Below are 55,462 nucleotides of genomic sequence, written 5' to 3' on the forward strand. Positions count from 1 at the left end.
GCGCGTTGCCACGCGTTCACGTCCGCATCGACATGGAAGGCTTCGAGAAAGCGCTCGATGCCGGTACGCGCAAGCAGATCGCGCATGCGATGCTCTTCCGGCGTCGCCAGCGCGAGAAAACGGCGCAGCACGGTCAGGGCGAACGTCATCACGTCGCCGCGTGCGATGGCACCGATAGCGCGCTGCCGCATCGTTCCCGCGAAGCCGAAGGCGAAGCGCGCGCCGTCGTCGCATGACGACAGCCACAGATCGTGCGGATGATCGAGCATCGCGAGCCGCTCGCCGCCGTCGAGCTGCAGCGCGAACTTCGGCGACAGCGCGTGCAGCGACGTATCGGCCTGCAGCGCGTCGATGATATCCGCGGCGAGGGCGCGAGTCTCGTCGCTCGCGAGCGGGCTCAGCATCACGTTGCGGAGATCGTCGCCGCCCGGCGTCGCCGGACCGAGGCCCGCGCCGGACGCGATATTCACCAACTCTGCGTGCGCATCGTCGCGGATGCCGCGCAGTTGCAGATTCGCGCGATTGGTCACTTCGATCACGCCCGAGCCGCACATGAGCGCCGCCCGCGCGACGGCCCGCGCCGCGTGCGCGCTCAGTGCGCCGCCCGCGAGACGCAGGCGCGCGAGGCCGCCGTCGCGCGCGGGCACGATGCGCATGAGGCCCGGACACGCGGACGCGCGCGGGGCGTTCGTGATCGATGGACGGTCGAATGAAGTCAAAGCGTGACCCGTAGGGCTTCGCGCATGATGAGCGAACCGGTACACCCCGCCCGGTCGGCGTCGCGCGAATGCGGTGAGTCGGCAGGTCTCTTGGCTGGCAGGTCTTCGTTCGCGCCGGCCTTCCCGGTAAAAACCAGTGGCAGTGGAGCGCGGACTCGCTGCGTACAATTGCGGGGGCAGCCACAGTTTTGCTGTGTTCCCTATTAGCCCCCGAGTTCGACAACTCCGGGGCACCGACGGACCTGTATTATGCCCGCTTTTATCGACCATCCAAGCGCTTCGAGCCCGTCCGCGCGCGTTGCCCGGCGGTGTGTAGCGCTTGTCGAACCGCAAAATGGAGGCGGCGCATGTCGACCTGGCTGACCGTGGTGGGGATTGGCGAAGACGGCTGGCACGGCCTTTCCCGCGTGGCGCGCCGAGCGCTGCTCGAAGCGCAGTCGATTCACGGCGGCGAGCGCCACCTCGCGCTGCTGCCGGCGCGCATCGCCGCGCGCCGCGTGCCGTGGCCGAAGCCCTTTTCGCTCGATGCCGTGCTCGCCGATCGCGGCGACGCCAGCACCCGCGTGTGCGTGCTCGCGAGCGGCGATCCGATGTGCTTCGGCGTCGGCGCGACGCTCGCGCGCGAAGTCGCCAACGGCGAGATGCGCGTCATTCCCGCGCCGTCGTCGCTGTCGCTCGCGGCGGCGCGTCTGCGCTGGGCGCTGCAGGACGCGGTGTGCGTGTCGCTCGTCGGGCGGCCCGTCGCGTCGCTGCTCGCGAGCCTGCATCGCGGCGTGCGCCTGCTCGTGCTCTCCGCCGACGGCACGACGCCCGCCGCCGTCGCCACGCTGCTCACCGCGCACGGCTTCGGCGCGAGCCGCATGACCGTGTTCGAGCATCTCGGCGGCGCGAACGAACGCCGCATCGACGAACGCGCCGACGACTGGCGCGAGCCGCTCGTCGCCGCGCTCAATCTCGTCGCGATCGAGTGCCGCACGCACGCGGGCCACGCCGGTCCGCCGCTGACGCCGGGTCTGCCCGACGACGCCTATCGTCACGATGGCCAGCTCACCAAGCGCGATGTGCGCGCGGTGACGCTCGCGCATCTCGCGCCGCAGCCGGGCGAATTGCTGTGGGATGTCGGCGCGGGCTGCGGCTCGATCGGCATCGAATGGATGCGCGCGCATGGCGCCTGCCGCTCGATCGCGATCGAAGCGAACGAAAGCCGGCAGCGTCTCATCGAGCACAACCGCGATGCGCTCGGCGTGCCCGCGCTGCAGCTCGTGCGAGGCGAGGCGCCCGCCGCGCTCGACGGCCTGCCCGCGCCCGATGCCGTGTTCATCGGCGGCGGGCTGACGGCGCCGGGCGTGCTCGATGCGTGCTGGGCGCGTCTGCGTCAGGGCGGACGCCTCGTCGCCAATGCGGTGACGCTGCAAAGCGAAGCGGCGCTCGTCGACTGGCGCGCGCGGCATGGCGGCGAGCTGACGCGCATCGGCATCACACAGGCGGAGCCGCTCGGCAGTTTCGATACGTGGCGGCCCGCGCTGCCGATCACGCTTTTGCACGTGAGCAAGCCGTAACGCACGGGCGTGACGAAACCTATGCGTAACGAAACGCCGGAACAAGCTGCGCCGCTCAGAAGCGGCTATACGACGGGAAGCTGCGCGACCGCGACGAGCCTCGCGGCCGCGCGCCTGTTGCTGCTGGGCGAGACGGACGAACGCGCGGAGATCGTGCTGCCGAAGGGCCGCCGCGTGACGATGATGCTTTCGTTCTGCCGCCGCACGTCCGACGAAAGCGATGCGGCGGAGGCGGGCGTCATCAAGGATGCGGGCGACGATCCCGACGTGACGCACGGCGCGCTCGTGTTCGCGCGCGTGCGGCTGTCCGATGAACCGGGCGTGCGATTTCATGCGGGACCGGGCGTCGGCACCGTGACGCGCGCGGGGCTCGCGCTCGCCGTCGGCGAACCGGCGATCAATCCGGTGCCGCGCAGGATGATGACCGAGCATCTCGAAGCGCTCGCCGCGAGCGCGCATTACCACGGCGGTTTCGACGTGAGCATCGGCGTGGAGAACGGCGAAGCGCTCGCGCAGAAGACGATGAACCCGCGCCTCGGCATCGTCGGCGGCTTGTCGATACTCGGCACGACGGGCATCGTCCGGCCGTTTTCGTGCTCGGCGTATATCGCGTCGATTCATCAGGGCATCGATGTCGCGCGGGCGAACGGTTATCGGCATATCGCCGCGTGCACCGGCAATCAGAGCGAGGACGCGATGCGCGCGCGTTACGGCCTGCCCGACATCGCGCTGATCGAAATGGGCGATTTCGTGGGCGCCGTGCTGAAGCACCTGCGCCGCGCGAGCGTCGACAGGCTGAGCCTGTGCGGCGGCTTCGGCAAGCTGTCCAAGCTGGCGGCGGGGCATATGGATCTGCACAGCCGCAGCTCCAGCATCGACTTGCCGCTGCTCGCCGTCTGGGCCGCCGACGCGGGCGCGAGCGCGGCGCTGCAGGCGTCGATCCGCGCGGCCAACACGAGCCAGGAAGCGCTCAAGCTCGCCCGCGCCGAAGGCATCGCGCTCGGCGATATCGTGTGCCGGCGCGCGCGCGACGTCGCGCTCGACGTGCTGCCAGCGGGCATCGCCGTCGAGACCTTCGCGATCGACAGGCAGGGCAATATCGTCGGGAGCGCGGCATGAAGCGCGTGCTTCTGCTCGGCGGCACAGGCGACGCGCTTGCCATCGCACGGGCGCTTCCCGACGCCCACGTCTACAGTCTCGCGGGCCTCGGGCGCGTGCCGGCGGATCTCGCGTGCGCGGTGCGCGTCGGCGGCTTCGGCGGCATCGACGGGCTCGTGCGTTATCTGTGTGACGAGAAGATCGCGCTCGTCGTCGATGCGACGCATCCGTACGCCGCGCAGATGAGCCGCCACGCGCACGAGGCATGCGCGATCGCGCGCGTGGCGCTGTGGGCGGTGCGCCGTCCCGCATGGCAGCCGCAGCCGGGCGACGACTGGCGCGAGGCGTCGGACTGGCGCGCTATCGTCGAACGGATCGCGGCGTTTCATCGGCCGCTGTTCACGCTCGGGCGCGAGCCGCTCGCGCATCTGCACGAGATTCCCGCATCGCAATACTGGACGATTCGCTGTCTCGACGCGCATCCGGGAAATGCGCGCGCGAAGATCGTCGATGCGCGCGGCCCGTTCGATCTCGACGGCGAACGCGCGCTGTTCGACGCGGCGCGCATCGATGTCGTCATCAGCAAGAACAGCGGCGGGCGCGCGACCGAGGCGAAGCTGGCCGTCGCGCGGGAGCGGGGCCTACCCGTCGTGATGCTCGCGCGGCCCGCGCTGCCCGCAGCCGACCGAATCTTCGACGATGCCGCGAGCGCGCGCGATGCGCTTCTGCAATGGCTCGGCCAAACCCACACCTCGGAAACATGACCGTCTATTTCATCGGCGCCGGACCGGGCGATCCCGAACTCATCACCGTAAAGGGGCAGCGGCTTATTCGCGCGTGTCCCGTGATTCTCTACGCCGGCTCGCTCGTGCCGAAAGAAGTGCTGGAGGGGCATCGCGCGACGACATGCATCGACACGGCCGAGCTCGATCTCGACGCGATCGTCGCGGTCCTGCACGAAGCGCACGCGAACGGTCACGATGTGGCGCGCGTGCATTCGGGCGATCCGTCACTCTACGGTGCGATCGGCGAGCAGATCCGCAGGCTCGATGCGCTCGCGATTCCCTACGAAGTAGTGCCGGGCGTGACGGCGGCGGCAGCATCGGCGGCGGCGTTGAAGCGCGAGCTGACGCTGCCCGGTATCTCGCAGACGGTGATTCTCACGCGCTACGCGACGAAGACGTCGATGCCCGAAGGCGAAAGTCTCGCGGATCTCGCCCGCCATCGCGCGACGCTCGCGATTCATCTCGGCGTGCGGCATATCGAGCGCATCGTCGCCGATCTGATGCCGCACTACGGCGCGGATTGCCCGGTGGCCGTCGTGTTTCGCGCGAGCTGGCCGGACGAGACGCGCGTGGAGGGCACGCTCGCGGACATCGCATCGAAGGTGCGCGCGGCGGGCATGGAGCGCACCGCGATGATTCTCGTCGGCCGCGTGCTGAGCGCGGAAGGCTTCGCGGATTCGACGCTCTACGCGAAGGACTGAGCACGCCATGCGCGACCTCGACGCCGTGTTCGACGCGCTCGCGAAATCCGCATTCCGGCGGCGCTTCGCGCTCGGCGTGCGGGAAGGGAAGTATCTGCGGGAGAAAGGCATCGACACGGTCGTCGCGCAGGCGCATGAGCTGATCGGCAAACGGCTCGCCCCGCAGGCGCCTTTGAACGACGGGAAGCAGACGCCGTTTCGCGGGCATCCGGTGTTCATCGCGCAGCACGCGACGGCGACGTGCTGCCGCTCGTGCCTCGCCAAATGGCATGGCATCGCGGCCGGCAAGATGCTCGACGATGCCGAGCGCCGGCATGTCGTCGATGCGATCGAACGCTGGCTGCGCGCGCAACCGCTGCCGGCCGCGAGCGCCGCCGCGCCGGATAACCCGCAGCGCGAATTGCCGTTCTGACGTGCGCCTCAGCGCGTCCGATCCATCGCCGGATCGGCGGCGAGCTTGCGTATTGCGGTGGCTTCGAGACGTGCGCGCCGTATCGCCACGACCATCAGCGACGCGAAAACCAGCGGCCCCGGACCCACGCCGAATTGCTCGGCGAGCAGATTACCCATCTGCGGATACAGCCAGGCGATGCCCAGAATGGCCAGTTCGCCGCGCAGCCATCCGTCGTGCATCGCGCGGGCCGCGATGAGCGCGAGCGGCACGCCGAGCCAGACGGCATCGTAGTTATAAATGTAGGGGCCGATCATGAAGGTGCCCGCGACGAGCGCCGTCGCGCGGACCTCCAGCGCCTTCGCGTTGCGCCACACCCATGCGACCGCCCCGATCGCGACGAGCGCCTGGCACGCCTGCGCGACGTACGCAGGCCCCGATGCGACGTGCGCCATGCGCAAGGCCGCGAAGAGGCTCGCCGTCTGATCCCACGGAAGCACGCCGCTCGCGATGTAGCCATTGGCTTCGCCGAGCCCGTGCAGGAACACCGGCACGATACCGAGCCCGAACACCGCGACCGACACCGCCGTGAAGAGCGCGGCCGTCACTGCGGCGGCGATGAAGGTCGTCCACATGCCCGCGCAGGCCAGCGCGATCGGAAAGAGGATCGCGAGATGCGGCTTGATCGACAGCAGGCCGATGAACACGCCCGCGAGCACGGGACGCTTGCGCATCGAGAGGAAGGCGGCGAGCACGAGACTCGCGGTGATGCAGGCGTTCTGTCCTTGCGCCGCGTTGAGCCACAGGCCGGGGAACGCGAGGATCCAGATGAGCATGGGCCGCATCGGCAGCGCGCGTCGAATCAGGAAAACGAAGAGCGCCGACGAGAGCCCGACGAACAGCGCATAGGCGAGCGGCGCGGACAGCCACGCGAACGGGCGCACCAGCAACAGAAAATTCGGCGGATAGAACCACGGGCCGGGCAGCACGATGTTCGGCGAAAGATGCTCCGCGACGTCCTTGATCGCGCGCCACGAATAGGCGTCGAGCGGCGTTCCGTCGAGCGTGAGGCGCGACGCGGCCCAGAAGGTCAGAAAGTCCCAGCCGGCCGGATGGCCATATCTGCCCCAGCAATGCCGCGCGTTGAAGACGAATCCGAAGCACTGGAAAGCGAGCAGGGTCGTGGCGCAATAAGCGCCGATGCGCGATCCGTCGCTCCGGCGCCGGACGGATTCGCGTGCGATGGGAGCGGGTCGGGTGGTCATCCGTGGGATATCGGCGGACGGCGGGAGAACTTGAGCGAGCGGCGCGCCGCGCACCGAATGATGCGGCAGATTTACCACATATGTACTTAATAACCCCGGCAATCGATGTATTATGGCGGCCCCAATGGCGCGCCCTGCGCGGCCCGAATTATCAGAGCGGATATGCAAGTCGAGAAAGTCGAAGCCGGAGAAATCAGTTTGAGCAGTGCCATCTTTCTGATGGTGTTCGTAGTTTCAACCGCCTTCTTTTTCGCCGTCCTGCAAGGCTCCGGAATCGCGGGAAGATGGGTTTCTTCCGCGCCGATATTGGCAGTCGTCGCATCGCTCCTCGTAACGAAGTGCACTGCCCCGGCGCATTTCATGAGAAGCGCTTTTCTCGGTATTGCGCTCGTCATCCTTTCGCTTGCGTTATCGAATATCTATTTCGATTTCTCGAACGATGGTATCGGATATCACGCGGAAGCCATCATCGAACTCGCGAGCCGCTTCGATTTCTTCAAATCGACGCTGCACGGCTCGTATGGCATCTACACGAACAATTATCCGAAGCTCGCGTGGTTTTACGGCGCAGCCATCTTCAGGCTCTCGGGGAACATGGAGCTCGCGAAGAGCATCAATTTCCTGCTGTTTTTCGCGGTCGCGCTTGTCGCTCTGTCCGTGACGAGAAGGTTGCGTGCCGATGCGCGCGTGCTCGTGTGCGTCGGCGTCGCGGCGAATCCCGTCGTGCTGACGCAGCTATTTACGCATTATGTCGATGGCTGCATGGCGAGCTTTCTCGCGATTCAGATTCTGAGCCTGTACGGTTTTTTTCGCGTCGCGCCGTCCCGAAATCTTCTGCTCGCATTTGGCTTGTCATTGATCGGATGTGCCGCGCTCAAGCATACGGGACTCGTGTTTTCGACCATCTCCGCGATGGCGTTTATCGCGCTCGCGTGGCGCGGGAAGACGGCATTGAAGCCGTATCTCTTCCCATGGTGGCGGATAACCGGCCTGGCCTTGGTCGGCGCGGTGCTTTGCGCAAATCCTTACGCGAAAAACCTCATCGAAGGACACCATATCTTTTATCCGTCGATGGGCAAGGGGCGCGTGGAAAATCTCATTTCCGCGCAAACGACGCCCGAGTTTTATTCGCTCGACCGATTTTCGCAGGTCGCGCTGAGCGTTTTCGGCAAGACGAGCAACGAAAGTCCGAGTGATCCGGTCACGCCACGGCTGCCGGAACTCAAGCTGCCGTTCTCCATGACCGACGCGGAGATGTCGTTCGCCGGCGCCGCCGATGTTCGATGGGGCGGCTGGGGCCCGCTCTTCGGCGGCGCGTGCGTCGTGGCGCTCGCGTTCGGCCTGCTGAGCTTGCGCGCGCTGCGGCCGGAAGCGCCGCTCCTCCTGCTCGTCCTGGTGCTGTGTTTCATCAGCCCTGAATCGTGGTGGGCGCGCCTGAATCCGCAGGTTTATCTGCTCGTCGCATTGGCCGGCGCGCTCGCGCTGACACGGCATCGCTTCGCGGGCTACGCCATTTGTCTGATTCTCATCGCCAATTCCGCTGTCGTGGAGTACAGCGCGCTCACGATCGCGCGTAATGGCAATGCCTATTTGCATCAGGCGGTCAACGAACTGACGTCGAACGGTCAGGAGCCGGTTTATTGGCGCCGGCACGGGATCTCCCTCGGGCCGATGTTCGACCGGTTCCGGGTTCGCGTCATCAACGATTCGCCGTGCGACGGAAAGTCGTGCAAGAACTTCAAATGCAAGTCGATCATCTGGAATTCACTGGTCTGCGTAAAGGATCAACCGTCGGACGATATTCCCGCTAGTCGAAAAGCCACCGCGACCGTCGCAACGAATTAAGCTCATTCGCCGTTTTTGGCGGCGACCTCACGCCGGCGCGCAGTTGTGGTAACTTCAGCCGGCGAGCGTCCAGGGCGCCCGCATCAAGTAATGGCCGAATCAAATCGGCTGACGATTCGAAAATCGAATTTGATGCAGAGGAGCCTTTGGATGAATCTCGTTACCCAGCTTCGGCGCGGTCATCTTTTGAAGCACACCGACCTGTCGGGCCTCGGGCTCGAACTGGGCCCATACGACCAGCCGACCGTTTTCAAATCCGAAGCGCAAGTGCGCTATCTGGACTGGAAGAATCGTGAACAGCTGGTGCGCGAATGCACGCATCCCGATCTCATCGAGCAGATTCCGGAGATCGATTACGTGGTCGAATCGAACCGGTATGGCGACTACATCAGCGACAAATTCGACTACATCATCGCGAATCACGTGATGGAGCACGCGCCGAACATGATCCAGTGGCTCGCGGATCTCGGCGCGATGATGAACGACGGCGGCATCCTGTTTCTCGCCTTGCCCGACAAGAAATTCAGCTTCGACAAGTATCGGCAGGACACGGCGCTGAGCCACTTCGTCGCCGAATATCTGGCGGGTGTCGAAGCGATTCCGCGCGAGCATCAGATCGAGTGCGAAATCTATTACGACGAGGCATTCGTCAATCGGCCGATGAACGTGCGTGACAAGCTCAATCTCGACCGCATCAGGCAGAAGCTGAAGGCGCCGCCGCACGTCGGCATTCACAGCCACGTGTTCGACAGCGATACCATCGAAAGCAAGGTGCTGAAGCCAATTCTGATGATGGGCTTCCTGACGTTCAATCTCGTCGATTTCGTGCCGGCCAGAGGCGAGACGGGCGGCGAGATGATCATCGTGCTGCGCAAGGAGCCGCCGGATGTGACGCTCACGACGGAGGAGTTCTATACGACGCCTGCCAGCATCGAAAAGCGGCTGGTCGATGCACAGAGCCGGCTCGCGCAGGCCGAGGGCGCGCTGGCGGACGCGCGGCGCGATCTCGCCGATGCCGAAAGCAGATTCGCCGATGCCGATCGCAAGGTCGGCGAAACGCTGGACAAGCTACGCGTGTCGCAAGCCGAGCTGCAGGCCAGCAACGCGGCGATCGCTGAGTTCGTCTCGTCGACTTCCTGGCGTATCACCGCGCCGCTTCGCCGCGTCGTCACCGCGCTGCGAGGAAACGGCACGCGCGGTCACACGCGCGCCGGCTAGTCCGGCGCTGCGCCCTTCAGCGCGCGCTCTCGTGCGGCGCGCGCCGTCCCTTCGCCCGCCGCGCCAGCATGTTCAGGCCCTCGACCAGCGCCGAGAACGCCATCGCCGCGTAGATATAGCCCTTCGGCACATGCGTGCCGAATCCCTCGGCGACGAGGGTCATCCCGATCACGAGCAAAAAGCCGAGCGCGAGCATCACGATCGTCGGATTGCGCTCGATGAAGCGCGACAGCGGGCCCGCTGCGAACAGCATGACCGTCACGGCGGCGATCACCGCGACGAACATGATCGGAATGTGCTCGGTCATGCCGACCGCCGTCACGATGCTGTCGATCGAAAACACGAGGTCCAGCAGCAGGATCTGGCCGATCGCCGAGAGCGGCGTCAGGCTCTTGCCCGATTCGGCGCCGCCGTGCTCGTCCGCATCGTGGGCGACGTGATGGTGGATCTCCGTCGTCGCTTTCCACACGAGAAACACGCCGCCCGCGATCAGGATCAGATCGCGCCACGAGAAGCCGTGGCCAAATGCCTCGAAGATCGGCGTCGTGAGGCGCACGATCAGTGCGACCGTGCCGAGCAGGCCCAGTCGCATCACGAGCGCGAGCGCGATGCCGATGCGCTGCGTGCGCGCCCGATGCGCCACGGGCAGCTTGTTGGTCAGGATCGAGATGAAGATCAGGTTGTCGATGCCGAGCACGACTTCCATGACGACGAGCGTCGCGAGGGCGGCCCAGGCGGCGGGATCGGCGAGAAGAGCGACGAGATAGTCCATGGTCCGAAAGAGGTTCGACGATGAGGGCGTGATATTAGCGTGATCGGCCAGAAAAACGAAAGGAACTTGAAACCTTCATGAGAAATCGAACGGTTCTGCCGGAGCGGCGTCCGTTCGCGCCGGCAGATCTGTCAAGGAATTTTCTCAAATAGGCCACAAATACCGGATTCGAAACGTTTAATTGCGCCTCACATGATGATGCACCGCGTCATTTACGGGTAAACTCCTATCCTTTCGTGCCGCCTGCCCGCGGCCACCGTCCAACCTCCTGTCGCCGCAGGACATCACACTGAGCCGCATGCAGGGTAAATCACAACGTCTCGTCGAACTGGACTTCTTCCGGGGACTGGTTCTGCTGATCATCGTCGTCGATCATATCGGCGGCAGCATGTTGTCGCGCTTCACGCTCCATGCGTTCGCACTGAACGACGCCGCGGAAGTGTTCGTGTTCCTCGGCGGTTTCGCCACCGCGACGGCGTATGTGTCGCTCGCCGCGCGGCGCTCGGAAAGCGCGGCGCGCGTGCGGTTCCTGAAGCGCGCGTTCGAACTGTACCGCGCGTTTCTCGTCACCGCCGCGCTGATGCTCGTCGCATCCTTTCTGCTGCGGCCGTTCTTCGGTCACGCGCCGAATCTCGCGCTGCATGATCTCGACAGCCTCGTGTCGGAGCCGGTTTCGTCGATCGCGCAGATTCTCACGTTCGAGCGCCAGCCGTATCTCGCCGCTGTCCTGCCGATGTACGCGCTCTTCGCGCTCGCCGTGCCGCTCATGCTGCCGCTCGCGCGCAGCAAGCCGTGGCTGCTGCTCGGCCTGAGTCTCGCGCTGTGGGCGTTCGCGCCGCAGATCGGCGAATACATGCCTTCCGTCGACGACACCCTCTGGGACTTCAATCCCGCCGCGTGGCAGCTGATGTTCGTGCTCGGCGTGCTCGCGCGCTGTCAGCCGGTTTATCAGCGCGTGAGCGCGAGCCGGTTCGGCTGGATCGTGAGCCTGGGCGCCGTCGCGTTGATCGCCGGCATGGCGTACTACAAGCTGCTCGTGCTGCCGCCCGTGCTGGACAGCGCCTTCAAGCGCGATCTGGCGGGGACGCGCGTCGTCAACTTCCTCGCCATCGCGTGGATCGCGGCGAACTTCGCGCGCTACGGCATCGTGAAGGAAGTGGCCCGGCGCCTGCCCTGGGTCGGGGCGCTGGGGCGCGACGGCATGGTGTCTTTCGTCGCGGGCACGGTGATTTCGCTCGTCGTCGATTCGATTCTGTTCACGCTGACCGATGGCCTCGTCAACGTGCCGGCGGGACTCGCCGCCGATGCGATCGCGATCGGCGCGCTGCTCGCCGTGCCGCGCGTGCATCAGTCGGTTGCGAGCTGGCTCGGCACGCGTCCGGCGGTGCCGGCGGCAGCTGCGGCGACCGTGCCGGCGACGGACAATCGGGCGCGCGGCGTGCGCTGAGATTCGCCCGGAGCGGGCGGTTCGACCGCCCGCTTTTATTTTGCGCATCGGGCGCAACTAACGGTCTTCCGTTCTGACCGTCTGAAACAAAAACCTGCCGGTTGGGGCACACGCTTTGCAGGCGAAGGTCATCAAGACAAAAAACCGGACCCGCCATGCTCAAGCTCGCCATTCTCTTCGCGATCATTTCCGTCGTCGCCGGCCTCTTCGGCTTTACGCGCGTATCGTCCGGCGCGGCGGGCATCGCCAAGATCTGCTTCTTTATCTTCCTGATCCTGTTCGTCGTGTTCCTGGTCGTCGCGATCACGGCGGGGTCGCTCGTGCTGTAGCGCTCGAAGCGGCCGCGCGGGCGCATCCGCGTGCTTCCTCGAATCGACCCGCGCGGCGCGACGGTGTTACATTGCCGCGAGGAGACATTCACGCGGCGGCGTGAATCGAAAAGGAGGAGGCGATGCAGCATGCCATCGGCGCGGCCTTGCAGCCCGCGCAACGCGACGTCATCCGGCATTCGCACGAACGCTCGGCCACGTTCGGGCTGTCCGAGACGATGCGCCCGGATTACGCCGTGCTGTCCGGCGCGGAGCTGGCCGTCAAGCTCGATGAAAGCCGCGTGCTCTTCGCGCACGCGCTGCCGGTGATGGAGACGCTGTACGCGCAGATCGCGAATACCCACAGCATGATCGCGCTGACCGACGCGGGCGGGCTCATCCTGCATTCGCTCGGCGACGACGATTTCCTCGCCCGCGCCGAAAAGGTCGCGCTACGGGCCGGTGCGTTGTGGAACGAGGAGCATCAGGGCACGAACGCGATCGGCACGACCATCGCCGAGCGCAGCGCCGTCACCGTGCACGGCGACCAGCACTATCTGCGCGCCAATCATTTCCTCACGTGCTCGAGCGTGCCGATCCTCGATCCGCTGGGCAATCTCTCCGGCGTGCTCGATGTCACCGGCGACCGTCGCGGCTATCACCAGCACACGATGGCGCTCGTGAAAATGTCCGCGCAGATGATCGAGAACCGGCTGATCGCGAGCGCGTTCGGCGACGGGCTGCGCCTGCGCTTTCATAGCCGGCCGGAGTTCATCGGTACCTTGATGGAAGGCATCGCGGTATTCGATCTCGACGGCCGTCTCCTGTGCGCGAACCGCAGCGCGCAATTCCAGCTCGACCTCGAACTGGGCCATCTGCGTTCGCAGACGCTCGACGCGCTGTTCGGCGAGCGCGCCGATGTGCTGATCGCGCGCGCGGGCGATGCGCCGTGCCGGCTCGAGTTGCATAGCGGCGTCGTCGTGTTCGCGAGCGTCGATTTTCAGGCGCGCGCGGTGTCGAACGTTGTGGCTTCGACGAATGCCGTCGCCGTGCGCGAGCGGGCGACGTCCAGCCTCGCCGAACTCTGCACCGGCGACGCGCAGATCGACGATATCGTCGCGCGGGTGCGGAAGGTCATCGGCAAGAACATCCCGATTCTGATCGGCGGGGAAACGGGCGCGGGCAAGGAAATGCTTGCGCGCGCGATTCACGGCGATTCGCCGCGCCGCTCGGGACCGTTCGTCGCGGTGAATTGCGCGTCGCTGCCGGAGACGCTGATCGAATCCGAACTGTTCGGCTATACGCAAGGCGCGTTCACGGGCGCGGCGAAGCGCGGCGCGATCGGCAAGATCATGCAGGCGAACGGCGGGACGCTCTTTCTCGATGAAATCGGCGACATGCCGCTCGCGATGCAAAGCCGTCTGTTGCGCGTGCTGCAGGAACGCGTCGTCGAGCCGCTGGGCGCGGCCCGCGCGGTGCCGGTCGATTTCACGCTCATTTGCGCGAGCAACCGCAAGCTGCGCGAGCGCGTCGGGGAAGGGGAGTTTCGCGAGGATCTGTATTACCGGATCAACGGTCTTTCGGTGACGCTGCCGCCGCTCGCGGCACGCACCGACTTGCGTGCGGTCGTCGACAGGATTTTGCGCCACGAGCGCTTCGCGGGCCGCATCGTGAGCGTCGATGAAGACGTGCTCGCGCTCTTCGCGCGGCATCCGTGGCCGGGCAACTTCCGGCAGTTGAGCAACGTGCTGCGCACGGCATCCGCGATGCTCGACGATCACGATACGCATATTCGCATCGAACATCTGCCGCACGATTTTCTCGACGAACTGGGCGAACGCGACCAGCCGAAAGACGTGCCCGCGTTCGTGAGCGGCGCGCGTCTCGCCGATATCGAAGCGGGCGCGGTCGCGGCGGCGCTCGAAGCGAACGGCGGCAATGTGTCGGCGACGGCGCGCGCGCTCGGCATATCGCGCACGACGCTGTATCGCAAGCTGCGCGTCTAGGCTTCGAGCGTTCCGGCGTCCGGCGCGGGCAAGGCGCCGCTGAGGTCTTTCAGGCCGACGCCGGTGAGCTTCAGCCTGCGCGCTTCGTTCAGCAGCCACATCAGCCTGAAGGCGGCGGTCGTGTAGTCCAGTCCTTCGGGCCGCACATTCGAGATGCAGTTGCGCTCGGCATCGTGGCGGCCCGCGCGCGGCGCGTAAGTCACGTAGAGGCCGAGGCTGTCGGGTGAGCTGAGTCCCGGCCGCTCGCCGATCATCACGACGACGCTCTTCGCCCGTAAAAGCTCACCGATGCGATCGCCGAGCGCGACGCGCGCCTGCGTCGCGATCACGACGGGCGCGATGGTCCAGCCTTCGAGCTTCGCGCGCAGGCTCGCGAGCAGCGGCGCGACGTGGCGTTGCGCGGCGAACGCGGACAAGCCATCGGCGGCGACGAAAGCGAGATCGAACCCGGACGCGTGCGCCGCGAGCCGTTGCGCGCTTTCATCGTCCAGCATGCGGCCGAGATCGGGGCGGCGCAGATAAACATCGCGATCCGGCGCGGCGCTGCGCGCGTCGAGGGTGTCGAAGCCCGCGGCACGAATCGCGTCGCGCAACGCCGCCGTGTCGAGCGGCTGATGCACCGCGTCGCGCGCCTGCGCATGTGCGAGCTCGAACGCGAGCAGGGGCGCGGTCGGCAGGCTGCTGCCCGCGCGGCCGAGCGCGATGCGCGCATTCGTGAAGCGCCGCAGCGCATCCCAGGCGTCGGCGTGCGTCATGAATCGATCCATTCGAGCATGGGTTGCGCGGAGGCCGCGAGCAGCGCGCCGTGTCCGTCGGTGACACGCATCTTCGCGAGCCACGCTTCGAACTCCGGTGCGCGCTTCAGGTTCAGCGCGCGGCGGATATAGAGCGCGTCATGAAACGATGTGCTCTGATAGTTGAGCATCACATCGTCCGCGCCGGGCACGCCCATGATGAAGTTGACGTTCGCCACGCCGAGCAGCGTGAGCAGCGTGTCCATGTCGTCCTGATCGGCTTCCGCGTGATTCGTGTAGCAGATGTCGCAGCCCATCGGCACGCCGAGCAGCTTCCCGCAGAAATGATCTTCGAGTCCCGCGCGGATGATCTGCCGGCCATCGTAGAGATATTCCGGTCCGATGAAGCCGACCACCGTGTTCGTCAGCAGCGGGCTGAAGCGGCGCGCGACCGCGTAGGCGCGCGCCTCGCAGGTTTGCTGATCGACGCCGTGATGCGCGTTCGCCGACAGCGCGCTGCCTTGCCCCGTCTCGAAGTACATGACGTTATCGCCGACGGTGCCGCGTTTCAGCGATAACGCCGCGTCCCGCGCTTCCTCGAGCAGCGCCAGCGTGACGCCGAAGCTCGCGTTCGCGCGCTCGGTGCCCGCGACCGACTGAAACACGAGATCGACGGGCGCGCCTTGTCCGATCGCGGCAAGCGTATTGGTCACGTGCGTGAGGATGCAGGATTGCATCGGCACGTCGTAGCGCTGGCGGAAGTCGTCCATCATCGAGAGCAGCCTGACGATGGCGGCGGGCGAATCCGATGCGGGATTCACGCCGATGACGGCATCGCCGCAGCCGTACAAAAGACCGTCCAGCATCGATGCGGCGATGCCTTTCGGATCGTCGGTCGGATGATTCGGTTGCAGACGCACGGACAAATGCCCCGGCAGTCCGATCGTCGTACGAAAGCGCGTGACGACTGGACGTTTGCGCGCGGCGAGGATCAGATCCTGATTGCGCATCAGCTTGGAGACGGCCGCGGCCATCTCCGGCGTGACGCCCATGGTGATGCTTTCGAGCGCGGCGGTATCGGTGCTGTCGGCGAGCAGCCACTCGCGGAACTCGCCGACCGTCAGATGCGCGATGGGCGCGAACGCCTCGCGCGAATGCGTATCGACGATGAGCCGCGTGACTTCGTCGTCCTCGTAGGGAACGAGCGGCGCGTCGAGGAACGCGGCGAGCGGCACCTGCGCGAGCGCCAGTTTCGCGGCGACGCGCTCTTCTTCCGTCGAGGCCGCGACGCCCGCGAGCTCGTCGCCGGAGCGGCGCGGGCTTGCGCGCGCGAGCAGCGTCTTCAGATCGTCGAAACGGTAGCGGCGCGCGCCGATCGTCTCGTGATAGCTCATCGCGCCCCCCAGGATGGATCGATTGAAGCACTTTAGCCGCTTCGCGCGCGCCGCGCCTCGATCAAAAATGCGCCTCCGGGCCGAAATCCGCGCGCATGCGATAATTTTTCGTTCGATTCAGCCACAGCCCGCCCGCAAGCCCGTGAAAAATCTGCTCGTTTCCATCGACCGTCTGAGAGATTTCCAGGAAATCGTCGACGTCCGCACGCCGCTCGAATTCGCCGAGGATCACATTCCCGGCGCGATCAACGCGCCCGTGCTCAGCAACGAAGAGCGCGTGATCATCGGGACGATGTACAAGCAGGTCTCGCCGTTCGAGGCGACGCGCGTCGGCGCGGCGATGGTCGCGCGCAACATCGCGATGCATCTGGACACCATCTTCGCCGACAAGCCGCGCAACTGGCGCCCGCTCGTCTATTGCTGGCGCGGCGGCAAGCGTTCCGGCTCGATGACGACGTGGCTCAACATGATCGGCTGGCAGGCGCGCCAGCTCGACGGCGGCTATAAGAGCTACCGGCGCGACGTGGTCGAGCGGCTCGGCACGCTGCCCCGGCGTTTTCGCTATGTCGCGCTGATCGGCCATACGGGCAGCGGCAAGACGCGGCTGTTGCAGGCGCTCGACGCGGCGGGCGCGCAGACGCTCGACCTCGAAGGGCTCGCGGCGCATCGCGGCTCGCTGCTCGGCGCGCTGCCGGGCCGTCCGCAGCCGTCGCAGAAGGCGTTCGATTCGGCGCTCGTCGATACGCTCTCGCGCTTCGATCCGGCGCGGCCGGTGTTCGTCGAGGCGGAAGGGCGGCGCATCGGCGCGATCACGATGCCCGACGCCGTGCTCGACAGCCTGCACGCGGCGTCGTGCGTGGAAGTCGAGGCGCGGCGCGAGGACCGCATCGCGTTTCTGCTGCAGGATTACGCGCATCTCTTCGATGAATCCGCGTTCTTCAAGGCGCAACTGTCGAAGCTGATCGGGCTGCATAGCCGCGAGCGCGTCGAGCACTGGCATCGGCTGATCGATGAAAACGCGCGCGCCGAGCTCTTCGCCGAGTTGATCGACCGTCACTACGATCCCGCCTACGGGCGCAGCAGCCGGGCGCTTTATACGGAACTGCCGCATGCCGCGCACGTGCTGTTTCGTCCGAACGACGCGGACAGTCTCGATCAGGCGAAGGCTCTGCTCGCGCAACTCGCCGAGACGACGCCCGCGCTCGGCTAACTCAAATTCAACACTCGAAAGAAAAAGATATGACCACGCTCCGACAACCTCGCGTCGCTCTCGGCTGGATGGTGTTTCTGCTGATCGCCGTCGTGGGCCTGTTCTACGTGAAATGGTTTCCGTATTACAACCGCGCGTTCGTCGCGGCGAGCCAGCATTCCATCGGCAAGTCGATTTTGATGGGCACCGCGGCGAGCGCGCCGGAGCCGTCGTGGCAGGCCGCGCTCGATTACGCGATGGCCTACGGCAAGGCGATCTGGCAGGCGATGGTGCTCGGCCTTTTGCTCGGCTCCGCGGTGCAGGCGCTGATTCCGCCGCGCTGGGTCTCGCGGGCGCTCGGCGAGCACAACTTCGGCAGCGTCGTGAACGGCGGCCTCATGTCCCTTCCGGGGATGATGTGCACGTGCTGCGCGGCGCCGGTCGTCGCGGGCTTGCGCGCGCGTGAGGCGGCGCCGGGCGCGGCGGTCGCGTTCTGGCTCGGCAATACGGTGCTCAATCCGGCCGCGCTGGTGTTCATGGGCTTCGTGCTCGGCTGGGAATGGACCGGGCTGCGGTTCGTGCTCGGCGTGCTGATGGTGTTCGGCCTCGGCTACGCGGTCAACCGCATGGTGACGCCCGCGCAGGCGGCGGCATCGCGTCAGGCGCTCAGCAAGTTGATCGAAGAAGACGAGCCGGGCACCGCATTCTCCCGCTGGATCAAGATCCTCGGCCGGATGTCCTTGCGGCTCGTGCCGGAGTACATCGTGCTCGTGCTGCTGCTCGGCGCGGCGCGCGCGTGGCTCTTTCCGCACATCGGGCCGGATATCGGCAACGGCATGCTGTGGATCGCCGCGTTCGCCGTCGCGGGCACGCTGTTCGTGATTCCGACGGCGGGCGAGGTGCCCATCATCCAGGCGATGCTGTCGCTCGGCATGGCGGCGGGGCCCGCCGGCGCGCTGCTGATGACATTGCCGCCCGTCAGCGTGCCGTCGCTCGCGATGCTCGCGCGCTCGTTTCCGCCGCGCGTGCTCGCGTTCGTGGCGTTGTCGGTGGTCGGGTTCGGGATCGTGAGCGGGGTGCTTGCGGCGGCGTTGTTCTGAGCGCGCGCTCAGTCAGTGAATCGCCGCCCCCGCGCGGATCAGCAACTTGAACGGCAGCGCGAGCAGCATCGCGCCGCCGACGCCCGCCGTCCACAGCGCGACGAACCAGAACACCTTCCGCGCGCGCTCAATGGTAGTGATGTTCGCCATGGCGCACCTTTCCTCTGAAGACCCAATACCCTAGCGTCGTATAAACCACGATCACCGGCAGAATCACCGCCGCGCCGACGATCGTGAAGAGCTGGCTCGAACGGGGCGCGGCCGCATCCCAGATCGACACGCCCGGGAAAATCTCATGCGGCGAGATGCTCGCGACGAGCCCCGCGTAGCCGAGCAGCACGAAGCCGAGCGCCACCGCGAACGGCCGCTTTTCGTGGCGCGACGCGATCGAGCGACGCATCGTCCACGCGCAAGCCGCGACGAGCACCGGCACCGGCAGCAGCCGATAGAACAGCGGCGAATCGAACCAGCGCGACGCGATGCCCGCATCCTGCAGCGGCGTCCAGATGCTGACCACGGCGATCGTCGCAAGTTGAAGCACGGTCAGCGGCCACACGACGCGATACATCCGCCGCTGAAGATCGCCTTCGGTCTTCGCGATCAGCCAGCACGCGCCGAGCAGCGCATACGTGACGACGAGCGCGCCGCCGGTGAAGATGGAGAAGGGCGTGAACCAGCCGAAGGCGTCGCCGGCGAAGCGGCCGTCGGCGACGGGAATGCCGCCGAGGAACGCGCCCAGCGCCACGCCCTGAAAGAAGGTCGCGCCCGCCGATCCGCCGATGAACGCGAGATCCCACATGTGTTTCGTGCGCTGCGCCTTCGCGCGGATCTCGAACGACACGCCGCGGAAGATCAGGCACACGAGCATCAGCACGAGCGGCAGATAGAGCGCGGAGAGCACGGTGGAATAGACCATCGGGAACGCGGCGAAGAGTCCCGCGCCGCCGAGCACGAGCCACGTTTCGTTGCCGTCCCAGACGGGCGCGACGGTGTTCATCATCACGTCGCGATCGTGCTGGTCGGGAAAGAACGGAAAGAGAATGCCGATGCCGAGATCGAAGCCGTCGAGCACCACGTAGAGAAAAAGGCCCAACGCGATGATCGCGGCCCAGGCGAGTGTGAGATCCATGTGCTTAGGCTCCTTCGATGGATTGATGCGGAAGGCTGAGCGGACGACGCGCGCTGCCGTCGCCCGAGGTCGGCTCGTGCGTATGCGAGCCCGGTAGCGCCGGACCATGGCGCAGCAGCTTCAGCATGTAGTAGATGCCGGTGCCGAACACGATCGTGTAGACGATCACGAACGCGAGCAGCGACACGCCGACTTGCTGCGCCGTCACGGGCGACACGGCATCGGCGGTGCGCATCACGCCGTACACGACCCACGGCTGGCGGCCCGCTTCGGTCGTGACCCAGCCCGCGAGCAGCGTGATGAAACCGGTCGGGCCCATGGCCAGCGCGAAGCGGTGGAACCAGCGCGCGTCGAACAGCTTGCGCTTGCGATGCAGCCACCACGCGGCGAACGACATCACGATCATCAGCACGCCGAGGCCGGCCATCACGCGGAAGCTCCAGAACACGAGCGTCGAGTTCGGGCGCTCGTCCTTCGGGAATTCCTTCAGGCCGCGAATCTCGCCGTCCCAGCTATGCGTGAGGATCAGGCTGCCGAGATGCGGAATCGATACCGCGTACTTCGTGGTTTCGGCTTCCATGTCCGGAATGCCGAAGATATTGAGCGCGGTGCCGCCTTTCTCGGTGTCCCAGATGCCTTCGATGGCCGCGATCTTCGCCGGCTGATGTTCGCGCGTGTTGAGGCCGTGCGCGTCGCCGACGAGCGCCTGGATCGGCGTCAATGCGAGCAGCAGCCAGAGCGACATCGAGAACATCTTCCGGATGGCCGGATCGCGCCGGCCTTTCAGCAGATGCCACGCGCCGGTCGCGGCCACGACGAGCGCCGCCACGATGAACGCCGCGATCGCCATGTGCGCGAGCCGGTACGGAAACGACGGGTTGAAGATGATCGCCCACCAGTCCACCGGCACGACATGATCGCCCTCGATGCGAAAGCCCTGCGGCGTCTGCATCCAGCTATTGGACGCGAGAATCCAGAACGTGGAGATGAGCGTGCCGATCGCGACCATCAGCGTCGCGCCGAAGTGCGCCTTCGGACCGACCTTGTTCCAGCCGAACAGCATGATGCCGAGGAAGCCCGCTTCGAGGAAGAACGCGGTCATCACTTCATACGTGAGCAGCGGCCCGGTGATCGGACCGGCGAAGGTCGAGAAGCCGCCCCAGTTGGTGCCGAATTCGTAGGCCATGACGACGCCCGACACGACGCCCATGCCGAACGCGACGGCGAACACCTTCGACCAGAAAAGACACAGCTCCTTGTAGACCGGTTTGCCGGTTTTGAGCCACGCGCCCTCGAGCACCGCGATGAAGCTCGCGAGCCCGATGGAAAGCGCGGGAAAGATGATGTGAAACGAGACGGTGAACGCGAACTGGATTCGCGCCAGATCGAGTGCTTCGGGAGTCGAATGCATGATGACTTGTGCCTTGAAATTCACGCGTGTCCGCGTTTGGAAAAGCGGTTTGTCCTGTACCGGATCAGGCATGTGACGGGCCGGAGCTTAGCGCTATTTCGCGAAAGTGTTGCGCTGCGTCAGTGATTGCGCATTGCGCGCAAATGCCGCAGTTTCAAGGGCTTAGTGCGTCTACCGGATTGATTTCCGGCGCATTTTGGGATGGCTCGATACTGCGGTGCGGCAAGAGCGCGCAGGCGCTTTCGCGACAATCGACCGCACGGTCGCCGCCGACGTGCGCAAAGCCGAAAACAAGTTTTACGATATGCCGGCACGAGACGTGCGAGCGGCCCGAGTACCATAGTGGTTTTTGGACACGCGCACCGCGCGGGCAGGAAGGAGAAGCATCATACGCCTCGATGACGAAGCAGAAAGTCAGAATGTCGAAGACCGGCGCGGCGGGGGCGGCTTTCGGATCGGCGGCGGATCGATCGGCATCGGCACGATCATCGTCGCGCTCGCGGCATCGTATTTCTTCGGCATCAATCCGATGACGATCATCAACGGCGCGCAGGTGCTGCAGGGCAACGCGCCGCAACAGCAGGCCGCGCCGAGCAACGCGCCGCCCGCCAACGATGCCGGCGCCGTGTTCGTGCGCCGCGTGCTCGGCAACACCGAGCGCACCTGGCAGCACGTCTTCCGCGCGCAGTTCAATCAGGGCTATCCGGCGCCGAGGCTCGTGATGTTCTCCGGCGCCACGCAGACCGCGTGCGGCACGGGACAGACGGCGATGGGCCCGTTCTATTGTCCCGGCGACCGCAAGGTCTACATCGATCTCTCGTTCTATCGGGAGTTGCGCGACCGGTTCGGCGCGAGCGGCGACTTCGCGCAGGCTTACGTGATCGCGCATGAAGTCGGGCATCACGTGCAGAACGTGCTCGGCATCATGGAGAAAGTCGATCAGGCGCGCTCGCGGATGTCTCGCGAACAGGCCAATGCGCTGTCGGTGCGCGTCGAATTGCAGGCGGACTGCTTCGCGGGCGTGTGGGCCGCGGTTGCGCAGCGCGACAACGCGAAGCTGATCGAACCGGGCGATTTCGAGCAAGGTCTGAACGCGGCCGCTGCGATCGGCGACGACCGCCTGCAGCAGCAATCGCAAGGGCGCGTCGTGCCCGAGGCGTTCACGCACGGCACGAGCGCGCAGCGCCAGCGCTGGCTGCGGCGCGGTCTGACGACGGGCGATGTCGGCCAGTGCGATACCTTCTCGACGCGCTCGCTCTAAGGAAGGCATCGAGAACGCCGCCGCATCTTCATCTCAAAATAGGACTATCCTGAACCGTCGCGCCGCGCCGGTTCAGCGTCGCACTTACAAACACTGACAGTGCGACCGTCTCAAATTCATTAGAATCGTGGGTTTTCCGGGGTGCGGCCAGCCGCCCCATGCGATGTCGCGACCTCGCGTCGGCATGCGCACCGGAACACTCTCTGACCGTTATGAAGCGAATTCTGATCGTCAAAGTCACGTCGCTCGGCGATATCGTCGAGACGCTTCCGGTCGTCTCGGACTTGCGGCGTGCATTCCCGGACGCCAAAGTCGATTGGGCGGCGGATGCCGCCTTTGCCGACATCATCCGCTGGAATCCTGGCGTCGATCGCGTGCTGAGCGCGCCGCTGCGCAAGTTCAAGAAGGCGCGCAACCTGAACGATCTGAAGGAGATCACCGCGTCCATCGGCGAGCTTCGGGCCGAAAAATACGACGTGATCGTCGATATTCACGGCGTCTACAAGAGCGCGATCATCGCCTTCATCGCGCGGGGGCGGCGGCGCTACGGATATCTGAATCAGGATCTCGGCGAGCGCGGCGCGGCCTTCGCCTACAACGCGCGTTTTGGTCCGCGTCCGCTGACCGATGCGTGGCGCGGCATGCGAGTGAGCGTCGCCGACGCGCTCGGCTATCGGTTCGACGAGACGCCCGATTACAACATCCGCCTGCCCGCGCCCACGCGCGACCTGGGCATCCCGAGCGGCGCACGTATCGCGATGCTGTTCCACGCGACGTCGGCGGACGTCAAGAAGTGGCCCAAGGCGCACTGGGGCGAAGTGGGCCGCTGGCTCGCCGCGCGTGGCTACTCGATCGCGCTGCCGTGGGGCACGGAGCGCGAGCGCGAAGAGGCACAGGCCATCGCGGCGCTCGTGCCGGGTGCGACGGTGCTGCCGAAGCTCTCGGTCGAGGAATGCGCGCACTGGATTCAGGCGTCGGAACTCGTCGTCGGCACGGATACCGGACTGGTGCATCTCGCGCATGCGCTGCAGCGGCGCACGGTCATGCTGTTCGCCGCCACGTCGCGCGAGCATTTCGGCGTGAACGATCCGGGACGCACGGTTTCGGTGGGAGAAGAGGGCGCGGCGCCCGACGTGCCGCAAGTTCTGGCCGCCATCGAAAGCGTGACCGGGGCGCCGTCGCAGACGATCGCCCGTTCGGCGGAAACCAGCGCTGCGAGTCGCTGAGTACGCCTTTCTAATAAATGATTTTATGCGCATAAAACTTTCTGCCGTCCGGCGACGGTAGGAAGTCCCTGCGTCCAAAGATATATCAGCGTGCGCTAACGTAAAACTTGCCGCACGATACTTGACGGCAGACTCGGCAAGCATGACGATTGCGGAAATACTTAAGAATCGTCCTACAAGATGACCGAAGAAACCGTCGAGGGGGCGGGCCAGACACTGGTTCGCCTCGAAGCTTCCGAGATTCCGCTGAACGCATCGCTCGAATGGCCGATCGTCGCCGCCGATGGCGCGACGCTGTTCGATGCGGGCGCCGTCGTGCCGGACGCGCCCGCCCGCGAATTCATGTTTCGGCATTTCGAGCCGCACCGCGCGCTTCGGGAGCCGGCCCCGAGCGTGTCCGAAGAGGACACCGCCAGGGACGGGCCGCCGACGCTCGAAGACATCGGCCTTACGATCGGCGTGCGGGTCGGTCTGCGCGGCACCGGCGGCGTGGGCTCGGTAATGTACGCGAGCCGCGTGATCGGCTTCTCCACGCCGCGCCGTAATGGCGAGCGTTCGCTCTTCGTGACGCAACCGTTGATGACGGGCTTCGATCCGCTCGAGCTCACGCTCGGCGAGCAGGTCGATCTCGTCGCGCTCACGGGGCGCGGTGTTTTCCGCTTCGCCTGCACCGTCGACGCGACCTGCCGCGAGCCGTTCAACTATGCGGTGCTGTCGGCGCCGGGTGCGATCCGCAGATTGCGCACGCGCAAATTCGCGCGCATGCCGACGCGCCTAGCCGCGCATTTCGCCCCGGAGGGCGAGCCGGACAGCGCGCGCCGGCTGGCCCGCGTGAGCGACATCAGTCCTTATGGCATGTCGCTGACCGTCGCGAGTCCGGCCGCGCGCATGGGCGACCGTTTGCAGGTCTCGTTTCAGTTCAAGACCGATGGCGTCGACGTGAAGATCGACGCCATTGCGATCGTGCGCCATGTCGGCACGTCGGACCCCGCCGACGGCAGCGCGGCCTACGGGCTCGAGTTCGAATCGCTCGAGCCGTCGCAGCGTATCGCGCTGAAGTCGTTCATGGCCGAACACAGCTAGCCGTCCGACAGGCACGACCGGGCCCGGTTTCTCGCCGGGCCGATGATCGAAGCGGCTCAGTTCCCCGGAAAGCCGTCCGGAAAGAGGCGCTCGACCGCCGCCTCGAAATGCTGGACCGGCGCCGCGCCGCGCAGTGCGATCGGCGCGGGCGCTTCCTGGCCGGGCGCGGGCTCGCGCGACAGCACCGCGAACGGCACGCCGCTCACACCCAGCTTCTTCGCGAACTCTTCGTCTTCGATCACGAGATCGGTGTAAGTGCCGTCGTCGAGCGCTTCTTCGAGCATCTCGGGATCCACGCCGCAGGTCGCCGCGATATCGAGCAGCGCATCGGTGTCGCCGATGTCGATGCCTTCCTTGAAATACGCCTTGAAGATCGCGCGATGCACGAGATCGAAGCGGCCGGATTCGCGCGCGAACAGCGCGGTTTCGAACGCCTTGCGGCTGCGCGGCGCGACGGGCGGCATGCGCATCGTCACGCCACGTTCCTCCGCGAGCGGGCGCACCGAGTTTTCCCACGACTCGAGGATCTTTTCGTTGTTGGGATCGAGCAGAGGCGCGGGCTCGGGCCGCAGCTCGAACGCATGCCAGCGGATCTCGACCGCGTCGCCGTAAGCGTTGCGGAACTGATCGAGCACGGGCGTCTCGAGATAGCAGAACGGACATACGAAGTCCGACCAGACGTCGATGTAGAGAACAGGCGTGGATGCCATTGGGAGCCTCAAATGCGAACGGCGCACGTGCGCCGTTTGACTGAACCGGGCCAACGTCGCACGTGGGCGACGGCCGCGAAACCCGTATGTTAGCGCGTGCCGGCGGGCGCTGTGCGCGTCTACGTTGCGTCAGAACCCTCCGTCGATCTCGATCCTGCTGCTGTCGAAAAAGCGCGACAGGCGAAACGCGTGCGGATCGACGAGCGGCGCGTCGTTCGCGACGAGGTCGGCCATCAGCTGGCCCGCGCCGGGCCCGATGCCGAAACCATGGCCCGAGAAGCCCGTCGCGATGAACAGCCCCGGCCTGCGCTCGACTCCCGAGATGACCGGCACGGCGTCGGGCGTCACGTCGATATAGCCGGCCCAGGCCTGTTCGATCCGCGGATGAGCGAGCGCCGGGAAGAGCGTGCGGAACTCCGCGACCGCGGCCTCGTTGAACGACTCGACGGGCGCGGGATCGAGCGTGCGCGCCGTCTCGAATACGGTCGGCCGATCGAGCGGCCAGCGGCGCGGCCGGCGGAATTCTTCGAAGAAGCGCGCGTTCAGGCCGAGCTTGATCGAGCCGATCTGACTCTTCAGCGCGGGCAGGAATTTGCCGAAGAGACGAAAGCTGTCCGGCGTGAGGTCGTGGTAGCTGTGAAACGCGTTTGCGATCGTGTAGCCGCCGTCGAGACGCTTGCGATAGCCCATCTCCCGATTGCACGCGCTGACTTCCGGCCCGCCGTCGAGCGGCGAAGTGCGCATGACCGACGAGCGCACCATGAGTTGCGGCACGTCGATGCCGAGGCTGCCCGCGAAGTATCGCGTCCACGTGCCGCCCGCGACGACCACGCTCGCGCAGCCGATGCGCCCGTATTCGGTGACCACGCCGCTGATTGCGCCGCCGCTCGTCTCGATGCCGCGCACCGCGCAGGGCGTCAGCACTTTGACGCCGCGTTCGCGCAGCGCCGCGGCCATGGCGGGCACGGCGCGCTGAGGCTCCGCGCGGCCGTCGCTCGGCGTGTGAATGCCGCCGGCGAAGCGCCGCGCGGTGCCCGACATCAATGCGGCCGTTTCTTCCGGCGAGACGATGCGCGAATCGAGCGCTTCGCGTCCCACGAGCGCCACGGCGCGTGCGAGCCATGCTTCATGATCGGCGAGGGCGCGGGCATCGTCGGCGGCGTAGAGAATGCCGCACTCGCGATAGCCCGTGTCGATACCGAGTTCGTTATCGATGCGCCGCCAGAGCTTGAGGCTTTCGAGGCTCAACTCGAGCTCGCGCAGATCGCGATGCGTCGCGCGGCACCAGCCCCAGTTGCGGCTCGACTGCTCGCCCGCGATATAGCCCTTCTCACAGACCGCGACCGACAGGCCCTTGGCGGCGAGCGCACGTGCGGTGCTGATGCCGATGACGCCGCCGCCGATGATGACGACATCGACGTGATCGGGAAGGGTGCGGTCTTCGGTGATGCGTTCGGTGGGTGGTCCCATGTTATGTGGTGGTTTTTAGAACGGTCAGGGCGAGATCCGTGGATTCCGAAGCGAGTGCATGATCGACGTGCTGATTGAGGTGATAGTCCGCGATGACACGCGCGTCGCGCAACTCCATCAAGTCTCTGGCGATCGCTCTAGACATCTTGTACTTCTCATCGATCGGATTGATCATCGGGTGATTCAACTGCGCAATCAGTTGTTCATGTCGGCCGCGCGCATTGCCGACCGTGCCTGGAACCGGCAGTCGCCGGTGAAACGCAAGCGCTGCATGGAACGCGCCGTAATACGCGCGGCTGCAGACGGCCCGAAACTGCGGTTCATCGGCTGCATTGCGAAGCAGCGCGGTCGCGCATTCGACGAGTTCTTCCGCCGTGCTGCTCATAGCGACTCTCCATTGATCGTGACGTAGAAAGCGAATGCCGCGAGAGCACCCTGTCTTCCTTCCTCCCGGATCACTTCGTGCTTCATGTCGTGCGCCTGCTGCCACGGCAGCGGGATTCTCAAGCTGTAGTTCACGCTGCGGCAGATATCCTCCACATACAGCACGCGCGGCACGACGACCGGCCGAAACCCGTGCCGCCTCAACACCGTCCCCGCGCAATCGAGCAACCGTCCGGCCTGCTGATCGGTGACGTCCGTTTCGACCATGATCCTGCGCGCGGTCATCACCTGTTCGGCCCATTCATCGTTCCACGCGAACCCGGCCGCACGCGTTTCCTCGATCAACTCCGCCGTGCGCCCGATGGCGCCCGCAAGAAAGCCATAGCGCGCGATAGCCACGAGATCCCGCTTCGACGGCGTGCCGAGCGCCCGATACAACGCCTGCGCCTCCGAGAACAACCCGAGATTCAGCCGCATGATCATCCAGTTCTCGCGCCCGACATCCGTCAGCCCGAGCGCCACGCTGTTCCTGAACGCCGCCTCCGCGCCTTCGACATCGCCGGCGAGCCCGCGCCACGACCCCGTCAGCTCCCACGCGGCGCACGCGTCCACGCGCATCAACTGATCGATGTCATGTCTGATCGCGCGCCATTCGCGCGAGCGCGGAGAGATTTCCGACGGATCGATGAAGCGGGGCGACGCGGCCTGCAGCGCGTTGATGCGATCGACGATCTGATGTGTTTTCGGTTGCGGTATTGCGTTCATGTCGTGTTGCCGGGAGATGCGAAAAGCGATGCCGTATCCGTGCGCGCGTAACACTTTACTTATCGCGCATCGGCCAAAACGGCGGGTGAAAGGATGCTAAGTGAATCGTTCGTGTTTGACCATACGAATGAAATTGCCAAGCGGCATCGAGTCATCGTCGAACGGGCGCAAACCCTCGTCGGACAAGGCGCGCGGGCTGGCATAGTTCGAATGGCATAAGCCATTTCGCAGGCTCTCTGCGTCCGCACGCACGATCCGATACGATGCACGACGACACGCTCGCCGAAACCGTTCAGGCGATTCGAACAGGCGGCAGCGCGTCGAACCGCAACCGTCATCGGGCGCGCGCCTCGCATCTGATCGGGCACGGCGCATGCGGCGCCGGTCATCGCAATTCCACTTCATCTTTCGGAGAACTCTCGTGCAAAAGACAGCATCGGCAAAATGGAGCGGCGGCATCAAGGACGGCAAGGGTTTCATCTCGACGCAAACCGGCGTGCTCAACGAAGCGCCGTATGGCTTCAAGTCGCGCTTCGAGGAAGGTCCGGGCACGAATCCCGAAGAGCTGATCGGCGCGGCGCATGCGGGCTGCTTCACGATGGCGCTTTCGTTGCAGCTCGAACAGGCGGGCATGAAGGCCGAGAGCCTCGAAACGAAGTCGACGGTCACGCTGGACAAAGACGGCGACGGCTTCACGATCACCGCGTGTCAGCTCGATCTGAAAGCGAAGATTCCCGGCGCGGACAAGGCCGCATTCGATAAGGCCGCGCAGGCCGCGAAGGAAGGTTGTCCGGTGTCGAAGCTGTTCGCCGGCAACACGAAGATCACGTTCAACGCGGAGCTGGTTTCCTGATCCGAGGCTTGCGGCAATCGAGTGGACGCGGACGGGCATTTCAGCCGTCCGCGTTTTTCTTGCGCGCGAATTCCTCATCGGCCATGTGTGATATGTGCTTCAAGAGCGGGGCAGGCAGTTGTTTGAATCTGTTCCCACGACGTACTCATCGATTCGTGGTCCTGGGCGGCGCGCGACGAACATAGCCGCGTGCGAAGCAGGCTCCCGAGGTGGTTTCGGACTTTGTCGTCGCCAGCGACTTCAGTGAACTCATCCGTGACTACGATGTCGTGACGAAAAGATAAGGAAAGCCAAAAAAGAAGAGCGGCGAGAACGACGTCCGCATCACGTACATCACGAAATCGCCTGCCGGGCTCGACGTCATGATCGAACTGACCTCGGTCAAAGTCGACCGAATTGACAACCCTGATGCAGAAGACTCGCAGATCGCATTTCGCCGGCTATACCGCGCATATGGAATGAGGCTTGCTGACCGGTCCTTTACGAATACATTCAGGCCCCGCTGACCGATTGCTGCGGTACACGCGGGTTGAAATGGGCCTGAAACACAACCGGGCCCATGAAATTCCTACAGACGACCGTCTTTATCGGGCAAGTTCCATGGTGCAGTCGAGTGCTGCAAAATCCGCGCTAGACCGGTCCGTTTCTTCGGAGGCGTCGCGCCTGGTGGAACTGATCCCCTGCGCCGCGTTGTTGTACTCCGAGGACGAAACGATCCTCGCTGCGAACCGGATGTTCTGCGAACTCGTCGGCTATGCCCCGGCCGAGTTGCGACGCCAGCGCGTGGGCGACCTGACGCTGAGGCAGGATCGTCAGCGCGACGATGCCGCACGCATCCGGTTGCTGGAACGGCGGCAGACCGAACTAGCCTACGAGAAGCATTTGCTCGGAAAGAGCGGCAATGCCATCCGCTGCGAAGTGGCGCTCAAGCGCATCACGGAAAGCGGGGCGGTCCGGTATCTTGCGCTCGTGCGCAACCTCGACGCGCATCGGCCGGACGAACTCGACGTCGACGATCCGCGTGACGAAGGCGAGTTGATCCTGCAGTCCATCGATGAGGGCTTCGTTCTGCTCGACCGCGAATTCCGCGTCAGACGCATCAACGACGAAGCGCTGCGGATCGACGGTCGCCCGCGCTCGGCCATCGTCGGCAGGACTCACTGGGAGGTCTGGCCCGGATCCGAAAACCTGCCGCTCGCGGACGCCTACCGCCGGGCGATGCGCGAACGCATCCAGATGAGTGTCGAACAGGTCTACCGCCACAACGGAAAAGACATGTGGATCGAAGCCCGGGCTTACCCCTTCGACGACAACCTCGCGGTGTTCTACCGGGATATCACGCAACGCAAGCAGGCCGAACGGGCGATCCGCGAAAGCGAAGCGAAGTTTCGGACGATCGCCGACGCCATGCCGCAACTCGTCTGGTCGACACGGCCCGACGGCTTTCACGACTACTTCAACCGTCAGTGGTACGAGTACACGGGCGTGCCGGAAGGCTCGGCCGATGGCGCCGTGTGGGCGGGCCTGCTCCATCCCGACGACCGGCCCGCCATGCAGGCGCGCTGGCAACACAGCCTGGCCACGGGCGAACCCTACGAGACCGAATTCCGGCTCCGGCATCGCTCGGGGGAATATCGCTGGCGGCTCGGGCGCGCGCTGCCCGTGCGCAACGAGGACGGCGAGATCGTGCGCTGGATGGGAACGAGCACGGATATCCACGAACGCATCGTGATGCAGGCCACCCTGCGCGATACGCAGTCGCGCCTGGAAGCGGCGCTGACCGCCGCGGAGATCGGCACCTGGACGTGGGACATTCCGGCCGATCACGTCCGCGCGGATCGCAACCTGGCGGCGATGTTCGGCATTGCCGAGGAGGTCGCCGACGCCGCGCCGATGGCCGCCTATTTCGATGCCGTACACCCGGACGATCGGGGCGCCGTTCGCGCTGGCATCGACAGGTCGCTGAGTACCGGCGAGCCCTATCACGCGCAATTCCGCATCCGCGAGGCCGGCGGGGCCATCCGCTTCATGCAGGCGCGCGGCACGGTGGCCACCGATGCCGACGGAAAGCCACAGCGCATGTCAGGCGCGGTCATCGACGTGACCCGTCAGCGGATGGCCGAAGAGGCGCGCCGCATCAGCGAATCGAAATTTCGCACCATCGTCGAGTCCAATGTCATCGGCATCATTCGATATCGGTTCGACGGTACGGTGGTCGAAGCGAACGACGCTTTCCTGCATATGCTCGGCTACTCGCGCGAGCACTTCGAGCTTCACGGCTTGTCCTGGCGTGCGCTCACCCCGCCTGAATGGGGCGAAGCAGACCGCCGCGCCCGGGCCAGCCTCGAGACGACCGGCAGGATGGAGCCCATGGAGAAAGAGTACTTTCACCGCGACGGCAGCCGCGTACCGGTGTACATGGGCGCCGCGAACTTCGAAGGCTCGCGCGACGAAGGTATCGCCTATCTCCTCGATATCGGAAAAGTGAAGCAATCCGAAGCAGCGCTCAGGTCGAGCGAGCTCACCTTCCGGACGCTCGCGGAGAACATCCCGCAACTGGCCTGGATGGCCGACAGCGACGGGTTCATCTTCTGGTACAACAACCGCTGGTTCGAATACACCGGCACCACGCTCGAAGAAATGCGGGGCTGGGGCTGGAAGAAGGTGCACCATCCCGACTACGTCGAGCGCGTGGTGGAGCGCTACCGAAAGCAGATAGTCGAAGATCAGTGCATCTGGGAAGACACCTTTCCGCTGCGCGGCGCGGACGGTCAGTATCGCTGGTTTCTGTCGCGCGCCATGCCGATCCGCGATCAGCAAGGTCGTGTGATGCGCTGGCTGGGCACGAACACCGACGTCACGCTGCAACGCGAGGCCGAAGAGGAGCTACAGCAGGCGAACCGGCGCAAGGACGACTTTCTCGCGATGCTGGCGCACGAGCTGCGCAATCCGCTCGCGCCGATCAGCACCGCAGCGCAATTGCTCAAGATGGGGGAGCGAAACGCCGAGAACATCAGGCGTTCCAGCGAGATCATCGACCGTCAGGTCAAACACATGACGGACCTGGTGAACGACCTGATGGATGTGTCGCGCGTCACGCGGGGCCTCGTGTCGATCGAGAAGGAGGAGGTGAGCGTGGCGTTCGTCGTCAACAGCGCGATCGAGCAGGCGCGGCCGTTGATCGAGGCGCACAGGCAAGAGCTGGTGCTGGATCAGGGCGATGGCGACGTCATCGTGCTGGGCGACCGCAGCAGGCTGATCCAGGTACTGACGAACCTGCTGAACAACGCTGCGAAATACACCCAGCAAGGGGGCCGCATCACGCTCACGGTGCGCGTTCGCGGCGCTCAGATCGACATCAGTGTCGCCGATAACGGCATCGGCATAGACGCGACGCTGCTGCCGCATGTATTCGAATTGTTCAGTCAGGCCGAACGCACGCCCGACCGCGGCGAAGGCGGCCTCGGTCTCGGCCTGGCGCTCGTGAAAAGCATCGTCGTGCTCCACAACGGCCATATCGCCGCGAGCAGCGCAGGGCGCGGGATGGGCAGCACATTCAGCGTCTCGCTGCCTCTGCTGCCCGAAGACGGTGCGTGCGAGACCTCGTCGCACACGGACCGAGTCGCCGTTCGGGTTCTGCGCATTCTCCTGATCGATCGCGCCGAAGACGGTGACGCGGCCCTGTCCGCAGCGCTGCAGTCGGACGGCCACACGGTCGCGCTGTGCCGCGACGGATCGTGCGCGCAGGCGCGCGCAAGCGAGTTGCATCCGGACGCCGTCCTGATTCGTACCGATCTGCCCGATCTGGATGGCTACGCGCTCGCACGCCAACTGCGCGCGTTGCATCCACATGAGCAGGCGTTGTATATCGCGCTGAGCAGTACATGCCAGTCGCACGACAAGATCGTCGCTCGCAGCGCTGGCTTCGACCACCACCTGGAGTGGCCGGTAGCGCTGACTTCACTGAGAAAGATTCTGGCGATGACGTCGCTCTAAACGGCGCCCCGTGCGATTCGAACTGAACGTGCTCTATATCCACGCACGCCTTGGACTACGATCACGTCGTGAACTATCGTGGAGATGACGAACAACGTGCAGATGGAGAACGCGATGATCGATTCCTCCAGACTTCGGCAGGCCGGTTTTCGAGGTGAGCTCATCGAGCCAGGCGATCCGCGTTACGACGATGCTCGCACTGTCTTCAATGTGTCGATCGACCGGCGTCCCTTGCTGATCGCGCGCTGCGTCGATGCCGACGACGTCTCACGGACCGTGCTGTTCGCACGCGAACAGGATTTGCCGCTTGCGGTGCGCGGCACCGGTCACAACGTCGCCGGATATGCCGTATGCGACGGAGGCGTCGTCATCGATCTGTCGCTCATGAAAGCGATAGCCGTCGATTCGTCGGCGCGCACCGTGCGTGCGCAAGGCGGTTGCAACTGGGGCGAAGTGAATGATGCGCTTCAGCCGTTCGGCCTTGCCGCTACGGGCGGTTTCGTCTCCATCACCGGCGTCGCCGGACTGACGCTCGGCGGCGGCTTCGGCTGGCTCGTCCGCAAGCATGGACTCGCACTCGACAATCTGCAAAGCGCCGAAATCGTGCTCGCCGACGGTCGCACGGTGAACGGCAGCAGCCACGAGAACGAAGATCTTTTCTGGGCGATTCGCGGTGGCGGCGGCAACTTCGGCGTGGTGACATCGTTCGAATTCAGGGTTTATCCAGCCGGGACCGTGCTTGCCGGCATCGTGCTGCATCCCGCGAGCGCAGCGGCCGATGCCATTCGCACATGGCGAGATATGGAAATGGAGGCACCGGAGGAATCGACGATCGGCGCGCTTCTGCTTCACATGCCGGATGATCCCTCGCTGCCGCCAGCATTGCGCGGCGCGCCGGTCGCGGGTCTCGGCGGCGTGTATGCCGGTCCGGTCGAAGAAGGCGAGAAAGCGCTTCGGGCGTTGCGCGAATATGGCCCGCCTCTCGTCGACAAGTTCGCGCCCATGCCCTACAACGAAGCCCAACGCATGGCGGACGCACTGTGGCCGCCGGGCCTTCACGGCTACTGGAAATCGAGCTACCTCAAAGGACTCGACGATGCAGCCATCGCCGTCGTGGTCGATGCTTTCGCGCGGGTGCCATCGCGTCAAACGGTGATCGTCGTGGAGCACTACGGGAACAGCGCGTGGAGTCGCGTTTCCGAATCGGCGACTGCGTTCGGGCATCGCGAGTGGCCGTGGAATATCGTCGTCACGTCCGCGTGGTCCGATGCCGGCGATGCTGAACGGAACATCGCCTGGACGCGTGAACTGATGGATGCGCTGCTGCCGTACAGAGCGCCGGCCGCGTATGTGAACTATCTTGGTGGCGACGAAGGAAGCGCCGGCCTTCAGGCGGCGTACGGAAGCAAACTAGAGCGCCTCGCCGCGATCAAGGCGAAGTACGATTCCGCGAACCTGTTCCGACAGAATCCGAATATCGTGCCTGCGGCGCAGGGGTGATCTGCTCAAGCAAGAAGCGACCGCTGGTCATCGCGCATGCATTTCGCACATCGGTTCGACGTCGACAATTTGAACGATTCTTTCCAGATCAATAACTCGGTGAAGTATCTGAGTCCCGACTACGCTGGGTTCAAGCTTGGTGCGTTGTACGGATTTTCCAATCAGGCTGGCGGCTTCGCGAACAATCACGCGTATAGCTTTGGCTTGTCGTATTTGTGGGGGCCGCTCAACTTCGGTGCCGGATTCCTGCAATTGAACGGCGCCGCGCAGACGCCCGGCCAGCTCAATACGAACGGCGCGGTCACCGATACGCCCGGCTCCTCCCTTTCCAACGGCGTTCCGCTTGGCGCGCTGGCCAGTCGTCAACAGACCTGGGGTGCGGGCGTGAACTACGCATTCGGCCCCGCGGTGGCGGGCTTCGTCTACACGCAGACCAATCTGATGCAGCTACTTCAAACGGGCTTCAGTGCTCATTTCCAGAACTTCGAAGGCAACTTTCGCTATGCGCTCACGCCGGCAGTCCAGCTCTCGGCCGCATACACCTATTCGCGCGCAGGCGGCAATGCAGGCGGTGGCAGCCCGCACTGGAATCAGGTAAGCGCCATGGCCGACTATCGCTTCTCGCGACGCGCGGACGTCTATCTCCAAGGCGCATGGCAGGGCATCAGCGCGAGCAGCAGTTCGCCACTTGGCGTCGCGTGGATCAGCGGTGTCAGCGCGCCGTCCTCCACGAGCGACCAGGTTCAGGCGACTGTCGGGATGAGGCATCGCTTCTGACGCGATCGCAGGCTAAGCCTTACCCGCACAGCGACGCGAAACGCGGCATCGAGCGACGTGCTTCAGCGCGCCTGGCCGTGTTTCCGCGCGGCCTTGTGCGCGTACATCTTGCTGTCGCTCGACGCAAGCAGATCGATGATCGACGCATGCCGAGCCGCTTCGAACTGCGTCTGCCCGACGCTGAAGCGAATCTCATAGCCGCGCGACGATGCCGCGTTGCTCGCCGCCAGCGCGACGCGCAGACGGTCGAGCGCGTGGCGCGTTTCGTCGTCGCGGGCGTCGGTCAGAAGCGCGACGAACTCGTCGCCGCCCAGACGCCCGATCACATCGCTCTCCCGCAAGGACTCGCGCAACGCGGCCGCAAAGGTCGCCAGCGCGCGATCGCCTTCCGCATGGCCGAAGGTGTCGTTGATGCGCTTGAAATCGTCCAGATCGAAGAACAGCAGCGACGCGTCGCGGCCCATGCGCTTGCACACGTTCAGCGCGTGCTGTGCGAGCGCCTCGAAGCCGCGGCGGTTCGCGATGAGCGTCAGCTCGTCGACGGTCGCGAGCTCGATCGCCGCGATCTCCTGCTCCGCGATGTGCGCAAGATCGCGCAGCAAGCCGCGCTGCTCCGTATCGAGCTCGCGCGGACGCGTGTCGATGAGGCATAGCGTGCCGAGCTTCGACCCGTTGGGCACCGTGAGCGGCTGGCCCGCGTAGAAGCGGATGCCCGGATCGCCCGTGACGAGCGGATTGTCGTGAAAGCGCGCGTCGGCGCGGGCATCGGGGATCATGAAGACGTCGTCGTGAAGGATCGCGTGTCCGCAGAAGGACACGTCGCGCGCGGTCTCCTGCACCTCGAGGCCTGCGCACGACTTGAACCACTGCCGGTTTTCGTCGATGAGGCTCACGAGTGCGATCGGCACGTCGAACACGCGCCGGGCCAGGCGCGTCAACCGGTCGAAGCGTTCCTCGGCCGGCGTATCGAGGATGCCGAGCGTGCGCAGCGTCGCCAGGCGGGCGGGTTCGTTGTCGGGTTTCGGTGCGACGAGCATGGGCCTCCGGTTCCTGTACGTAACGACTGAAGACATTATTTTCCGACAATTGTGCGAACAATTCATCCGCCCGCGTTTACGCACCCCGACAAACGCGCGGCGCCGCGTTTTCGCTATCATGCCGATGGTCTGCGGCCCTTTGTCACGGCAATTTCTTCGCACGCCCGGCGCCCGACGAGGTCCGACGCATTCGGCGCGATTTGCAGCGACCTTGCGGCCTCATCGCATGTGCCGACGATCCCATTCACCCGATCCGCCCGGAGCGCCGATGAAATTCAAGCTGGACTGGACCCTCGTCACCCCCATACTCGCGCTCGTCGTGCTCGCCGCGGCCGCGTTCATCCACACCGGCGTGTTGACGGTGCTCGCGGCCGTCGCGCTCGCGTTCGCCGTATTCGCGGCGGTGCATCACGCGGAAGTGGTCGCGCATCGCGTCGGCGAGCCGTTCGGCACGCTGGTGCTCGCGATCGCGGTCACGGTGATCGAGGTCGCGCTGATCGTCTCGGTGATGCTCTCCGGCGGCCCCGACAAGGCGGGCCTGCCGCGCGATACCGTGTTCGCCGCGATCATGATCTGCAGCGGCGCCATCGTCGGCCTGTGTCTGCTGGTCGGCGGCCTGCGGCATCACGTGCAGGACTTCCAGCTGCAAGGCGCGAGCGCCGCGCTCGCGATTCTCTGCGCGCTTTCCGTGCTCACGCTCGTGCTGCCGAATTTCACGAGCACGATCGCCGGTCCGACGCTGTCCACGTCGCAACTCATCTTCGTCGGGGTGATCTCGCTCGTGCTGTACGTAACCTTCGTGTTCGTGCAGACGATCCGTCACCGGGATTACTTTCTGCCTTTCACGCCGCCGGCCGCATCGGGCGCGCTGGAGGAAGACGACGCGCCGCACGCGCCGCCGCCTAGCAACCGCGAGGCGTGGGTCGCGCTGCTGTTCCTGCTGCTGTCGCTCGTGGCGGTGGTCGGGCTCGCGAAGCTCCTGTCGCCGGCGGTCGAGGCGGGGGTCGCCGCGGCGGGCGCGCCGGAAGCCGTGGTCGGCATCGTGATCGCCGCGCTCGTGCTCCTGCCCGAAGGCCTCGCGGCGCTGCGCGCGGCGCGTCTGAACCGTCTGCAGACGAGCCTGAACCTCGCGCTCGGCTCGGCGCTCGCGAGCATCGGCCTGACGATTCCGACGGTCGCGGTCGTATCGATCGTCATGGGCCAGCCGATCGAGCTCGGGCTTGCGCCAAAGGAAATCGTCATGCTGGCGCTGACGCTGCTCGTATCGGTCATCACGCTCGGCACCGGCCGCTCGACGGTCCTGCAAGGCGTCGTGCATGTCGTGATCTTCGCGGCGTTCCTGTTCCTTTCGGTCGTGCCTTGATGAACGTCTGCGTTCGATCGTGCGATTTTGTTACCATTCGCGGTTTGTCGCGCGATCTCGTGCGATGGTTCATCGAAAGTCCCGAAGGAAAAGCATGTCATTCAAGAAGTCCGCATCGCTCGCGATGCTCGCCGCACTCGCCGCCGTGTCGTTCGCGGCGCACGCCAAAGAGATCACGCAAATCCGCTTCGCCGTCGATCCGTCCTATCCGCCGTTCGAATCCAAGCAGGCCGACGGCAAGCTCGCCGGCTTCGACATCGACCTCGGCAATGCGCTCTGCGCGCAGATGAAGGTCAAGTGCGTGTGGGTCGAGAACAATTTCGACGGCATGATTCCCGGCCTGAAGGCCCGCAAGTTCGACGCCGTGCTGTCCGATATGGGCATCACCGAAGAGCGCCTGAAGCAGATCGATTTCACCGATCCGCTCTACGACACGCACGCGCAACTCGTCGCGCGCGCCGGTTCGGGCATCCTGCCGACGGCGCAGGCGTTGAAGGGCAAGCGCGTCGGCGTGGAGCAGGGCACGGTGCAGGAGCGTTACGCGAAGGTGAAGTGGGAGCCGCAGGGCGTGACGGTCGTCGCGTATGGCGACCAGGAGCAGGTCGAGGCGGATCTCGTCGCGGGCCGCATCGACGCGATGTTCACCGACGCCGCGCAGGCCGCCATCGGCTTCCTGAAGAAGCCGCAGGGCAAGCCGTTCGCGCTCGTCGGGCCGATCGTCGAAGACAAGGCGATCATCGGTCCGGGCACGGCCATCGGTCTGCGCAAGGGTGACGCCGATCTGAAGAACGGCCTGAACAACGCGTTCGCCGAGATCAGGAAGAACGGCACGTTCAAGCGCATCATGGCGAAGTACTTCGAGACCGATATCTCGATCCAGTAAGCGCCGTCCGGCGCTTTCGACCGAAAAAGGCATCGCTCGCGGTGCCTTTTCTTTTCCTTTTCGATAAGAGACCGATCGACGATGCAGGTTAAACATCATCCGCTCGTCGGCGCGTCGCTCGGCACCGGGCGCGCGATCACGAGCTACCGGTTCGGCCCGGAAGACGGCGATGCGTCGCCCAAGGTCTACATTCAGGCGTCGCTGCACGCGGACGAGCTGCCTGGCATGGTGGTCGCGTGGTATCTGAAGCGGCGCTTCGCGGAACTCGAGGCGGCAGGGCGGCTCGCGGCGCGCGTCGTGCTGGTGCCGGTCGCCAACCCGGCGGGCTTGAATCAGCACTGGTTCGGCACGCAGATGGGCCGCTTCGAGACGGGCTCGGGTCAGGACTTCAACCGGCGCTTTCCCGAAGCCGGGCCCGCACTGGCGCTCTATCTGAAAACCCGCCTGACGGACGACGCCGCGCATAACGCGAGGCTCATCCGCGCCGCGTTGCGCGAGCATTTCGCGGCGCTGCAAGCGGGCAGCGAGCTCGAATCGCAACGCATCGAGCTGTTGAAGCTCGCGTGCGATGCCGATCTCGTCATCGACCTGCATTGCGACTGGGAAGCCGTCGCGCATCTCTATACGACGCCCGACGCATGGCCCCGCATCGAGCCGCTTGCGCGCTATCTCGGCAGCGAGGCGCAATTGCTCGCGGACGTATCGGGCGGCGAGCCGTTCGACGAGGCGTGCGCGTCGGCGTGGCGTTATCTGCGCGGCGCGTTCGGCGAGCGCTTCCCGATTCCGATGGGCCTCACGCCCGTCACGCTGGAATTGCGCGGCGTGCGCGACGTGTCGCACGAGACCGCGGCGCGCGATGCGCAGGCGATCGTCGATTATCTGACGCATATCGGCATGATCGCCGGCGACGCGCCCGAGCCGCCGCCGCTGCGCCATCCCGCGACGCCGCTCGCCGGTTGCGAGTATGTGCATGCGCCGGTGTCGGGCGTGATCCTGCATCGGCGGGAAACCGGCGAGACGGTGCGCGCGGGGGATGTCATCGCGGAAGTGCTCGATCCGCTCGCGGACAAGCTCACACCGCTCATCGCGCAGACGGACGGCGTGCTGTACGCGCGTCACTGGACGCGCTTCGCGACGGCGGGGATGCTAGTCGCGCGCATCGCGGGCGAGCACGCCGCGCGCACGGGCGACCTGCTCGTGCCCTAGCCGCGCCGCGGCGGGTACCATGCATTCAAACCGGCCTCACGTCATGGAGAACAAGAAAACATGCTGAAGAACATCGATCCGCTGCTCAATCCCGACATCCTGCACGCCCTCTGCTCGATGGGCCACGGCGACGAAGTCGTGATCTGCGACGCCAACTTTCCCGCCGACTCCGTCGCGCGCCAGACCGTGCTCGGCCGCGTGCTGCGCCTCGATGGCGTGAGTTCGCCGCGCGCGGTGCAGGCGGTGCTGTCGGTGCTGCCGCTCGATACCTTCGTCGATCATCCCGCCGAGCGCATGGAAGTCGTCGGCGATGCGGCCGCGCTTCCCGTCGTGCAGCGCGAGGCCCAGCGCGAAGTCGACGCCGCCGAGGGCCGCACCGTGCCGTTTGCATCGATCGAACGTTTCGCGTTCTACGAGCGGGCGAAAAAGGCGTATTGCGTGATCGCGACGGGCGAGACGCGCGGCTATGGCTGCTTCGTTTTCAAGAAAGGCGTGCAACTGGCGCCGGACGCGTCGCAGCAAAACTGACCAGCGGACCTAAGGGAATACCCTGTTGCTTTTTTGAGAAGTTGTTGCAATGCAGCGAGAAAGGCGTATAGTCAGGGTTATCCCTTAGCTACTTACCCCGAGAGACGCTCATGAAAACCACCGCACAACAATCCTTGGTCGTTTCGTTCGGTTCCTGGCTGCGCGCGGCAAAGGCTGCGGTGCGTCGCGAGTGGAACCGCGCACTGACGCTGCATCTGCAGAACTGCGAGATCATGGTCGAAGCGTATCGCCGCAAGTAAGCGACAGCATCCCGGTCTCGAGCATCAGGACAACACCCCGGAAGCCTTTGGCTTCCGGGGTGTTGTCGTTTTGGCGAGCTTCAGGCGGCTAAAGCGATGCTTGACATGCAACCAAATGGTTGCATAATGCGTCCATGGATGACGATTCGGTGTTCCGCGCCCTCGCGGATGCGAGCCGCAGGCAGTTGCTCGACCGGCTGCACGCAGAGAACGGCCAGACGCTAGGCGATCTGTGCGACGGCCTTCGCATGACGCGCCAGGCCGTATCGAAGCATCTGGCCGTGCTGGAGGCCGCGAATCTCGTGTCGACGCGGCGTCAGGGCCGCGAGAAGCGTCATTTCCTCAATCCCGTGCCGATCCACGAGATCGCGCAACGCTGGATCAGCAAGTTCGAGCGTCCGCGCCTGGACGCTCTGTCCGACCTGAAACGCACGCTCGAAGGAGACGATCATGGCTAGCGAGACCTTTGTGTATGTCACTTACATCCGCACGACGCCGGAAAAGCTGTGGGATGCGCTGACGACCCCGGAGTTTGTCCGGCAATACTGGTTCGGCATGCATCAGGAGTCGGACTGGCAAGCCGGATCGGCGTGGAAGATGCTGTTTTCCGACGGCCGCGTCGCCGACTCGGGCGAAGTGCTCGAAGCCGAGCCGGGCAGGCGCCTCGTGCTGAAGTGGCGCAACGAATTCCGCGACGATCTGAAGGACGAAGGCTGGTCGAGGTGCACGTACGACATCGAGGCGCTCGACGGAGCCGTCAAGCTCACGGTCACGCACGAGAGCGACGGAAGGAAGTTCATCGAGGCCGTGTCGGGCGGCTGGCCGAAGATTCTCTCGAATCTCAAGTCGCTGCTGGAGACGGGTGCCGTCGCGCTGGCGACGAAGTAGTCCTGCAAGAAAGAGAAACGGCGCGCTGCCCGTAAGGACAGCGCGCCGTTTTCATTTCAGGCGATGCAGCGGCCGATCAGATCGCCCAGCCGCCGAGATAGAACACGGCGAGCACGACCGCGATCGCCACCGTGCCGACGTTCAGCTTGCGCCATTCGCCCGCCACGATGCGGCCGATCACGAGCGTGGTGAAGCCGAGCATGATGCCCGTCACGATGTTCGCCGACAGCACGATATACACCGCGCAGACGAGGCCCGACATCGTGTCGACGGTGTCGTCGAAATGCAGCTTGCTGACGTTGCCGAGCATCAGCAGGCCGACGTACATCAGCGCGGGCGCCGTCGCGTAGGAAGGCACGAGCGCGGCGAGCGGCGAGAGGAACATCACCACGAGGAAGAGTACGCCGACGACCGTTGCCGCCAGGCCCGTCTTCGCGCCCGCCGCCACGCCCACCGACGATTCGATATACGCCGCCGCCGGCGCGCCGCCGAAGCAGGCCGAGAAGATCGAGCTGAGTGAATCCGCGGTCAGCGCGCGGCCGCCGTTGACGATGCGCCCGTTTTTATCGATCTGGCCCGCCTGGCCGGCCACGGCGCGGATCGTGCCGGTCGCGTCGAACACGGCGGTCATCACGAGAGCGAGGACGCTCGGCAGCACGGCCATCGAGAGCGCGCCCTTGATGTCCATCGCGCCGATCAGCGACGAATGCCCCGGCGCCGACAGCGACGGCAGCGCGAACACGCCATGAAAGCGCACCGACGGATCGAAGATCAGGCCGATCACCGACAGGCCGATCACGACGAGCAGGATGCCGCCAGGCACGCGCCGGCGCTCCAGACCGAAGATCGCGGCGAGGCCGAGCACCGACATCAGCACGGGAAACGCGGTGATATGCCCGAGCGACACCGGCATGCCGGGCGCGGGATTCTTGATGATGAGGCCGACATCGTTCGACGCGATCAGCAGCAGGAACAGGCCGATGCCGATGCCCGTGCCGTGCGCGACGCCCGTCGGCAGATTGCGCAGGATCCACGAGCGCACGCCGGTGACGGAGATCGCGGTGAACACGACGCCCATCAGGAACACCGCGCCGAGCGCGATGGCGGGCGTGAGCCCCTTGCCGAGCACGAGACCGAAGGCCGTGAACGCGGTCAGCGAGATCGCGCAGCCGATCGCGATCGGCAGGCGCGCCCACACGCCCATCAGCAGCGAGCCGAACGCGGTCGTGAGACACACGGCGACGAACACCGCGCTCGTGTCGAAGCCCGCCTTGCCGAGCATGCCCGGCACGACGAACACGGAATAGACCATCGCGAGGAACGTCGTGATGCCCGCGACGACTTCGCGCTTCTGGGTGCTGCCGGTTTGCGAAATGCCGAAATAGCGATCGAGAAAACCGCCGCCGGCGGTCTGAACGCTTTCTTCACGCTCTGAAGTGGTGATGTCGATGTCGCCAAGCTGCTGGGCGGAGGATTCCAACATGAGCTGCTCCTTTATCAGCACGCTGAAACGGAAATCCGTGCGCTGCGTGTGGAACACGCCCGGCACTGCGGGTCCGTCATCAGGGTCGTCTCGTCTGTAGTTCTGGATGATGCCGAGTGACGGGCTCTCGCGGCTGCACTCGGTCAGGACAGAGACTAGGGGAACAGAACGCAGGGTCCAATCCCATGAAAAACATGCCGGTCATGCCAAGGGGCTTATATGCCGCGAATGCCCCATGAAACGGGGCTCTTGCAAGACCGGAAAACGGCCGGACTAGGGCAAACGCCTAGTCCGGCCAGGGCCGCTATTTTACCCGCTCGCCGTTGTGCGGCGCACTACTGCGTTACTGGATCACGCGCGATACGCCGCGTCCGCGCGGGTCGGACATCGGTTGGGGTTTGTCGCCGTCGATGCGGATCGCCTGGATGTCGCCGTTGAAGCCCTGCATCGTGAACTTGTAGCCCTTCGCTTCGAGCTGCTTCACGACTTCGGGATCGAGCTGGTGAAACGGCTCCTGATAGATCGTGTCGGGCGGCAACAGCTGATGATGAAAGCGCGTCGCGCCCACGGCTTCGGGCAGCGGCATGCCGAAGTCGTACACGTTCGTGATGACCTGGAAGATCGACGTGAAGATGCGCGAACCGCCCGGCGTGCCGATCACCATCGCGACCTTGTCGTCCTTCGTGAGGATGGTCGGCGTCATCGACGAAAGCGGGCGCTTCTTCGGCGCGATGGCGTTCGCATCGCTGCCGACGACGCCGAACATGTTCGGCACGCCCGGCTTCGACGCGAAGTCGTCCATTTCGTCATTGAGCACGACGCCCGTACCTTCCGCGATCACGCCCGCGCCGAAGTAGCCGTTGATCGTGTACGTGTTCGACACCGCGTTGCCCCATTTGTCGACGACCGAAAAATGCGTCGTCTCCGCCTTCTCCGGCATCGACGTGCCGAGGCCCGGCTGGACGCTCTTCGTGTCCGAAGGCGTATCGGGATTCACCTCCTGCGCGCGCTTCAGGATGTAGTCGTCGTTGATGAGCTGCGCGACCGGCACCTTGTAGAAGTCCGGATCGCCGAGATACTGCGCGCGATCCGCGAACACGCGCTTCTCGATCTCCGACACGAGATGGATGTACTGCGCCGAATCGAGCGGCACGTCGGTGAATTTGTCCTTGAGATCGGCCTTCATCTTCAGCAACTGCACGAGGCCGACGCCGCCCGAGCTCGGCGGCGGCGCGGTGATCACGCGATAGCCGTTCCAGCTCGCGGTGATCGGCTGGCGCCACACGGCCTTGTAGTCCTTCAGATCGCGCTTCGTGATGAGGCCGTGGCCTTCCATCGACTTCGCGATGAGATCGGCCGTGTCGCCTTCATAGAAGCCCTTCGCGCCTTTGTCGGAAATGCGTTGCAACGTCGTTGCGAGATCCGGCTGCCTGAACACTTCGCCCGCCTTCATGCTGCCGAAATAGAGGTCGAAGTTGGTTTTGCCGGCGAAATCCTTCGATGCCCGGTCGCGGCGCGCGATCAGCTGATCGTCGACGGTGAAGCCGTCCTGCGCATACTTGATCGCGGGCGCGAGCACCTGCTTCCATTTCAGCTTGCCGAAGCGCTTTTGCGCTTCCCACATGCCGTCGACGGTGCCGGGCACGCCCACCGCGCGATGCCCGTAGAGGCTCATGCCCTTGATGACCTCGCCCTTGTCGTCGAGATACATGTTGCGCGTGGCGGACATCGGCGCGCGCTCGCGATAATCGAGGAAGTACGGACGATGATCGACGTAGAGCGTCATGAATCCGCCGCCGCCGATATTGCCCGCTTCCGGATACGTGACGGCGAGCGTGAAGGCGATCGCGACGGCCGCATCGACCGCGTTGCCGCCTTGCTTGAAGATCTGCTCGGCGGTGTCGGCGGCGTATTTATCGGCGACCGCGACGGCCGACGCGGTCAGTACTTGCGGCTGATTCTCCGCGGTTTTCGCATACGCCGGCGCGGTCTCGACGAATCCCGCCGTGATGAGCGCGGACGCGACGATCGCGCCGAGCGCGAGCGAGCGCAACCGCGGTGTTTGTTTCAAAAGCATCTCCTGCGATCTCCTTTGTTACGTGCGACGAAAGACTAGACGCTTGTATATACCACGACGAGCGCCGCGCGCCAGTTGACGCGGCGCAGCGATCAGGGCATCAGCTGACCGCCGTTCACGTCGATGATCTGCCCGGTCACGTAGCGCGACATCGCTTCCGATGCGAGATACAGGAACGCGCCGCTGCAATCGTCCGGTTCGCCGATGAAGCCCATCGGAATGGATTTGCGGAAGGATTCGAGCTGCTCGGGCGACGTGAAGCGCTCCTGGAACGGCGTCTGGATCACGCCCGGCGCGACGGCATTCACGCGGATGCGGTCCGGCATCAGCTCCTTCGCCATGCCTTTGGTGATCGTGCTGACGAAGCCTTTGGACGCCGCGTAGAGCAGCGCGCCCGGCCCGCCGCCGTTGCGCGCCGCGACCGATGTCACGTTGATGATCGAGCCGCCGCCGCCCGAGCGCAGCGACGGCAGCGCCGCGCGCGTGAACGCGACGACCGAGCGCGCGTTGATGTGCATGATTTCGTCGAAGAGCTCGTCGCTCGCGGAGGCGATCGGCTCGCGCTTCACGAGGCTGCCCGCGTTGTTGATGAGCACGTCGATCTTGCCGAAGGTATCGACGACCTGCGCGACGGCGGCGTCGATGGCCTTCGAATCGCGCACGTCCGCGCCGACGGTGATCGACGTGACGCCGAGTGCGCGCACGTCCTTCGCGACTTCCTCGGCCTTGTCCTTCGAGCTGTTGTAGTGCACCGCGACATTCGCGCCGTATTGCGCGAACGCGCGCGCCGCCGCCGCGCCGATGCCCGTGCTCGCGCCGGTGATGAGAATCGACTTGCCTTTCAGATCGTGCATGAGTGCTCCGTATGGGAAGGGGTTTGAAGCGTTTGCCACAAACGAGAGTATGAAGCGAAGCGGGAAAGTGCGTTCGGCGGCGAGGGCGCCGGGAAGTGCGCGACAGCATGCCCGAGACACGGGGACGGATCAAGGCCGGGCACCATCGGCGGCGCGTGCGTGTCGAAGAAGGCGCGGGCAGGGCGCCCGCAACATTTCCGAGGAGACAGACATGGCATCGAAAGTCGATCCGATTCCGGAAGACCGTCGCGGCGTGATTCCGTACATGGCGGTGGCGGGCTGCGCCAGCGCCATCGACTTCTATACGAAGGTGTTCGGCGCGACCGAAACGTTCCGCATCGAGCAGCCGGACGGGCGCGTCGGTCACGCGGAGTTGGAGATCGGCGGGAACGTGATCTACCTGTGCGACGAGTTCCCGGACTACGGCACGGTCGGCCCGCTCTCGGTCGGCGGCACGCCGGTGATGCTGCATCTCTATGTGAAGGACGTCGACGCGGTCGCGCAACGCGCCGTCGACGAAGGCGCGACCGTCCTGCGCCCGGTCGAGGACCAGTTCTACGGCGACCGCGGCGGCAAGCTGCGCGATCCGTTCGGGCACGTATGGTGGATCGCCACGCACATCGAGGATGTGTCGCCCGAGGACATGCGCGAGCGCGCGCGCAAGCTGTTCGGCGGCTGATGCGCGCGAGGCGCGTCAGTCCGCCGCCAGCGGCGCTTCCTCGGATTCGGACGCTTCGAACGAATAGTGCTCGACGACGCGCTTCACCGAGCTGCGGAACGCCGCGACGAGATCCGAGCGGATGCCGCTGCTCGGATACGACAGCGCGTACTCGTATTCGGAGTATGCATCGAGAACGGAGCCTTTCTGCGTAAGGGTTTGCGGGGTGCGTTAAAAATTCGTCTAATAGATTACCAAAATCAGCCAGTCTTTTGGGGGAGCTGAACCTCGACCCAATGCTGTCCCCGGACGTCAATGTAGAGCTCGGTCATGGCTTTGGAACTATGCCCCAAAAGCGCCTGCGCGAACTTCTCGCCATTCTGCTCCGCGTGCAGTCGGGCGGTCAGAGACCGGATCTCGTGAAAGGTGGTAGGCGTGAGCCCTTCCGGGGTCTCTATTTCATTCTCCTGCGTAGCCTTCTCCCGTGCCGCGATGAACGCCCCGTTCAACGTTTCGTAGCTCACCGGCTTGCCCCGCATCGAGGAGTATCGCCCATCGCAGAAGTGGATCAGATGTCGGCTCACGACATTGTCCCGGCACTGCGAGATGGCCCCGGCAACGGAATGCTCGCCCAGTGCAACATCGAGCGGGATTTTTATCTTCGTCTTCCCGTTCTTCTTAAGCTGATCCACCCACAGGAAGCCGTCGCGCACGTCGTCGAAGCGCATCTTCCTTACGTCGCTCACGCGTTGCCCGGTGAGAAGGGCTAGCAGCAGCGCGTTCTTGAGCCACTGCTGGTCGGCTCTCTTATAGATGGCCCAAAAATCGTCTTTCGTCATTCGCGCGCGTTTGACTTCCGTTTTCGGCTTGAGCACGGATTCGACCGGGTTCCGGCCGGCCTCGACTAATCCGTGCGTGATCGCGTCGCGGAAGATGTCCTTCAGACGCGTGCGAATGTTAGTCGCTTGAGTTGGACCACGCGATCGCTCCGCTTCCTTGATTAGGTCAGCCGCATCCTTGGGCGTGAACTGGTCGATCGGTTTGCTTGCGCGCGCATCATCACGAATTGCTTTAATCTGCGATTTGTAATTTTTAACGGTGTTTGGCTTGCGGTCCTTGGTGTACTCATTCTGATAGTCAACACAATGCTCGGCCAGGGTCTTCTTGCCATCGCCGGTCAGCGCGAGCAGATTTTGCTCATCCAGATTCCGAGCAATTTCCAAATTCGCTCGCTTGACCTTCTTGATTGCCGCTTCTAGATCTCTACCGAGGCCAGCCGATTTCCCCGTCAGTGGGTTCTTGAACCAGAGGTAGCCATTGCTATTTTGGTAGAGATTATTAGGCCAGGTTCGACGGGTAGCCTGTCGTTTGCGCGCGTTCACATCGTCCTCTCAAGCAGGTCGCATTCTGACGGGACATATTCCGCCTTCGGGTCTACGAAATAAGTTCGGCCGATCTTTTTCGGCTGCGGCGAAATGCGGCCATCGTGGACCCATCGAAGCAGCGTGCTAGGGTGAAACGTGTTTTCGCCGAAAACTATCACTGCCCATTCAGACAGCGGAATCAATCGCGGCATGATGCATCCCCTCGATTTGCGTTCGATGTTGTTTGCTACTCGTCCTGCTCATCGCCGCACCAGTCGCAATCGGATGCTGGCGCAATGCCGTGGCGGCAGGTTTTTGGCTCGTCGTCGTATGCGGCGTCCGGCTCGTCCCAGTCGTCATCTTGTTCTTCGATCATTGGATATTCCTCTCTTTGCTCGGCTCATTGATGAGCGCACGAATCGTCCTGGCGAGGCTTGCTGCGCAGTCCATGTGCTGCATCAACTCGATCAGCCGAGCTCTCTCAACAACCAGATCGCATTGATACGCCGCGAGCTCATACGCCTCGCGCTCGATCGCTTTGGCGAAGCCTCGGTAGTTGAAGTCCTCGAAGGTGTCATGCATCGAATAGCGGCGGCACGTGAATTCTGCCTTGAGCGCGTGGATCTTTTCTGTAGTTAGCATGGGGCGTCCTCGTTGCTAGACGCGGCTCAGAGCGCGTATGGCGTCGGCACACTCCGACATGGACTTCATCGCGCAGCTGCATCGTGTCGGCGAATGGCGTTGGATTTCCAAGACCGCTTCCAGCGCCCGTTCTAGTGCTTGGTGCTCGAAGTGCTTATCTAAGCCGCGTTGCGCCATCAGGCGTTCGACCATTCGTTTGTCGATGATGGTTCGTGGGGCGACACCGCTTCTGCGTGCGGCTTGCCACCCGATCCATCGGTTGTTCAGCCACTCCAGGTAAGTGCCGTCCTCGTATGTCGCATGCTCCAGCGCCTTCTTCGTAAGTTTCAACGAGAGCATTGCAGTCTCGAAGGCTTTACGCTCATCCATGAATTTGCTTAGTTCTTCGTCGGTCACTTTCCGCTCTCCTTTGCCAGTTCGCCAGCGAAGTTGAACAGGTCGTCATCGCAGTGAAACGACCAGCCCTTTTCTTCGCTCCATCCGTCGCCGTGTTCTTCGGCCAGCGCCATAACGCGCGTCCAGTCGATGTTGTCGGGCAGGTGCGCAGCCGATTCGCCACCGCCAAAAGCCATCTGTGCTTTCTGCCATCGATTCGGCTCGTTACTCGCCCCGGCTGCGTCGATAGCAGGGGAAGCGGTATTCTCGTCGCACGCGAAATTGGCCCATTCTTCAGCCATCGCATCGGGAAGATAGCCCTTGTTTTCCGCTCGTTCGAGCGCGGCAATCAGCGCATCGAAGTGTTCATTGACTCGCACCAGCTTCCATCCTTGCGGCTTCGTCCCCGCTGTGTCGGAGAAGTCTTTCCCGGTGAGTTCCTTGAACCGCTGCTCGAATACGGGCAAACAGCGCTTGGCGGCATCAATGTCTTGCGCGCTAACTTCCCCCGCTGTGTCGGCGATCACTGGGGCGGATGCGGCGGCTTCGATGGCACCAATTGCCGCGTCTGCGATCTCAGCTACGCGCGAGTCATCCTCGGCCACAAGCGAGAAGTCGTCAGCGCTCATCGTGCCGTAGCCCCATGCGCGCCATACGCGCAAGCAGTCGTAGGCATCGCCCAAGGCTTCAGCTACCGCGTCGCATACTGCTTGGCGTTGCTCGTCGGTCAGTTCCATTCTCTTTCTCCAATCTCTCTCGCTATGGCGGTTACGAGGCGGCGAACAAATCGCCGATCGCCTTGCGCGCGCGGCGTGTCTCGCGTGCGGTCCGCGCGTGATGCTCGGCGTCATAACCGAGATGACATCTCTGGCACCAGCAGCGCAGGTTGCTGAGATCACAGTTTTCCGGAACATGGTCAAGATGCGCTGTAGTGAGCACTACCTTGCTGCCGGTCTCAGGATGCGGCTGTCCGTTCTCGGCGCGGCAATCAGGCCACTTCGGCGAGCCCTCGCAGCAGTTGCCAGATCGCTCTCGTACGGCAGCAACAATAGCCTTCCAGTTGGCTGGATAACGGGTTCGGTTTTCAGGCTTGATCGGCATGGCTGTCTCCAAATAGATCGCCCTGAAGCTTGCCCTTGCTCGACTCCGAAAGGTGCGCCGGGCAGAAGTGTGCATCGGTGCCGACCTGGTGCGCGTGCACGGCACACAGGTGCCGATCGCAGGTCTTTCCGGTCTTCGTGCGAAAGTCGCATTGAAACCCGCTTGGCACGCTGCATCAGTCGACGGAGCAGCGCTGCACACGCTTGCGACCTCGCGTGCAGACGATTCCGGATATGCCGCCGGGGAGGCGGAAGGGCGTACAGGGCATGGCATCATCTCTTCTTGTAGGTCTTCGTGAATGCAACGTCTACGGCATGGCCGCGAGCGCGGATGACGTTCGCGAGTTGCGCGCGGTCATAGTGACTGGCCGTCGCCTGCCGTAACAGACCGAAATAGGAGTTACCGACTTCTAGCAGCTCGGTTGCTGGCGTGCATGCGACGCGTCGCAGGGCTTCGTTCCGCGTCCGCTTCCGCGTCGCACGGTGCCACGGCTTGATGACTTGCCCGACAAAATCGACGCCGCGCGCGACTGGCTGCAGGATCGTCTTGCGCGGATTGATCCGCACGCCAAGATGCGCCGGCAGGAACGCTGTCACGTCCTCTAGGATCTCGTTCAAGCGTGCCGCTGACTCATCGAGGAACAGAAAATCGTCGACGTATCGGATGTAGTGCCGCACACCGAGAATGTGCTTCGCGCGCTGGTCGAGTACGTCGAGATAGACATTCGCAAAGAACTGGCTCGACAGGTTTCCGATCGGCAAGCCGAGATGCGCAGGCTGTCCGATCAGGCGTTTGTGAGACGGCACGCGTTCCATCATCGCCGGGGCACCTCGGTAGACGAAGTCGGCCCGTGGATCGTGCATCAGCACGAGCTCGGTCAGACTGCGCCAGAAGGGCTCGCGGATCTTCGAGAGAAGCAGATCCAACACAATTCGTTTGTCGATGCTGACGAAGAAGTTCGCGAGGTCGCATTTCAGGTAATACGCTGGGCGCGACCAGTTTTGCGTAATCGATCGAACTTTCGCTTCGAGGCGCCGCGCTGCGTAGAGCGTCCCGCGACCCTTGATGCACGCGCACGAATCGGCGATGAACGATCGCTCGAAGAACGGTCCGATGCGGTTGTACAGCAGGTGATGCACGATGCGGTCGCGAAATTCCGCCGCCCACACTTCGCGCGGCTTCGGTCTCGTGATGACGAAGCAGATCGAGCCGCCAGGGCGATACCTTCCATCGGCTAGCTCGTCGTGCAGTTCGCGCAAATTGCGTTCGAGGTTCATTTCGAAGGAGAGCGCGGCATTGCTGTTGCGCTTCGTGCGCCGACAGTCGAGATAAGCCTCGACGAGGTCGGCGAACGTAAAACCATCTTTCCAATCTGCGGACGGCGCGGGCGCGGAACTCATTGTTCTGTTCGTTGTAGTTCTGGTTGCCGTTGTTGAAGTTCTGATACCAAGCCCAGCCGGATGTATCGTGCTATCTACATCGCCCGGCCGATCGCTCGGCCGGGAAACTGCGCCGGACCGTGCCGCACTCCGGCGGTCGGTATCCGTGATGCGCATGGCGGTGGCCTCGTGAGCCAGCGGCACGACCAGATTGAAAGATCGCTCAGCCATGGAAGCCTTGGCCTCCACGGTGCGGGCGACTTGCGGCGTTTTTCCAGCCGTTGGCCTGCTTCCCGATGCTCGTCGTCTGCTCGATCGCACCGGCGTAAGCCGGGCGGGCGATCAAGCGCTTGTCCATGCCAAGCCGAAGAAGCAACTCGATAACCTGTAGGCGCTCGATCAGCTCATTGAGATGAGGCGACTTGTCGGTCGCGACGTTGGCGCGGAACACCAGCACCATGATCTCGATGCATTCCGCGCTGATCTTCTCGCCGATGGAGCGCTTGAAGTCGCGGGGCATGTTCTTGACTAGGTCGGTCACGACATCGAGCAGCGTATATGCCGCTCGATAAATGGGCAGTTGGGTATGCAGTGCCACGGCGTTTTAAATGATCAAATTACTGAAGGGATAAAACCTGCGGACGGCGCGGGCGCGGAACTCATTGCTCTGCCCGTCGTAGTACTGGCGGCCGTAGGTGAAGTGCTGATACCAAGCCCAGCCGGAGTTTTCCTCGTGCTGTTGGCCCGACCAGTACCAGGCGCCTTCGAACTCCTCCTTCAGGTTGGCGAACAGGAGCGATTGCTCGCGGCGCGTCGGCAGTTCACCGCCTTGCTCAGCGGCCCATTCACCGGCACGCTTCCATTCGGCGTCTTCGATCTCGCCAGGCAGCAAGATCAGGTGGTAGTCCGCTTCGCGTTCATCGCCGAGCACGAGACCGGCGTAGCGCTCACCGGGCGCAAGGGGAATCTTGACGCCTGCAACAACGTATTCCGTCGCTTTCGGTTGTTTCTTGAACTCTTCGATCATGGCGCTGATACGCGCATGCTCGCTCTGGATTACTTCAAGCGTGATCGTCATTGCGATGCTCCGTTGAAAATTGATGAAGGGTTAAATCGACAATCTGCGGACGGCGCGGGCGCGGAACTCACTGTACTGTTCGTCGTAGGTCTGGTCGCCGTAGGCGAAGGTCTGACACCAAGCCCAGCCGGCATAATCTGGATCATCATCCGATGTATTTGACCAATACGCACGCTTCTGAAACTGATCACGATGATTCGCCCAGAGCATGGCCTGCTCAACGCGTGTCGGCAGATCGCCGCCGATACTCTTCGCCCATTCCACCTGCGCTTGCCAGGTGGCGGCATCGTTATCGCCGGGCAGCAGAATGACGTGGTGAAAATCGCCATTCTTATCGCCGATCACGCCAACATAGATTTCGCCTTCCACGAGCGGCGGCAGTTGAATTTGTTGCATCGTTTCTCCTTGGATGATGAAGGCCGGACGTCGCGCCGGCCCCCGGTCAGATGGCTTACGAGATGAAGGGCTCGCCGAAGAAGAACGGAGCTCCCGTCTTATCCTTGATCGTCGCAATCACGGTCGAAGACGCCGCTTCGAGGATCTTGTCGGTGCGCACGAGCTCATACCAAAAATTGAGCTTTCCGTCGCGCACGCGATATCTCAGGCGGGCGTCGACCTGATAGGGATCACCGCTCCAGAAGACGGGAATTCCGATAGCGAAGCGCTCGAACACAGCCATCTTCTGCAGTGTTTGCGCGTCATCATCTTGAACGAACGAGAGATTGACGCCGCCATTCGAGAGGCGGATGGCGCTCTTGAAGCGCATGTCTTGGGTGGCTTCGAAGGAAAGCGCCATTTCGAGCATGGCGGAGCCAGTAGGAAGCCCTGAACCTTCGACGCTCGCGATGTCGCGCAGGTTGTCTTCAATGAACGAAGCGAAGTCGGTTTGGCTCATCGGCTTCTTGTGAAATCCTGTCCAACGATTCCACTCTTCGCTGAAGGCCGGCGAGAAATGCACCAGGTGATCACGCCATGCCGCTTTATCGGCGTCTTCGCCATGATCGTTCACGATGCCAGTGAACGCGATCCTGCCCTGCGTATAGTCGGCGAGGCACCAGACGGTGGAATCGGTCAGCGAACCGTGGCGCTTCATGTACTCGATGAAGCTTTCGGTGTCGCGCACGCGAACCTTCGCGTACTTCCGCAGCGGCGTCGGCAGGAGCTTCGAATCATCCTTCTCTTCGAGATGCCAACCAGGCGGCAGTGCGATTCGGGTCTTCGCGGCGTCCTTGTTCGAACCGATGTCTATCGGTTGCTTGATCTCGCGAGCCAGAGTTTCTGCGAAGTTGTCGTGTTCAGTGAGTTCCATGGCGATGGAAGTTCCTTTTTGTTTGAGAGAGGTTTAGGACGCCGTCTTGAGCGCGACGGGTGGTGCGTCTGAAGCGCTTTCGACACGCTTCAAATCAAGCTTTTGCTGGCGTGGATCGTCCGCTAGGAGGTTTCCATCGGGCGTGGCGAATAGCATCGCCTCCATAGGCTCGTCGGCGGGTTTCTTGAGTGTCGTCTTGCCTGTGACGAGCATCGCGCCGCCTCGCGTAGCCTTCTTTACGGTCACTTCGATGACGAGCTTTCCCGTACCGCCGTTCTCGTCGATGGCGCGCACCAGGTCATTCATTTGATCGCTCGCGGTGTCGATCAGTGTTCCGCCGCCAATCAGGCGAAGGGTGTCGGTGATAGGTCTTGCTGACATGGTGTCTCCTAGGGTTATTTCTGTATCCGCGCGTGAACCACGCGCATGATTTCGATCTTGTCTTCCGGCATCGGAATAACTGGCGCGCCGTGCAGTGCCGCGAAGTACGGATCCAGCGACCGGCGTTCTTGCGCCGACATTTCCGCGTCTTCAATCGCGGACAGCATCCTGAAGAGGGGTGGTGTAACGGTCATGCGGTACTTGTCTCAAGAATCGCTGTTTGGATGTGCTCAATCAGTGCCGCGCAGATATGCGGGAATATCTCCTCGTGATAGAGCTTGGCGGACTTGTCTGTCGCTGCAGGGGCGAAGCCGAGAGTTGTGAGGCCATCGGCGGTGACCATGACAGGTGCCAGGCGCTCGTTGATCTGGCCGAGGCGCAACGTCGGTGCACCGGACGGGGTGACGTTCGCTTTAACTCCAGTCCCTACGAATCCACTCCGTGTGGCCACAGCCGGAGATGCAGCTCCAGAAACCGTAGAAGCTGTTGAACCAGACGCGGCCTCCGCAGAGGCAACTACGTTTTTTGCAGCAGCCTCGTCCGCCTTGCGCTTCGCCTCGCGCTCGTCCTCCTGCCGTTTGTGCTCCGCAATGCGCGTCGTCACTGCCAGCTTGAAGTCGTCGATCGGCTTCTGGATCAGCGGCTGCAGATCGCGGAATAGGAACATGTGCTCGACGGCGATCTCCTTGTACCAATCGAGCTTGGCGCGCAGGTCGCGCGCTGCCTCGTCGGCGGCGATCTTGCCATTGGCCAATGCGGTGTCGACCGCATCATGCAGGCTCGCGAGTGTGCGCTTGTTCTTCGCTGCCGCGACGAAGTCAGGTGCTAGCACCACGATAGAGACGATGTGCAGCTCGTCATTCAACGCTGCGACGTGATCGGCATACGCCTTCCGGCCGTCCGCGATGACTCCGGCCTTGATCTCGTCCTTCCGCTTCGTGACCAGCTTGTCGAGGCTCAGGCGCTTGTCGCGCAGTTGTGCCTTGATGAAATCGACGGTACGCATCAATTCGTCGATGCTCGACGTCTGCGCGAGCGCGGCGTTCTTCGCGACTTCTAGATCCTTCTCGGCGGCCTCGCAGAACTTGACCGTCGCTTCCGCATCGGCGAAGTCCTGATCGGTTTCGAGCGTTGTCTTGATTCCCGCGATGAAGCGCTCGGCGGCGCTGCGGAACGCCGGCAGGTTGCTGGTGACGACTTCGCCGCGGATCTGCACCGCGAGTGCGGGCAGCGCCATGATCGCGTCGGCCTGAGGCTTGTCGGCGAGCTCGTGCGGCTGATACACCGCAAGGTCGCGCTCGAACTGATTCCAGCCCGAAGTGATGCGATCGAACCATGCCAAGTTGGGCTCGATCTCGATGTGCTCGAGATTTTCGCGCGTGCCGTCCGAGACGACGAAGATGACCTTTTGTGCGCCGGTCACGAGCATGATCTGCTGGCACTGGGGCTGATACTCATCGGGCAGCACGCCCGAGCGCACGGCGTGAGCGAGATCCGTGT

At 64.2% G+C, this 55,462-nt stretch carries 57 protein-coding genes, 1 pseudogene and 1 riboswitch (2 of these 59 running past the window's edge); of the genes and pseudogenes, 28 read left to right on the forward strand and 30 right to left on the reverse strand.

Features of this window, described 5'->3' with window-relative positions; genetic code table 11:
* On the reverse strand, positions 1–719 hold the 5' portion of the coding sequence (gene cobG / locus AWB78_RS06125) for a precorrin-3B synthase (protein WP_074173390.1). The gene continues 550 nt to the left of window position 1, outside the view; only the first 719 of its 1,269 coding nucleotides appear in the window; the start codon lies at positions 717–719; its stop codon lies beyond the left edge, outside the window.
* Positions 720–782: 63 nt separating this feature from the next.
* Positions 783–972: riboswitch (cobalamin riboswitch) on the reverse strand.
* A gap of 94 nt (positions 973–1,066) precedes the next feature.
* Here cobG and AWB78_RS06130 point away from each other — a divergent pair.
* The 5 genes from AWB78_RS06130 to AWB78_RS06150 are packed head-to-tail and all read left to right on the forward strand — an operon-like array spanning position 1,067 to position 5,274.
* Complete coding sequence (locus AWB78_RS06130; protein WP_062603225.1) at positions 1,067–2,278, forward strand: bifunctional cobalt-precorrin-7 (C(5))-methyltransferase/cobalt-precorrin-6B (C(15))-methyltransferase; 1,212 nt, start codon at positions 1,067–1,069, stop codon at positions 2,276–2,278.
* A gap of 21 nt (positions 2,279–2,299) precedes the next feature.
* Positions 2,300–3,397 (forward strand): cobalt-precorrin-5B (C(1))-methyltransferase, encoded by a 1,098-nt coding sequence (locus tag AWB78_RS06135; RefSeq protein ID WP_062603227.1) that lies wholly within the window; start codon positions 2,300–2,302, stop codon positions 3,395–3,397.
* Positions 3,394–4,140, forward strand: a complete 747-nt coding sequence (locus tag AWB78_RS06140; protein ID WP_062603229.1) for a cobalt-precorrin-6A reductase — start codon at positions 3,394–3,396, stop codon at positions 4,138–4,140. The genes AWB78_RS06135 and AWB78_RS06140 overlap by 4 nt, the downstream gene beginning before the upstream one ends.
* Complete coding sequence (cobM, locus tag AWB78_RS06145; RefSeq protein ID WP_062603231.1) at positions 4,137–4,862, forward strand: precorrin-4 C(11)-methyltransferase; 726 nt, start codon at positions 4,137–4,139, stop codon at positions 4,860–4,862. The genes AWB78_RS06140 and cobM overlap by 4 nt, the downstream gene beginning before the upstream one ends.
* Before the next feature lie 7 nt (positions 4,863–4,869).
* A complete protein-coding gene (locus AWB78_RS06150) occupies positions 4,870–5,274 on the forward strand; it encodes a DUF4186 domain-containing protein (protein WP_062603233.1) in 405 nt (134 codons plus the stop codon).
* Positions 5,275–5,282: 8 nt separating this feature from the next.
* Here AWB78_RS06150 and AWB78_RS06155 read toward each other — a convergent pair whose 3' ends face one another.
* The gene (locus tag AWB78_RS06155; protein ID WP_157697417.1) at positions 5,283–6,518 is read right to left on the reverse strand and encodes a glycosyltransferase family 87 protein; all 1,236 of its coding nucleotides are present in this window, start codon (positions 6,516–6,518) and stop codon (positions 5,283–5,285) included.
* 360 nt (positions 6,519–6,878) lie between these two features.
* Between AWB78_RS06155 and AWB78_RS06160 the strand changes: the two genes are divergently transcribed.
* Together AWB78_RS06160 and AWB78_RS06165 are read left to right on the forward strand one after the other, a co-directional pair.
* Complete coding sequence (locus AWB78_RS06160) at positions 6,879–8,363, forward strand: hypothetical protein (protein WP_157697418.1); 1,485 nt, start codon at positions 6,879–6,881, stop codon at positions 8,361–8,363.
* A gap of 150 nt (positions 8,364–8,513) precedes the next feature.
* Positions 8,514–9,581 carry a class I SAM-dependent methyltransferase gene (locus tag AWB78_RS06165; RefSeq protein ID WP_062603239.1) on the forward strand — a complete coding sequence of 356 codons (1,068 nt, stop codon included), beginning with the start codon at positions 8,514–8,516 and terminating at the stop codon, positions 9,579–9,581.
* 16 nt (positions 9,582–9,597) lie between these two features.
* On the opposite strand, the gene AWB78_RS06170 is transcribed toward AWB78_RS06165, so the two are convergent.
* Positions 9,598–10,353 carry a TerC family protein gene (locus AWB78_RS06170; RefSeq protein ID WP_062603240.1) on the reverse strand — a complete coding sequence of 252 codons (756 nt, stop codon included), beginning with the start codon at positions 10,351–10,353 and terminating at the stop codon, positions 9,598–9,600.
* A gap of 298 nt (positions 10,354–10,651) precedes the next feature.
* On the opposite strand from AWB78_RS06170, the gene AWB78_RS06175 reads away from it, so the two are divergent.
* The 3 genes from AWB78_RS06175 (at position 10,652) to AWB78_RS06180 (ending at position 14,114) form a co-directional block, all read left to right on the forward strand.
* The gene (locus AWB78_RS06175; RefSeq protein ID WP_062603246.1) at positions 10,652–11,800 is read left to right on the forward strand and encodes an OpgC domain-containing protein; all 1,149 of its coding nucleotides are present in this window, start codon (positions 10,652–10,654) and stop codon (positions 11,798–11,800) included.
* A gap of 155 nt (positions 11,801–11,955) precedes the next feature.
* Positions 11,956–12,129: a DUF1328 domain-containing protein gene (locus AWB78_RS43135; protein WP_064506644.1), complete on the forward strand. Its 174-nt coding sequence runs from the start codon at positions 11,956–11,958 to the stop codon at positions 12,127–12,129.
* A 122-nt stretch (positions 12,130–12,251) separates the two neighbouring features.
* Positions 12,252–14,114, forward strand: a complete 1,863-nt coding sequence (locus AWB78_RS06180) for a sigma-54-dependent Fis family transcriptional regulator (protein WP_062603248.1) — start codon at positions 12,252–12,254, stop codon at positions 14,112–14,114.
* Here AWB78_RS06180 and eutC read toward each other — a convergent pair.
* Both eutC and AWB78_RS06190 read right to left on the reverse strand, forming a co-directional pair.
* On the reverse strand, positions 14,111–14,869 hold the full coding sequence (eutC, locus tag AWB78_RS06185; RefSeq protein WP_062603250.1) for an ethanolamine ammonia-lyase subunit EutC: 759 nt from the start codon (positions 14,867–14,869) through the stop codon (positions 14,111–14,113). The two genes, AWB78_RS06180 and eutC, sit on opposite strands and share 4 nt — an antisense overlap.
* Positions 14,866–16,242 carry an ethanolamine ammonia-lyase subunit EutB gene (locus tag AWB78_RS06190; RefSeq protein ID WP_062603251.1) on the reverse strand — a complete coding sequence of 459 codons (1,377 nt, stop codon included), beginning with the start codon at positions 16,240–16,242 and terminating at the stop codon, positions 14,866–14,868. Before AWB78_RS06190 ends, eutC begins: the two co-directional genes overlap by 4 nt.
* Before the next feature lie 142 nt (positions 16,243–16,384).
* On the opposite strand from AWB78_RS06190, the gene mnmH reads away from it, so the two are divergent.
* Both mnmH and AWB78_RS06200 read left to right on the forward strand, forming a co-directional pair.
* Entirely contained in the window at positions 16,385–17,452 is a 1,068-nt protein-coding gene (mnmH, locus tag AWB78_RS06195; RefSeq protein ID WP_062603521.1) for a tRNA 2-selenouridine(34) synthase MnmH, read from the forward strand.
* 29 nt (positions 17,453–17,481) lie between these two features.
* Positions 17,482–18,531, forward strand: a complete 1,050-nt coding sequence (locus AWB78_RS06200) for a permease (protein ID WP_062603253.1) — start codon at positions 17,482–17,484, stop codon at positions 18,529–18,531.
* Positions 18,532–18,543: 12 nt separating this feature from the next.
* On the opposite strand, the gene AWB78_RS47565 is transcribed toward AWB78_RS06200, so the two are convergent.
* The 3 genes from AWB78_RS47565 to AWB78_RS06210 are packed head-to-tail and all read right to left on the reverse strand — an operon-like array spanning position 18,544 to position 21,071.
* The gene (locus AWB78_RS47565; RefSeq protein WP_198399223.1) at positions 18,544–18,681 is read right to left on the reverse strand and encodes a hypothetical protein; all 138 of its coding nucleotides are present in this window, start codon (positions 18,679–18,681) and stop codon (positions 18,544–18,546) included.
* Positions 18,659–19,660: a cytochrome d ubiquinol oxidase subunit II gene (cydB, locus tag AWB78_RS06205; RefSeq protein WP_062603255.1), complete on the reverse strand. Its 1,002-nt coding sequence runs from the start codon at positions 19,658–19,660 to the stop codon at positions 18,659–18,661. Before cydB ends, AWB78_RS47565 begins: the two co-directional genes overlap by 23 nt.
* A 4-nt stretch (positions 19,661–19,664) precedes the next feature.
* On the reverse strand, positions 19,665–21,071 hold the full coding sequence (locus AWB78_RS06210) for a cytochrome ubiquinol oxidase subunit I (protein WP_062603524.1): 1,407 nt from the start codon (positions 21,069–21,071) through the stop codon (positions 19,665–19,667).
* A gap of 388 nt (positions 21,072–21,459) precedes the next feature.
* On the opposite strand from AWB78_RS06210, the gene ypfJ reads away from it, so the two are divergent.
* From ypfJ to AWB78_RS06225, 3 genes are all read left to right on the forward strand, one after another.
* Positions 21,460–22,332 (forward strand): KPN_02809 family neutral zinc metallopeptidase, encoded by an 873-nt coding sequence (gene ypfJ, locus AWB78_RS06215; protein WP_062603527.1) that lies wholly within the window; start codon positions 21,460–21,462, stop codon positions 22,330–22,332.
* A 212-nt stretch (positions 22,333–22,544) separates the two neighbouring features.
* Positions 22,545–23,558, forward strand: a complete 1,014-nt coding sequence (waaC, locus tag AWB78_RS06220; protein WP_062603257.1) for a lipopolysaccharide heptosyltransferase I — start codon at positions 22,545–22,547, stop codon at positions 23,556–23,558.
* 180 nt (positions 23,559–23,738) lie between these two features.
* A complete protein-coding gene (locus AWB78_RS06225) occupies positions 23,739–24,641 on the forward strand; it encodes a flagellar brake protein (RefSeq protein ID WP_062603259.1) in 903 nt (300 codons plus the stop codon).
* Between the two features lie 56 nt (positions 24,642–24,697).
* Here AWB78_RS06225 and AWB78_RS06230 read toward each other — a convergent pair whose 3' ends face one another.
* Together AWB78_RS06230 and AWB78_RS06235 are read right to left on the reverse strand one after the other, a co-directional pair.
* A complete protein-coding gene (locus tag AWB78_RS06230; RefSeq protein ID WP_062603261.1) occupies positions 24,698–25,351 on the reverse strand; it encodes a DsbA family oxidoreductase in 654 nt (217 codons plus the stop codon).
* A gap of 129 nt (positions 25,352–25,480) precedes the next feature.
* Positions 25,481–26,821 (reverse strand): NAD(P)/FAD-dependent oxidoreductase, encoded by a 1,341-nt coding sequence (locus tag AWB78_RS06235; RefSeq protein ID WP_062603262.1) that lies wholly within the window; start codon positions 26,819–26,821, stop codon positions 25,481–25,483.
* Positions 26,822–26,879: 58 nt separating this feature from the next.
* Between AWB78_RS06235 and AWB78_RS46310 the strand changes: the two genes are divergently transcribed.
* Entirely contained in the window at positions 26,880–27,233 is a 354-nt protein-coding gene (locus AWB78_RS46310) for a hypothetical protein (protein WP_157697419.1), read from the forward strand.
* Here the strand turns inward: AWB78_RS46310 and AWB78_RS06245 are convergent.
* Positions 27,203–27,970, reverse strand: coding sequence for a hypothetical protein (locus AWB78_RS06245; protein ID WP_062603265.1), 768 nt, complete (start codon positions 27,968–27,970; stop codon positions 27,203–27,205). The two genes, AWB78_RS46310 and AWB78_RS06245, sit on opposite strands and share 31 nt — an antisense overlap.
* Positions 27,971–28,391: 421 nt before the next feature.
* On the opposite strand from AWB78_RS06245, the gene AWB78_RS06250 reads away from it, so the two are divergent.
* The 4 genes and pseudogenes from AWB78_RS06250 to AWB78_RS06265 form a co-directional block, all read left to right on the forward strand.
* Positions 28,392–28,823, forward strand: a complete 432-nt coding sequence (locus AWB78_RS06250; RefSeq protein ID WP_062603267.1) for an OsmC family protein — start codon at positions 28,392–28,394, stop codon at positions 28,821–28,823.
* 534 nt (positions 28,824–29,357) lie between these two features.
* Positions 29,358–32,819 (forward strand): PAS domain S-box protein, encoded by a 3,462-nt coding sequence (locus AWB78_RS06255; protein ID WP_082883243.1) that lies wholly within the window; start codon positions 29,358–29,360, stop codon positions 32,817–32,819.
* Between the two features lie 84 nt (positions 32,820–32,903).
* Entirely contained in the window at positions 32,904–34,319 is a 1,416-nt protein-coding gene (locus AWB78_RS06260) for an FAD-binding oxidoreductase (RefSeq protein WP_062603271.1), read from the forward strand.
* Positions 34,320–34,358: 39 nt separating this feature from the next.
* A pseudogene (locus AWB78_RS06265) lies at positions 34,359–35,096 on the forward strand (porin); the annotation flags it as partial.
* Between the two features lie 62 nt (positions 35,097–35,158).
* Here the strand turns inward: AWB78_RS06265 and AWB78_RS06270 are convergent.
* The gene (locus AWB78_RS06270; RefSeq protein ID WP_062603272.1) at positions 35,159–36,133 is read right to left on the reverse strand and encodes a GGDEF domain-containing protein; all 975 of its coding nucleotides are present in this window, start codon (positions 36,131–36,133) and stop codon (positions 35,159–35,161) included.
* A gap of 268 nt (positions 36,134–36,401) precedes the next feature.
* Between AWB78_RS06270 and AWB78_RS06275 the strand changes: the two genes are divergently transcribed.
* The 7 genes from AWB78_RS06275 (at position 36,402) to AWB78_RS06300 (ending at position 41,261) form a co-directional block, all read left to right on the forward strand.
* Positions 36,402–37,496 carry a calcium:cation antiporter gene (locus tag AWB78_RS06275; RefSeq protein ID WP_062603274.1) on the forward strand — a complete coding sequence of 365 codons (1,095 nt, stop codon included), beginning with the start codon at positions 36,402–36,404 and terminating at the stop codon, positions 37,494–37,496.
* 94 nt (positions 37,497–37,590) lie between these two features.
* Positions 37,591–38,379: an ABC transporter substrate-binding protein gene (locus AWB78_RS06280; RefSeq protein ID WP_062603276.1), complete on the forward strand. Its 789-nt coding sequence runs from the start codon at positions 37,591–37,593 to the stop codon at positions 38,377–38,379.
* A gap of 81 nt (positions 38,380–38,460) precedes the next feature.
* On the forward strand, positions 38,461–39,585 hold the full coding sequence (locus AWB78_RS06285; protein ID WP_062603278.1) for a succinylglutamate desuccinylase/aspartoacylase family protein: 1,125 nt from the start codon (positions 38,461–38,463) through the stop codon (positions 39,583–39,585).
* Positions 39,586–39,645: 60 nt separating this feature from the next.
* Positions 39,646–40,113 (forward strand): RbsD/FucU family protein, encoded by a 468-nt coding sequence (locus AWB78_RS06290; RefSeq protein ID WP_062603279.1) that lies wholly within the window; start codon positions 39,646–39,648, stop codon positions 40,111–40,113.
* 110 nt (positions 40,114–40,223) lie between these two features.
* On the forward strand, positions 40,224–40,373 hold the full coding sequence (locus tag AWB78_RS46315; RefSeq protein ID WP_157697420.1) for a hypothetical protein: 150 nt from the start codon (positions 40,224–40,226) through the stop codon (positions 40,371–40,373).
* Between the two features lie 134 nt (positions 40,374–40,507).
* Entirely contained in the window at positions 40,508–40,831 is a 324-nt protein-coding gene (locus tag AWB78_RS06295; RefSeq protein ID WP_062603281.1) for an ArsR/SmtB family transcription factor, read from the forward strand.
* Complete coding sequence (locus AWB78_RS06300; protein ID WP_062603283.1) at positions 40,824–41,261, forward strand: SRPBCC family protein; 438 nt, start codon at positions 40,824–40,826, stop codon at positions 41,259–41,261. The genes AWB78_RS06295 and AWB78_RS06300 overlap by 8 nt, the downstream gene beginning before the upstream one ends.
* 76 nt (positions 41,262–41,337) lie before the next feature.
* Here AWB78_RS06300 and AWB78_RS06305 read toward each other — a convergent pair whose 3' ends face one another.
* From AWB78_RS06305 to AWB78_RS06315, 3 genes are all read right to left on the reverse strand, one after another.
* Positions 41,338–42,744: an NCS2 family permease gene (locus AWB78_RS06305; RefSeq protein WP_062603530.1), complete on the reverse strand. Its 1,407-nt coding sequence runs from the start codon at positions 42,742–42,744 to the stop codon at positions 41,338–41,340.
* 343 nt (positions 42,745–43,087) lie between these two features.
* Positions 43,088–44,821 carry a gamma-glutamyltransferase gene (gene ggt / locus AWB78_RS06310; protein WP_062603285.1) on the reverse strand — a complete coding sequence of 578 codons (1,734 nt, stop codon included), beginning with the start codon at positions 44,819–44,821 and terminating at the stop codon, positions 43,088–43,090.
* A 92-nt stretch (positions 44,822–44,913) separates the two neighbouring features.
* Positions 44,914–45,675, reverse strand: a complete 762-nt coding sequence (locus tag AWB78_RS06315; RefSeq protein WP_062603286.1) for an SDR family NAD(P)-dependent oxidoreductase — start codon at positions 45,673–45,675, stop codon at positions 44,914–44,916.
* A gap of 211 nt (positions 45,676–45,886) precedes the next feature.
* Between AWB78_RS06315 and AWB78_RS06320 the strand changes: the two genes are divergently transcribed.
* Entirely contained in the window at positions 45,887–46,354 is a 468-nt protein-coding gene (locus AWB78_RS06320) for a VOC family protein (RefSeq protein ID WP_062603288.1), read from the forward strand.
* A 239-nt stretch (positions 46,355–46,593) separates the two neighbouring features.
* On the opposite strand, the gene AWB78_RS06325 is transcribed toward AWB78_RS06320, so the two are convergent.
* From AWB78_RS06325 to AWB78_RS06385, 15 genes are all read right to left on the reverse strand, one after another.
* Complete coding sequence (locus AWB78_RS06325; RefSeq protein WP_062603290.1) at positions 46,594–47,715, reverse strand: tyrosine-type recombinase/integrase; 1,122 nt, start codon at positions 47,713–47,715, stop codon at positions 46,594–46,596.
* Positions 47,712–47,909, reverse strand: a complete 198-nt coding sequence (locus tag AWB78_RS06330; RefSeq protein WP_062603295.1) for an excisionase — start codon at positions 47,907–47,909, stop codon at positions 47,712–47,714. The genes AWB78_RS06325 and AWB78_RS06330 overlap by 4 nt, the downstream gene beginning before the upstream one ends.
* Before the next feature lie 35 nt (positions 47,910–47,944).
* Positions 47,945–48,073: a hypothetical protein gene (locus tag AWB78_RS49290; protein ID WP_269768921.1), complete on the reverse strand. Its 129-nt coding sequence runs from the start codon at positions 48,071–48,073 to the stop codon at positions 47,945–47,947.
* The gene (locus AWB78_RS06335) at positions 48,070–48,279 is read right to left on the reverse strand and encodes a hypothetical protein (RefSeq protein WP_198399225.1); all 210 of its coding nucleotides are present in this window, start codon (positions 48,277–48,279) and stop codon (positions 48,070–48,072) included. The genes AWB78_RS49290 and AWB78_RS06335 overlap by 4 nt, the downstream gene beginning before the upstream one ends.
* A gap of 75 nt (positions 48,280–48,354) precedes the next feature.
* The gene (locus AWB78_RS06340) at positions 48,355–48,735 is read right to left on the reverse strand and encodes a hypothetical protein (RefSeq protein ID WP_062603298.1); all 381 of its coding nucleotides are present in this window, start codon (positions 48,733–48,735) and stop codon (positions 48,355–48,357) included.
* Positions 48,732–49,451 carry a hypothetical protein gene (locus AWB78_RS06345; RefSeq protein ID WP_062603300.1) on the reverse strand — a complete coding sequence of 240 codons (720 nt, stop codon included), beginning with the start codon at positions 49,449–49,451 and terminating at the stop codon, positions 48,732–48,734. The genes AWB78_RS06340 and AWB78_RS06345 overlap by 4 nt, the downstream gene beginning before the upstream one ends.
* Positions 49,452–49,482: 31 nt before the next feature.
* Positions 49,483–49,815, reverse strand: coding sequence for a hypothetical protein (locus tag AWB78_RS43265; protein ID WP_074173392.1), 333 nt, complete (start codon positions 49,813–49,815; stop codon positions 49,483–49,485).
* Positions 49,816–50,087: 272 nt separating this feature from the next.
* On the reverse strand, positions 50,088–51,443 hold the full coding sequence (locus AWB78_RS06350; RefSeq protein ID WP_445344263.1) for an RNA-directed DNA polymerase: 1,356 nt from the start codon (positions 51,441–51,443) through the stop codon (positions 50,088–50,090).
* Entirely contained in the window at positions 51,418–51,792 is a 375-nt protein-coding gene (locus AWB78_RS06355) for a four helix bundle protein (protein WP_062603302.1), read from the reverse strand. The genes AWB78_RS06350 and AWB78_RS06355 overlap by 26 nt, the downstream gene beginning before the upstream one ends.
* A 6-nt stretch (positions 51,793–51,798) precedes the next feature.
* On the reverse strand, positions 51,799–52,272 hold the full coding sequence (locus AWB78_RS06360) for an Lcl C-terminal domain-containing protein (protein ID WP_062603303.1): 474 nt from the start codon (positions 52,270–52,272) through the stop codon (positions 51,799–51,801).
* 30 nt (positions 52,273–52,302) lie between these two features.
* Positions 52,303–52,668, reverse strand: coding sequence for an Lcl C-terminal domain-containing protein (locus AWB78_RS06365; RefSeq protein ID WP_062603305.1), 366 nt, complete (start codon positions 52,666–52,668; stop codon positions 52,303–52,305).
* A gap of 55 nt (positions 52,669–52,723) precedes the next feature.
* Positions 52,724–53,581, reverse strand: a complete 858-nt coding sequence (locus tag AWB78_RS06370; RefSeq protein WP_062603307.1) for a DUF2303 family protein — start codon at positions 53,579–53,581, stop codon at positions 52,724–52,726.
* 33 nt (positions 53,582–53,614) lie between these two features.
* Positions 53,615–53,962, reverse strand: a complete 348-nt coding sequence (locus AWB78_RS06375; protein ID WP_062603309.1) for a YfdP family phage-associated protein — start codon at positions 53,960–53,962, stop codon at positions 53,615–53,617.
* 14 nt (positions 53,963–53,976) lie between these two features.
* The gene (locus tag AWB78_RS49295) at positions 53,977–54,102 is read right to left on the reverse strand and encodes a hypothetical protein (RefSeq protein WP_269768922.1); all 126 of its coding nucleotides are present in this window, start codon (positions 54,100–54,102) and stop codon (positions 53,977–53,979) included.
* A gap of 50 nt (positions 54,103–54,152) precedes the next feature.
* Positions 54,153–55,462: the 3' portion of a YqaJ viral recombinase family protein gene (locus tag AWB78_RS06385; RefSeq protein WP_062603313.1), read on the reverse strand. The gene runs 352 nt beyond the window's last position; 1,310 of the gene's 1,662 nt are visible here — the last part of the coding sequence; the start codon falls outside the window, past its right edge; it ends in the stop codon at positions 54,153–54,155.

It is taken from the genome of Caballeronia calidae, from assembly GCF_900044055.2.
GTDB classification, from domain to species: Bacteria; Pseudomonadota; Gammaproteobacteria; order Burkholderiales; family Burkholderiaceae; genus Caballeronia; species Caballeronia calidae.

Coding starts and splice junctions, on each gene's coding strand:
- AWB78_RS06130 (WP_062603225.1), top strand. CDS start 1,067: ATGTCGACCTGGCTGACCGTGGTGGGGATTGGCGAAGACGGCTGGCAC.
- AWB78_RS06135 (WP_062603227.1), top strand. CDS start 2,300: ATGCGTAACGAAACGCCGGAACAAGCTGCGCCGCTCAGAAGCGGCTAT.
- AWB78_RS06140 (WP_062603229.1), top strand. CDS start 3,394: ATGAAGCGCGTGCTTCTGCTCGGCGGCACAGGCGACGCGCTTGCCATC.
- cobM (WP_062603231.1), top strand. CDS start 4,137: ATGACCGTCTATTTCATCGGCGCCGGACCGGGCGATCCCGAACTCATC.
- AWB78_RS06150 (WP_062603233.1), top strand. CDS start 4,870: ATGCGCGACCTCGACGCCGTGTTCGACGCGCTCGCGAAATCCGCATTC.
- AWB78_RS06155 (WP_157697417.1), bottom strand. CDS start 6,518: ATGACCACCCGACCCGCTCCCATCGCACGCGAATCCGTCCGGCGCCGG.
- AWB78_RS06160 (WP_157697418.1), top strand. CDS start 6,879: ATGAGAAGCGCTTTTCTCGGTATTGCGCTCGTCATCCTTTCGCTTGCG.
- AWB78_RS06165 (WP_062603239.1), top strand. CDS start 8,514: ATGAATCTCGTTACCCAGCTTCGGCGCGGTCATCTTTTGAAGCACACC.
- AWB78_RS06170 (WP_062603240.1), bottom strand. CDS start 10,353: ATGGACTATCTCGTCGCTCTTCTCGCCGATCCCGCCGCCTGGGCCGCC.
- AWB78_RS06175 (WP_062603246.1), top strand. CDS start 10,652: ATGCAGGGTAAATCACAACGTCTCGTCGAACTGGACTTCTTCCGGGGA.
- AWB78_RS43135 (WP_064506644.1), top strand. CDS start 11,956: ATGCTCAAGCTCGCCATTCTCTTCGCGATCATTTCCGTCGTCGCCGGC.
- AWB78_RS06180 (WP_062603248.1), top strand. CDS start 12,252: ATGCAGCATGCCATCGGCGCGGCCTTGCAGCCCGCGCAACGCGACGTC.
- eutC (WP_062603250.1), bottom strand. CDS start 14,869: ATGACGCACGCCGACGCCTGGGATGCGCTGCGGCGCTTCACGAATGCG.
- AWB78_RS06190 (WP_062603251.1), bottom strand. CDS start 16,242: ATGAGCTATCACGAGACGATCGGCGCGCGCCGCTACCGTTTCGACGAT.
- AWB78_RS06200 (WP_062603253.1), top strand. CDS start 17,482: ATGACCACGCTCCGACAACCTCGCGTCGCTCTCGGCTGGATGGTGTTT.
- AWB78_RS47565 (WP_198399223.1), bottom strand. CDS start 18,681: ATGGCGAACATCACTACCATTGAGCGCGCGCGGAAGGTGTTCTGGTTC.
- cydB (WP_062603255.1), bottom strand. CDS start 19,660: ATGGATCTCACACTCGCCTGGGCCGCGATCATCGCGTTGGGCCTTTTT.
- AWB78_RS06210 (WP_062603524.1), bottom strand. CDS start 21,071: ATGCATTCGACTCCCGAAGCACTCGATCTGGCGCGAATCCAGTTCGCG.
- waaC (WP_062603257.1), top strand. CDS start 22,545: ATGAAGCGAATTCTGATCGTCAAAGTCACGTCGCTCGGCGATATCGTC.
- AWB78_RS06225 (WP_062603259.1), top strand. CDS start 23,739: ATGACCGAAGAAACCGTCGAGGGGGCGGGCCAGACACTGGTTCGCCTC.
- AWB78_RS06230 (WP_062603261.1), bottom strand. CDS start 25,351: ATGGCATCCACGCCTGTTCTCTACATCGACGTCTGGTCGGACTTCGTA.
- AWB78_RS06235 (WP_062603262.1), bottom strand. CDS start 26,821: ATGGGACCACCCACCGAACGCATCACCGAAGACCGCACCCTTCCCGAT.
- AWB78_RS46310 (WP_157697419.1), top strand. CDS start 26,880: ATGATCGACGTGCTGATTGAGGTGATAGTCCGCGATGACACGCGCGTC.
- AWB78_RS06245 (WP_062603265.1), bottom strand. CDS start 27,970: ATGAACGCAATACCGCAACCGAAAACACATCAGATCGTCGATCGCATC.
- AWB78_RS06255 (WP_082883243.1), top strand. CDS start 29,358: ATGGGCCTGAAACACAACCGGGCCCATGAAATTCCTACAGACGACCGT.
- AWB78_RS06260 (WP_062603271.1), top strand. CDS start 32,904: ATGACGAACAACGTGCAGATGGAGAACGCGATGATCGATTCCTCCAGA.
- AWB78_RS06270 (WP_062603272.1), bottom strand. CDS start 36,133: ATGCTCGTCGCACCGAAACCCGACAACGAACCCGCCCGCCTGGCGACG.
- AWB78_RS06275 (WP_062603274.1), top strand. CDS start 36,402: ATGAAATTCAAGCTGGACTGGACCCTCGTCACCCCCATACTCGCGCTC.
- AWB78_RS06280 (WP_062603276.1), top strand. CDS start 37,591: ATGTCATTCAAGAAGTCCGCATCGCTCGCGATGCTCGCCGCACTCGCC.
- AWB78_RS06285 (WP_062603278.1), top strand. CDS start 38,461: ATGCAGGTTAAACATCATCCGCTCGTCGGCGCGTCGCTCGGCACCGGG.
- AWB78_RS06290 (WP_062603279.1), top strand. CDS start 39,646: ATGCTGAAGAACATCGATCCGCTGCTCAATCCCGACATCCTGCACGCC.
- AWB78_RS46315 (WP_157697420.1), top strand. CDS start 40,224: ATGAAAACCACCGCACAACAATCCTTGGTCGTTTCGTTCGGTTCCTGG.
- AWB78_RS06295 (WP_062603281.1), top strand. CDS start 40,508: ATGGATGACGATTCGGTGTTCCGCGCCCTCGCGGATGCGAGCCGCAGG.
- AWB78_RS06300 (WP_062603283.1), top strand. CDS start 40,824: ATGGCTAGCGAGACCTTTGTGTATGTCACTTACATCCGCACGACGCCG.
- AWB78_RS06305 (WP_062603530.1), bottom strand. CDS start 42,744: ATGTTGGAATCCTCCGCCCAGCAGCTTGGCGACATCGACATCACCACT.
- ggt (WP_062603285.1), bottom strand. CDS start 44,821: ATGCTTTTGAAACAAACACCGCGGTTGCGCTCGCTCGCGCTCGGCGCG.
- AWB78_RS06315 (WP_062603286.1), bottom strand. CDS start 45,675: ATGCACGATCTGAAAGGCAAGTCGATTCTCATCACCGGCGCGAGCACG.
- AWB78_RS06320 (WP_062603288.1), top strand. CDS start 45,887: ATGGCATCGAAAGTCGATCCGATTCCGGAAGACCGTCGCGGCGTGATT.
- AWB78_RS06330 (WP_062603295.1), bottom strand. CDS start 47,909: ATGCCGCGATTGATTCCGCTGTCTGAATGGGCAGTGATAGTTTTCGGC.
- AWB78_RS49290 (WP_269768921.1), bottom strand. CDS start 48,073: ATGATCGAAGAACAAGATGACGACTGGGACGAGCCGGACGCCGCATAC.
- AWB78_RS06335 (WP_198399225.1), bottom strand. CDS start 48,279: ATGCATGACACCTTCGAGGACTTCAACTACCGAGGCTTCGCCAAAGCG.
- AWB78_RS06345 (WP_062603300.1), bottom strand. CDS start 49,451: ATGGAACTGACCGACGAGCAACGCCAAGCAGTATGCGACGCGGTAGCT.
- AWB78_RS43265 (WP_074173392.1), bottom strand. CDS start 49,815: ATGCCGATCAAGCCTGAAAACCGAACCCGTTATCCAGCCAACTGGAAG.
- AWB78_RS06360 (WP_062603303.1), bottom strand. CDS start 52,272: ATGACGATCACGCTTGAAGTAATCCAGAGCGAGCATGCGCGTATCAGC.
- AWB78_RS06365 (WP_062603305.1), bottom strand. CDS start 52,668: ATGCAACAAATTCAACTGCCGCCGCTCGTGGAAGGCGAAATCTATGTT.
- AWB78_RS06370 (WP_062603307.1), bottom strand. CDS start 53,581: ATGGAACTCACTGAACACGACAACTTCGCAGAAACTCTGGCTCGCGAG.
- AWB78_RS06375 (WP_062603309.1), bottom strand. CDS start 53,962: ATGTCAGCAAGACCTATCACCGACACCCTTCGCCTGATTGGCGGCGGA.
- AWB78_RS49295 (WP_269768922.1), bottom strand. CDS start 54,102: ATGTCGGCGCAAGAACGCCGGTCGCTGGATCCGTACTTCGCGGCACTG.